We start from the raw sequence: 57,671 nt of genomic DNA, 5'->3' as shown, positions 1-57,671 counted from the left end.
GGACTCGTCACCGACGGCGATCTCGCGGTCGCCACGCGCGGGGGCGTCAAGCGCGTGCACCTCGCCAAGGACGGCGACGTCACGGTCGGCATGGGCCGGGCCCGTCTCCCCGAGGGCGACGTCACCGTGACGGTCGGCGAGCGCAGCTGGCCCGCGCGCAACGTGAACATGGGCAACCCGCACGCCGTCGCCTTCGTGGACGACCTCGCGCACGCGGGCCCCCTGCTCTCCCCGCCGCCCTTCAGCCCCGCCGCCGCCTACCCGGACGGGGTCAACGTCGAGTTCGTCGTGGACCGGGGCCCGCGGCACGTCGCGCTGCGCGTGCACGAGCGCGGCTCCGGCGAGACCCGCTCGTGCGGCACGGGCGCGTGCGCCGTCGCCGTGGCCGCCGCGCGCCGGGACGGCGCCGACCCTGCGGCCAGCGGAACCCCCGTCACCTACACGGTCGACCTTCCCGGCGGACGCCTGGTGATCACCGAGCGCCCCGACGGCGAGATCGAGATGACCGGCCCCGCCGTGATCGTCGCCACAGGGGAGATCGATTCCGAATGGCTGGAAACCGCCGTTCGCTGATCCCGTCGAGGCTTCGGATCGGAGGCGGGGCCTGTCCCGGAGGAGTCATGGGACCGTCCTCGCCCCGATCACGGGGTTCGAATCCGTCCTCGGGTCCAGCTCTGGTGGCTCGAAACCGTAAACCTGGAATCCGTCGCTCGAATGGGTGATCCGTTTCACGCTCGGCGAGAGGCGGTCGGTCGCGCGTGATGGGCTCGGTAGCATCAAGCACCGGCCCGGACGGGGGACCGTTCAACCAGTCCCCTGAGCCGTGTCCGCCCTGGGACACCCCGTCCGCCGGTCCACGCAGCCGGAGGTGCCCATGAGTGCGGAGGCCACGAACCCTGCGACCCCAGGCCCGGTAACCCCGGCCACACCCCGCAGGCGCAGCCTTCCCCGGATCGACCTGCGCCGCCTGGGCCGGGCCGCGCTGCTCGGCCCCGCCTCCCGCGGCCGGCTGCCCGACGCGATCAGCCATGTCGTCGAGGTCCATCGCGCGCACCACCCCGACGCCGACCTCGAACCCCTGCGCCGCGCCTATGTGCTCGCCGAGTCCTCGCACCGCGGGCAGATGCGCAAGAGCGGCGAGCCCTACATCACCCACCCCCTCGCGGTGACGCTGATCCTCGCCGAACTCGGCGCGGAGACCACCGCCTTGACGGCCTCGCTGCTCCACGACACCGTCGAGGACACCGACGTGACGCTCGATCAGGTCGGCGAGGAGTTCGGCGCCGAGGTGCGCTATCTCGTCGACGGCGTCACGAAGTTGGAGAAGGTCGACTACGGCGCCGCCGCCGAACCCGAGACGTTCCGCAAGATGCTCGTCGCCACCGGCAACGACGTCCGAGTGATGTCGATCAAACTCGCCGACCGGCTGCACAACATGCGCACCCTCGGCGTGATGCGCCCCGAGAAGCAGGCGCGCATCGCCAAGGTGACCCGCGACGTCCTCATCCCGCTCGCCGAACGCCTCGGCGTGCAGGCGCTCAAGACGGAGCTGGAGGACCTCGTCTTCGCGATCCTCCACCCGGAGGAGTACGCGCACACCCGTGAGCTGATCGCGGGCAACGCGGCGCAGGAGAGCGATCCGCTGGCCGAGTTCTCCGACGTGATGCGCACGGTGCTGCGCGAGGCCGGGATCCAGGCCGAAGTCCTCATCCGGCCACGGCACTTCGTCTCCGTCCACCGGGTCTCCCGCAAACGCGGCCGGCTGCGGGGCTGCGACTTCGGCCGACTGCTGGTGCTGGTGAACGAGGACGCCGACTGTTACGCCGTGCTGGGCGAACTGCACACCTGTATGACGCCGGTCGTCTCGGAGTTCAAGGACTTCATCGCCGTTCCCAAGTTCAACCTGTACCAGTCGCTGCACACCGCCGTGGCCCGCGAGGACGGTCAGGTCGCGGAGGTCCTCATCCGCACGCACCAGATGCACAAGGTCGCCGAGGCCGGCGTCATCGCGCTCGGCAACCCCTACACGTCCTCCGCGGAGGAGCAGAGCGCCCCGGGCGCCCCCGCGGACGAGGAGCGCGTCGACCCCACCCGGCCCGGCTGGCTCTCCCGCCTTCTGGACTGGCAGGAGGCGGCGCCCGATCCCGACACCTTCTGGTCGACCCTGCGCGAGGACCTCGCCCAGGACCGCGAGATCACCGTCTACCGGCCCGACGGCGGCGCCCTCGGCCTGCCCGAGGGGGCCACCTGCGTGGACGCCGCCTACGCGCAGTACGGCGAGGACGCCCACGCCTGCATCGGCGCCCGGGTGAACGGCCGCCTGGCGACCCTCAGCACCGTGCTGCGGGACGGCGACACGGTCCAGCTCCTGATGGGCCAGGACCCCGCCTCGGAGCCCTCCAGGGAGTGGCTGGATCACGCGCACACCCCCGCCGCCCGGATCGCCATCCAGCGCTGGCTGACGACGCACCCGGCGCCAGCCGAGGACGCTGCCGCCGAATCCGACGCCGGCCCCGCCGAGACCGCTCAGCCCGCCCGGTCCGCGGCCGACGCCGCCCCGGCGGACCCGTCCGCCCCGAGCCCCGGAGCGGCGATCACCGTCGACGACCGGCCCGACGCGAACGTCCGGCTCGCCGGATGCTGCACGCCCGTGCCGCTCGACGACGTCACCGGCTTCTCGGTGCGCGGGGGAGTGGTGACCGTGCACCGCGCCGAGTGCGCCGCCGTGACGCGCATGGCCGACGCGGGGCGTGAAGAGGTCGCCGTGCGCTGGGGCGACACCACCGGATGCCGGGTCACCCTGGTCGCCGAGTCGTTCGGCCGCCCCCACCTGCTCGCCGACCTCACCGAGGCCATGGCGCTCGAGGGCGCCGAGATCGTCTCCGCCACCGTCGAACCGCCGAGCCAGCAGCGGGTGCGTCACACCTACACCGTCCACCTGCCCGACGCGGCCCACCTGCCCGCCCTGCTGCGCGCCATGCGCAACGTGCCCGGCGTGTACGACGTGGGGCGCGCGCAGCACCACGCGGCGGCCTCCTCCGGGACGAGGTAGGTCTGGCCACGCGCGCGTGAGCCACCCGTTCGGGTGGGCCGGGCGCGCGTCGCCGACGCGGCGCCCCCGCCCACTGGTAGCGGTGGTGCATGCTGCTCACCCCTCGCGCCCGGCTGAAGTCCGCGCTGCTCGCCTCGGCCGTGTCCGTCTGCCTCGTCGCCGCGAGCGCGCCGGCGGCCCCGCTCGGCGTCGGCGACCGCCTCTTCCCGAACCTCGGCAACCCCGGCTACGACGTCGCGTCGTACGACCTGTCCTTCACCTACTCCGGCGCCAACGACAAGCCGCTCCAGGCCGTCACCGTCATCAACGCCTGGACCACCGCCGCCCTGGACCGGATCAACCTCGACTTCGCGCACGGCAAGGTCGACTCGGTCGAGGTGGACGGCAGGCCGGCCGCCTTCACCGGCGCGGACGACGACCTGGTGATCACCCCGCGGGACACGCTCGTCCCGGGGAGCTGGATGCGCATCACCGTGCGGCACACCAGCGATCCCGTGATGAGCGGCGACCGCGACGGCGGCTGGGTCAGGACCGTGGACGGCCTCGCCATGGCGAACCAGGCGGACGCCGCGCACCTCGTCTTCCCGTGCAACGACCACCCCTCCGACAAGGCGATGTTCACCATCCGGGTGACCGCGCCGGAGGCCTACACGGCCGTCGCGAACGGGCTGCCCGCCGGCGTGGAGAAGTCCGGCGGGACGACCACCTGGACGTACCGCACCCAGCACCCCATGGCCACCGAGCTCGCCCAGGTGTCCGTGGGCCGCTCCACCGTCGTGCACCGCGAGGGGCCGCACGCGCTGCCGCTGCGGGACGTCGTGCCCACCAAGGACCGCGCCCTCCTCGAGCCCTGGCTGAAGAAGACCCCCGAGCAGATCGCATGGCTGGAACGCAAGGTCGGCCCCTACCCCTTCGAGACCTACGGGCTGCTCATGGCCGACGCCTCCACCGGTTTCGAACTCGAGACGCAGACCCTGTCCCTCTTCGAGAAGGACCTCTTCACCCAGCCCGCCTACCCCAAGTGGTACATCGAGTCGATCATGGTCCATGAGCTGGCCCACCAGTGGTTCGGCGACAGCGTCTCACCGCGCACCTGGTCCGACCTGTGGCTGAACGAGGGGCACGCCACCTGGTACGAGGCGCTGTACGCGGAGGAGAAGTCGGGCCGCACCCTTCAGGCGCGCATGAAGGCGGCCTACGGCGCCTCCGACCGCTGGCGTGCCGCCGGAGGACCGCCCGCCCTGCCCAAGGCGCCGAAGCCCGGCCAGAAGATCAGCATCTTCCGCCCCAACGTGTACGACGGCGCCGCACTCGTCCTCTACGCGCTGCGCCAGGAGATCGGCCGGGCCGCGTTCGCCCACCTGGAACGCGCCTGGACGCACAACCACCGGGACTCGACGGCGAGCACCGCAGACTTCGCCCGCCTCGCCGAGAACGTCTCCGGACGCGACCTCACCCCTTTCTTCAGGGAGTGGCTCTACGGCGAGAAGACCCCGCCGATGCCGGGCCACCCGGACTGGAAGGCGACGGCCCCTGCCGTGAAGAACCCCGCCGGGAACGCCCCGAAGCCCGCCCCGCAGGCCCCGCCCGCCGCGAAATAAGGCCGTGACGAGACGGGCCGTGCCGTGCGACCATCGACAGGACGCCGCGGCACGGGACACGGGAATCTCCCGACCGGCTCGCGCGTTGTGCAGCATGTAGGACGCCGACTCGGCATCTCCCACGACGTAAGGATCCAATGACCTCCTCTTCTTCCGCTTCCCAGGACACCCCGCGCATGGCGCACGCCTACCCCGAAGGTCTTCGGGCCGATGCCCTGATGGAAGAGGACGTCGCCTGGAGCCACGAGATCGACGGAGAGCGGGACGGCGACCAGTTCGACCGCTCCGAGCGCGCGGCCCTGCGCAGGGTCGCCGGCCTCTCCACCGAGCTCGAGGACGTCACCGAGGTCGAGTACCGCCAGCTCCGTCTGGAGCGGGTCGTGCTCGTCGGCGTCTGGACCACGGGGACCGCGCAGGACGCGGACAACTCCCTCGCGGAGCTCGCCGCCCTCGCGGAGACCGCGGGCGCGCTCGTGCTCGACGGTGTGATCCAGCGCCGCGACAAGCCCGACGCGGCCACCTTCATCGGTTCCGGCAAGGCCATGGAGCTGCGCGACATCGTCGTCGAGTCCGGCGCGGACACCGTCATCTGCGACGGCGAGCTCAGCCCGGGCCAGCTCATCGCCCTCGAAGACGTCGTCAAGGTCAAGGTCATCGACCGTACGGCCCTGATCCTCGACATCTTCGCCCAGCACGCCAAGTCCCGGGAGGGCAAGGCGCAGGTCGCGCTCGCGCAGATGCAGTACATGCTGCCGAGGCTGCGCGGCTGGGGTCAGTCGCTGTCCCGTCAGATGGGCGGCGGCAAGGGCGGCGGCCTCGCCACCCGTGGTCCCGGTGAGACCAAGATCGAGACGGACCGGCGGCGGATCCGCGAGAAGATGGCGAAGATGCGCCGGGAGATCGCGGAGATGAAGACCGGCCGCGAGATCAAGCGCCAGGAGCGCAAGCGCCACAAGGTGCCGTCCGTCGCCATCGCGGGCTACACCAACGCGGGCAAGTCCTCCCTGCTCAACCGCCTCACCGGCGCGGGCGTCCTGGTCGAGAACGCCCTGTTCGCGACCCTGGACCCGACGGTGCGCCGGGCCGAGACGCCCAGCGGCCGCCTGTACACCCTGGCGGACACCGTCGGATTCGTCCGGCACCTGCCGCACCACCTGGTCGAGGCGTTCCGCTCGACCATGGAGGAGGTCGGCGAGGCCGACCTGATCCTGCACGTGGTGGACGGCTCGCACCCGAACCCGGAGGAGCAGCTGGCCGCCGTGCGCGAGGTGGTCCGGGACGTCGGCGCCACCGGCGTGCCCGAGATCGTCGTCATCAACAAGGCGGACGCGGCCGACCCGCTGACGCTGCAGCGGCTCATGCGGGTCGAGAAGCGGTCCATCGCGGTCTCCGCCCGCACCGGCCAGGGCATCGAGGCGCTGCTCGCGCTGATCGACGACGAGCTGCCGAGGCCGTCCGTCGAGGTCGAGGCGCTGGTGCCGTACACGCACGGCAGGCTGATCGCCCGCGCCCACGACGAGGGCGAGGTGATCTCCGCGGAGCACACGGCGGAGGGCACCCTGCTCAAGGCGCGGGTGCACGAGGAGCTGGCGGCGGAACTCGCGCCGTACCTGCCGGCGCCGGCCGCCTGAGCCGTCGCCTGACCGATCCGCTGAACGCGAAGGCCCGCCACCGCTTGCCGCGGGGGCGGGCCTTCGCGCGCATGCGGTGCGGCGGTCGTCCGCTGCCGCTCGCTCGGGCTACCGCCCGGCGAACTTCTTGCTCACCGAGTCGTACACGCCCTTGGCCACGTCGTTCAGCCGCGGGCCCGCGAGCCAGCCCGCGTCCACCGGGCCGATCGAGGTGTTCGACACCAGCGCGGGCTTTCCGTCCGCGCCCGTGGCGACCCAGCCGCCGCCCGAGGCGCCGCCGGTCATCGTGCAGCCGATGCGGTACATCGTCGGGTCCGCGGTGCTGAGCGAGAACCGACCCGGCTTGTCCTTGCACTGGTAGAGCTTCTGCCCGTCGTAGGGCGCCGCCGCCGGGTATCCGGTCGCCGTGATGCGGCTCACCTTGGGCGCCGCCGGGGCCTTGAAGTCCACCGGGAGCGCCGAACCGACCGTCTCCTCCAGGGACTTGCCGGAACCGCCCTCCTCCGGCGTCACATGGATGACGGCGTAGTCGTAGGAGGCGCCGTCACCGCCGGTCTGGCCGCCCTGGGCGATCCACTGGTCGGAGGTCTGCGCCCAGTCGCCCCACCACACGCCGTAGGGAGCCGCCTGCTCCTTGGTCGCCGACTCCATCTGCGCGGCCGTCTTGCCGGAGTCGTTGTACGACGGGACGAACGCGATGTTCCGGTACCAGCCGCCCTTCTTGCCGGCGTGCACACAGTGACCGGCCGTCCAGACCAGGTTGGACTTGCCCGGGTGGGCCGGGTCCCGCACGACCGTCGCCGAGCAGACCATCGTCCCCTCGGGGGAGTCGAAGAACACCTTGCCCGCCTGGGGCGCGTTGGCGTGGTACGAGGGTGAGACCGCCTTCGCCTGCACGGCCGCGGGCGTCGGGTCGGTCACCCCCTGGTCGCCGGAGAGATCGCTGTCGTCGACGCCGCGGTCCGGGTCCTCGGCCTCCCGCATCCGGTCCGGGTCCCACAGTCCCTTGATGATCGGGTTGACGTAGTCCTGCGCCTCACGCAGCCAGTCGTCCTTGTCCCAGTTCTTCCAGGCGCCGTTCTTCCACTTGTCGAGATCGATCCCGTGTTCCTTGAGCCGGTCCTTGATGTCGTCCGGGATCGTGATCTTTCCGTCGTCGGCGGCGGACGCCGAGGCGCTCGCCTGGCCGCTCGCATCGGCGTCGCCCGAATCGCAGGCGGTCGCGGTGAGCGCGAGCACCGAGGCGAGGGCGACGGCGCTCAGCACGGGGGAGGTTCTGCGACGCGCGTTCCTTCCCCGGCGAGCGGTGGACGACGGCCGTATGGATCGCATGCTGGTACTCCCCCTGCTGTCAACGAACGTGAAGCTCCGGCCGTCCCGCAGAGTGAACCCGGCGGAACTCGGTCGAACTCGATCAGACGTGCCTGTACTCCGTCGAGCTCGGTTCAACTCGGCCGAAAGCAAACGGACTCGGTCGTGTTCCGTCGAACTCAGGGTGATCTCACGTCGAGTTCAAGCGGGTCTCACGACCGGGTGCGATGCCACCACACGATATGCGGTCGCTGTGGGGGACTTCCGACGGAACGGCAACTGTTCGGTCACAGCGGGGATCTTGAGGCAACCGGATCTTGAGGCAACCCGTAACCGGTCGATGCGTCGGGGGTTGTAGCGGCAGGGGCTGCCGTGGCGTCCGCCTCCGCACCGCGGGCCGGCGGGGAGCGAGGCCGTGGCCGAGCCGGCGCCCCAGGGCGTTCGTGAGCGAGCCGTCGGGCCGGGCGGCGTCACCGCCCGATCGCGGACAGTCCCCTTCCTCACCAGGAGCGACCTTGACCACCTCCCCCGACTCCGCCGCCGATCTCCTGGACCACCCCGACCCGCACACGGCGGCCCAGGCCGCCGCCGTGGAGAACCTGCTGCGCTGCTGGGTGCGCGAGGCCGGCCTGCCCGCGCCCGCCGACGGCCTCCTGCTGATCCCGCTGCCCGCCAGCGGAGCCGCCCTGCTGGCGCCCGTCCTCTACTGGTCCCCGACGGGCATGCACCGCTTCGGCCTGCCCCGCCTGGCGGGCGCGCCCGAGCAGACCCCGCCCGTGGACGCCGTCATGGTCGCGGCGCTGCTCGCCCGCGAGACGAACCCGGCCGCCGGCCGGACCGCCCCGCCCGCCGACGTCCCGCCGGTCACCGCGGGCGACGAAGCCTGGTCGATCAGCGCCGCTGACGAAGTCAGGCCGGTCACCGCCGGCGACGAAGTGCGGCCGGTCACCGCTGACAGCGAAGGCGTCGACCTCGTCGCACGGGTCGCCGACTCGCTCCGCCGCACCGCCGCCTTCATCGGCGAACGCCGGGAACGCCCCGCCGACGCTTCCGACCTGTTCCTCGCCGCCGAGCAGGCGCTGGTGCTCGGCCATCCGCTGCACCCGACCCCGAAGAGCCGGGAAGGGCTCTCGGACGGTGACGCCCGCCTGTACTCGCCCGAGGCACGCGGATCGTTCCCCCTGCACTGGCTCGCCGTCGATCCCTCGGCACTGGCCACCGACTCCGCCTGGACCGAGGGCGGCCGCCCCGTCCCCGCCGCCGTGCTGACGGCCCGGCTCGCCGGCCGCGGCCTGCCGCTGCCCGAGGGCTTCGCGGCGCTGCCGATGCATCCCTGGCAACTGCGCGAGGCACGGCGCCGGCCGGAGGTCCGAGCCCTGCTCGACGCCGGACTGCTCAAGGACCTCGGCGCGCACGGCCCGCCCTGGCACCCGACCTCCTCCGTGCGCACCGTCCACCGCTCCGGCGCCCCCGCGATGCTCAAACTCTCGCTGGGACTGCGCATCACCAACTCCCGGCGCGAGAACCTCCGCAAGGAACTCCACCGCGGCGTCGAGGTGCACCGCCTGCTGCGCGCCGGGCTGGCACGGCGGTGGCGGGCCGCCCACCCCGGCTTCGACATCGTCCGGGACCCGGCCTGGCTCGCCGTCGACGGTCCGGACGGCCTCCCGCTGACCGGCCTCGACGTGGTGATCCGCCACAACCCGTTCACTCCGGGGGACGACGTCGCCTGCCTCGCCGGTCTCGTCGCCCCCCGGCCGAACGGCCCGCGCGGGGCCGCCGGCGCGGTTCGCCCGGACGCAGCGGCCGTCCCCCGCTCGAGGCTGGCCTCGATCGTCCACCGCCTCGCCCGACACACCGGACGGTCCGTCGCAGCGGTCGCCGCCGAGTGGTTCCTGCGCTACCTGGAACGGGTGGTCCGCCCCGTCCTGTGGCTCGACGGCGAGGCGGGCATCGCACTGGAGGCACACCAGCAGAACACCCTCCTCCTGCTGGACGCCGACGGCTGGCCCACGGGCGGCCGCTACCGCGACAACCAGGGCTACTACTTCCGCGAGTCCCGCCGCGCGGACCTCGCCGCCCGGCTGCCAGGCATCGGCGAGGCCGGCGACACCTTCGTGGACGACGAGGTCACCGACGAGCGCTTCTGCTACTACCTGGGAATCAACAACGTCCTCGGTCTCGTCGGCGCGTTCGGTTCGCAGCGGCTCGCCGACGAGCGGCTGCTGCTCGCCGCCCTCCGCCGCTTCCTCGCGGACGCCGCCCGCGGCCCGCGCCGGCTGCGCAGCTCGCTGCCCGCGCGGCTGCTCGACTCGCCGGTGCTGCGCTGCAAGGCCAATCTGCTGACGCGGCTGCACGGCCTCGACGAACTGGTCGGACCGGTGGACACCCAGTCCGTCTACGTCACGGTCCCCAATCCGCTGCGTGCCTGAGCCGGGGGAGACCGACGTCCGCCCGGCGTCGCCTGCCCTGTGCCCCCTGCCGCCACTCGCCTGCCGTGCGTGCGTCCGTCCGAGAGGAGCCCTGCGTGCGGTCCGTCGAGACCGGAAGCGAACTCCGTCCCGTTCCCGTGCCCGCCCCGGCCGCCAACGCCGTCGCCGGTCTCGGCCTCGGTGTCGGGGACTGGGGCACCGCCAGGACGCCGGTGGGCGCGTTCCGCCTCGTCCCCGTACGCCTTGACCGGGACCTGCCCCTCGTCGGCCGGTGGATGAACGACCCCGCCGTCGCGGCCTTCTGGGAACTGGCGGGACCCCGCCGCGTCACCGCGCGACACCTGCGCGGACAACTCGCCGGCGACGGGCGCAGCGTCCCGTGCCTGGGAGTGCTCGAAGGGCGGCCCATGAGCTATTGGGAGATCTACCGTGCCGATCTCGATCCCCTGGCCGGCCACTATCCGGCCCGGCCGTACGACACCGGGATCCACCTGCTCATCGGCCGTCCCGCCGACCGGGGGCGAGGGCTCGGGAGCCTGCTGCTGCGCGCCGTCGCCGATCTCGTCCTGGCCGGCCTGCCCGCGTGCGTCCGGGTGGTGGCCGAGCCCGACCTGCGCAACGTGCCGTCCGTCGCCGCGTTCCTGAGCGCCGGATTCCGGTTCTGCGCCGAGCTGGATCTTCCCGCCAAACGGGCCGCCCTCATGGTCCGGGACCGGAGCCCGCGTGATCGGCTGTGAACCCCGTCGCCGGTTCTCGTCGGTCCCCACCCGTCCACATCCGTCCACACCGAACTTCGGCGGTCTTTCGCGGTCGGGCATGGTCGACTCTCGATCGTCGACCGGTCGTCCACCGTGCCGACCCGGTCATCTTCGTTCGCCTCGCCTCCCCGCGGCGCGAGGGCGCCGTCTTGATCACCTCCCTCCCGTCCGCCTCGACCGCCCGATTGTCAGTGCCGCGCCGTAGGGTGGTCGCGCTATGACGAAGCCCTCACTCCCCGAACTCCTGCATGCCGCCGTCGCCGCCGTCGGAGGCACGGAGCGCCCCGGCCAGGTGACCATGGCCGAATCCGTCGCCGAGGCGATCGACGACGGTTCCCATCTGCTGGTCCAGGCCGGCACCGGTACCGGTAAGTCGCTCGGCTACCTCGTGCCCGCGCTCGCCCACGGGGAGCGCGTCGTGGTGGCGACCGCCACGCTGGCCCTGCAGCGCCAGCTCGTGGAGCGGGATCTGCCGCGCACGGTCGACGCGCTGCACCCGCTGCTGCGCCGCCGCCCGGAGTTCGCGATGCTCAAGGGCAGATCGAACTACCTGTGTCTGCACCGACTCCACGAAGGCGTCCCGCAGGACGAGGAGGAGGGCCTCTTCGACCAGTTCGAGGCCGCCGCGCCCAGCAGCAAGCTGGGCCAGGACCTGCTGCGACTGCGGGACTGGTCGGACGAGACCGAGTCCGGTGACCGCGACGATCTGACGCCGGGCGTGTCCGACCGGGCCTGGGCGCAGATCTCGGTCTCCTCCCGGGAGTGCCTGGGCGCGACCAAGTGCGCGTACGGCGCCGAGTGCTTCGCGGAGATGGCCCGTGAGCGCGCGAAACTGGCCGATGTCGTCGTCACCAACCACGCCCTGCTCGCCATCGACGCCATCGAGGGCGCTCCCGTCCTTCCGCAGCACGAGGTGCTGATCGTCGACGAGGCCCACGAGCTGGTCTCGCGGGTCACCGGCGTCGCGACGGGCGAGCTCACCCCCGGCCAGGTCAACCGGGCGGTGCGCCGGGCGGCCAAGCTGGTCGACGAAAAGGCGGCCGACCAGCTGCAGACGGCCGCCGAGGGCTTCGAGCGGCTGATGGAGCTGGCGCTGCCCGGCCGTCTGGAGGAGGTCCCGGAGGATCTCGGCTACGCGCTCATGGCGCTGCGCGACGCCGCGCGGACCGTCATCTCCGCCATCGGCTCGACCCGCGACAAGTCGGTCCAGGACGAGGACGCGGTCCGCAAGCAGGCGCTGGCCTCGGTCGAGTCGGTGCACGACGTGGCGGAGCGGATCACCAACGGATCCGAGTGGGACGTCGTGTGGTACGAGCGGCACGACCGTTTCGGCGCGTCGCTGCGCGTCGCCCCGATGTCGGTCTCGGGCCTGCTGCGGGAGAAGCTCTTCACGGACCGCTCCGTCACCCTCGCCTCGGCCACCTTGAAGCTGGGCGGCGACTTCAACGGAGTGGGCGCTTCGATGGGGCTGGCCCCGGAGGGCACGCAGGGGGACGACGTCCCGCAGTGGAAGGGCATCGACGTCGGCTCGCCCTTCGACTACCGCAAGCAGGGCATCCTCTACGTCGCCAAACACCTCGCGCGCCCCGCGCGGGACGGCGACCGCGCCGACATGCTCGACGAGCTGACGGAACTGATCCAGGCAGCCGGCGGCCGCACCCTCGGCCTCTTCTCCTCCATGCGTGCGGCCCAGCTCGCCGCCGAGGAACTGCGCGTGCGCATCCCCGAGTTCCCGATCCTCCTCCAGGGCGAGGAGACGCTCGGCGAGCTGATCAAGAACTTCTCGGCAGATCCGCGGACCTGTCTGTTCGGCACGCTGTCGCTCTGGCAGGGCGTCGACGTCCCCGGCCCCAGCTGCCAGCTCGTCGTCATGGACAAGATCCCCTTCCCGCGGCCTGACGACCCCCTCATGAGCGCGCGCCAGAAGGCGGTGGAGGAAGCCGGAGGCAACGGCTTCATGGCGGTGGCGGCCACCCACGCGGCACTGCTCATGGCACAGGGGGCGGGCCGACTCGTCCGGGCGTCGGGAGACCGCGGGGTCGTCGCCGTCCTGGACCAGCGGCTGGCGACGGCCCGCTACGGCAGCTATCTCAAGGCGTCCCTGCCCGACTTCTGGTACACCACGGACCCCCACCAGGTCCGCAGGTCGCTGGCGGCGATCGACGCGAAGGCGAAGCAGGCGGAGGCAGACAAGGCACAGACGGATCCGGAGACGGAGCGGACGGAGCCGGAGCAGGCGGAGGCAGAGACGGAGTAGACCGGCCGGGCGGCCGAGGCCCGGGCCCTCGAGGGTCCGGGCGCAGCACAGGGCCCCGGAACCGGCGCAGGGATCCCGGGGCCCAGTCAGGGGGACGGGAAGGGCCCGTCCGTCGCTGTGCTCAGACGCGGCGGAGTACGGCCACCACCTTGCCGAGGATCGTCGCGTCGTCGCCGGGGATCGGCTCGTAGGCGGCGTTGTGCGGGAGCAGCCACACATGGCCGTCCTCGCGCTTGAAGCGCTTCACGGTCGCCTCGCCGTCGAGCATCGCGGCCACGATGTCGCCGTTCTCCGCGACGGGCTGGCGGCGCACGGTGACCCAGTCGCCGTCGCAGATCGCGGCCTCGATCATCGAGTCGCCGACGACCTTCAGCACGAACAGCTCGCCGTCTCCGACCAGCTGCCGGGGGAGCGGGAAGACGTCCTCCACCGACTCCTCGGCGAGGATAGGGCCGCCGGCGGCGATGCGGCCGACGAGCGGGACGTACGACGCGGCGGGCTTGCCGGCGGTGTCCGTGGGCTGCACGGAGACCGCCTGGTCGGAGCCCCGCACCTCGTACGCGCGCGGGCGGTGGGGGTCACGGCGCAGGAAGCCCTTGCGCTCCAGTGCCATCAGCTGGTGTGCGACCGACGAGGTGCTGGACAGGCCGACCGCCTGACCGATCTCCCGCATCGACGGGGGGTATCCGCGCCGCTGTACGGAATCCCTGATGACCTCGATCACCCTGCGCTGCCGGTCCGTGAGTCCCGAGCTGTCCGCGCGGATCCCTGGAGGTCGGCCCGGCAGGGAGCGCTTGTGTCCCTCGGGATTCATTTCGTTCATCGCATGCACCGGCTCGAGTCGGCCCTGGGAGCGGTCCTGGGCGGTGATGGTGGCACTGTCTGCGGTGGTGGTCACGTCGGCCCCTCTCGGTTGTCTCCCTGCTGGACAACGGTAGTGGCTTTCGAAAGGTTGCGCCAAACACACGTTCGAGTGAAAAAGCGCGCATCGCCTGACTTGATCACGTGTCGGGGTGTATGGCTGACGCGGGTTCTCCCGGCGGAGGGGCGAAGTCGCCGTCGTACCCGTTGTTGTAGTCTTCACCGCCGGAGTCGACGACCTTGCGAGGCGTGGCCCAGTCTGCCATCAGGCCCCCCGAGGATCCGGGAACGGGCCCCGCTCTGCGCGAGAGCCCCACCGCTCCTCCTCGTGGCGCTCACGGTATCGCCGCACGGGCCCCGCGGGCGTGACTGCACGGGTGCACGCGCGCGTGCAGGTGTGGGCTCTCGGGTGTGCGGCCGTTCCGCTTGCGGATGCGTGTGTGCGTGTACACGCAGGCCCTGGGGGCATCCGGACAGGCGGTCCCGCGCGGACGGTTTCGGGTGCTCGGCGTGACCGCCGGAACGCGTGCCGTGAGATCTCGGACGCGACACGCGATACAGCCTGGTTGTATGAGCCAATCCCAACATCTAGTGGTTGGATGACGGCAGCAGCCCAGAAGTTGTGGTCCCCGGTGTCTTCGGATGCTCATGGATCCCCTATGCTTGGGGCTGCTTCGAGGGGCCCGTGAGGCCTGGCGAGGCCATCGAGTCTGCTGTGAGGAGGGTTGGAGTTCATGCACTGCCCCTTCTGCAGGCACCCCGACAGCCGTGTCGTCGACAGTCGGACCACGGACGACGGCACGTCGATCCGTCGGCGCCGCCAGTGCCCTGACTGCTCCCGTCGTTTCACGACCGTGGAGACGTGCTCGCTGATGGTGGTCAAGCGGTCCGGGGTCACCGAACCGTTCAGCCGCACGAAGGTCATCAACGGCGTGCGCAAGGCGTGCCAGGGGCGGCCGGTCACCGAGGACGCTCTCGCCCAGCTCGGTCAGCGGGTCGAGGAAGCGGTGCGGGCCACCGGAAGCGCCGAGTTGACCACCCACGACGTGGGGCTGGCCATACTCGGTCCGCTGCAGGAACTCGACCTTGTCGCCTATCTGCGCTTCGCCTCCGTCTACCGGGCGTTCGACTCGCTCGAGGACTTCGAGGCAGCCGTCGCGGAACTCAGGCGCGGACCGGAAGGGTTCGACGCGGACGACGACGACCGCGCGGACGACGCCCGGGCCGAGGACGACACAGGAGCCGTCACGGGGAGCCGGGATGACGGCGGCGGGCCGGCAGGGACCGTGCAGGTCCCCGAGCCCGCACACGCCACCGACTGACCGACGGGCCGGAGCCGGACTCGACAGTCCTGGCGGCCGGTGCGGCGGCGGACGAAGACCTGCTGTGGGCGAGGGCGAGTGGACGCCCGCAGCACCAGACAGAACAACGTGCCACGGGAACAACGTGGCATTTCAGGGCGTTTTCGCCCGCAGAGGGAGGCGGCATGACAGAGACGGCGAGCGGTCCGGCACGAGGTTCCCGATCCAAGGGCGCCAAGACCACCAAGGGCCTGCGTATCGAGCGCGTCCACACCACCCCCGGAGTTCATCCGTACGACGAGGTGGTCTGGGAGCGCCGTGACGTCGTCATGACCAACTGGCGCGACGGCTCGGTCAACTTCGAGCAGCGTGGCGTCGAGTTCCCCGACTTCTGGTCGGTGAACGCGGTCAACATCGTCACCAGCAAGTACTTCCGGGGCGCCGTCGGCACCCCGCAGCGCGAGACCGGGCTCAGGCAGCTGATCGACCGCATCGTGAAGACGTACCGGAAGGCCGGCGAGGACCACAGCTACTTCGCTTCGCCCGCCGACGCCGAGATCTTCGAGCACGAGCTGGCCTACGCCCTCCTGCACCAGATCTTCAGCTTCAACAGCCCCGTCTGGTTCAACGTGGGCACCCCGCAGCCCCAGCAGGTCTCCGCCTGCTTCATCCTGTCCGTCGACGACTCCATGGAGTCCATCCTCGACTGGTACAAGGAAGAGGGCATGATCTTCAAGGGCGGCTCCGGCGCCGGCCTGAACCTCTCCCGCATCCGCTCCTCCAAGGAGCTCCTCTCCTCGGGCGGCAACGCCTCCGGCCCGGTCTCCTTCATGCGCGGCGCCGACGCCTCCGCCGGCACCATCAAGTCCGGCGGCGCCACCCGTCGCGCGGCCAAGATGGTCGTCCTCGACGTGGACCACCCGGACGTCGAGGACTTCATCGCCACCAAGGTGAAGGAGGAGGAGAAGATCCGCGCCCTGCGCGACGCGGGCTTCGACATGGACCTCGGCGGCGACGACATCACGTCCGTCCAGTACCAGAACGCCAACAACAGCGTCCGCGTGAACGACGAGTTCATGACGGCCGTCGAGAACGGCGCCGAGTTCGGTCTCCGCGCCCGGATGACCGGCGAGATCATCGAGAAGGTCGACGCCAAGGCGCTCTTCCGCAAGCTCGCCGAGGCCGCGTGGGCCTGTGCCGACCCGGGCATCCAGTACGACGGCGTGATCAACAACTGGCACACCTGCCCCGAGTCCGGCCGGATCACCGCGTCGAACCCGTGCAGCGAGTACATGCACCTGGACAACACGTCCTGCAACCTCGCCTCGCTGAACCTGATGAAGTTCCTCAAGGACGACAGCAAGGGCCACCAGTCCTTCGACGCCGACCGCTTCCAGAAGGTCGTCGAGCTCGTCATCACCGCGATGGACATCTCCATCTGCTTCGCGGACTTCCCGACGCAGAAGATCGGCGAGAACACGCGCGCGTTCCGCCAGCTCGGCATCGGCTACGCCAACCTCGGCGCCCTGCTGATGGCGACCGGCCACGCGTACGACTCCGACGGCGGCCGCTCCCTGGCCGGCGCCATCACGTCCCTGATGACCGGCACGGCCTACCGCCGCTCCTCCGAGCTGGCCGCGGTCGTCGGACCCTACGACGGCTACGCCCGCAACGCCGACGCCCACAACCGCGTCATGAAGCAGCACTCCGACGCCAACGCCACGGCCGTCCGCATGGACGACCTGGACACCCCGGTGTGGGCCGCCGCCACGGAGGCCTGGCAGGACGTGCTGCGCCTCGGCGAGAAGAACGGCTTCCGCAACTCCCAGGCGTCCGTGCTCGCCCCGACCGGCACCATCGGTCTCGCGATGTCCTGCGACACCACCGGCGTCGAGCCCGACCTCGCCCTGGTCAAGTTCAAGAAGCTGGTCGGCGGCGGCTCGATGCAGATCGTCAACGGCACCGTGCCGCAGGCCCTGCGCCGCCTGGGTTACCAGGAGGAGCAGATCGAGGCGATCGTCGCCCACATCGCCGAGAACGGCAACGTGATCGACGCCCCCGGTCTCGCGCACGAGCACTACGAGGTGTTCGACTGCGCCATGGGCGAGCGTGCCATCTCCCCGATGGGTCACGTCCGCATGATGGCCGCGATCCAGCCGTGGATCTCCGGAGCCATCTCCAAGACGGTCAACATGCCGGAGACGGCGACCGTCGAGGAGGTCGAGGAGATCTACTTCGAGGCCTGGAAGCTCGGCGTCAAGGCCCTCGCCATCTACCGCGACAACTGCAAGGTCGGCCAGCCTCTCTCCGCGAAGACCAAGGAGAAGGAGAAGACCGAGGTCACGGAGAAGGCCGAGGAGACGATCCGCGCCGCGGTCGAGAAGGTCATCGAGTACCGCCCGGTCCGCAAACGGCTCCCCAAGGGCCGTCCCGGCATCACGACCTCGTTCACGGTCGGCGGCGCCGAGGGCTACATGACCGCCAACTCCTACCCGGACGACGGTCTCGGCGAGGTCTTCCTGAAGATGTCCAAGCAGGGCTCGACCCTCGCCGGAATGATGGACGCCTTCTCCATCGCGGTCTCCGTCGGTCTCCAGTACGGCGTGCCCCTGGAGACGTACGTCTCGAAGTTCACCAACATGCGCTTCGAGCCGGCCGGCATGACCGACGACCCGGACGTGCGGATGGCGCAGTCGATCGTCGACTACATCTTCCGACGTCTGGCGCTCGACTTCCTGCCGTTCGAGACGCGTTCCGCGCTCGGCATCCACTCCGCCGAGGAGCGCCAGCGCCACCTGGAGACCGGTTCGTACGAGCCGACCTTCGAGGAGGAGAACGTGGACGTCGAGGGTCTGGCCCAGTCGGCCCCGCGTCCGACGGACCTCAAGGCCGTCGCCACGCCGAAGGCCGAGGTCGAGGCCGTCGAGCCCGCCCCGAAGCAGGTCCACACCAGCGCCGAACTGGTGGAGATGCAGCTGGGCATCCAGGCCGACGCCCCGCTCTGCTTCTCCTGCGGCACGAAGATGCAGCGCGCGGGTTCCTGCTACATCTGCGAGGGCTGCGGATCCACGAGCGGCTGCAGCTGACGTCGGTCGTCCGCTGGAACTGACCAGCTCGTCAGGGCGGTGGAGTCGATGTCCGGCTCCGCCGCCCTCGGCGTTCCCCGGGCCCGGGCGTTCCCCGAGTGCGGGCGTTTCCCCGAGTCCGGCGACGGTCAGGGGCGGCGCATCCGGCCCATGATCCGGGTGAACGCCGACGGGTCGTCCTCGAAGCCCTGCACGCCGGAGTGGAACGACCAGCTGTCGGACGACTCGCGGACGAACTCCCCGACCGTCGCCGCCGTCGCGCCGAGGACGTCGCCGAAGTCGTTCTCGTCCAGGACGGTGTAGCCCTCCCTTATCCGGAAGGCGGGGTTCAGCACGCTGACGAACGTCCGGTGCTCCTGGATCTGCTGGATGACGACGCCGATGACCACGCGCGCGTACCGCGCGTCCAGGCGGTCGAGTTCCAGCGTCATGACCTCGTCCCAGCCGAAGCCCTTGCCGTCCTTGCTGTCCCGGTTGAGATAGATCGTGCCGTCGGGGGAGCGGCTGTCGAAGTGCACCACGTAGGCCGGCTCACCCTGCGGGTCGTTCGTCAGATACGTCGCGGCCACGATGTCCAGGTCGGTCGGCGGCCGACCTGCCGGGCTCGGGTCCCACTTGAGCGACATCTCGATCTTGCGGATGCCCTTGTTCAGTCCGCTCACCGGACTTCCCCTCCCCGTTTCCCGCGTCTTGCCGTCGTCACCCCGAACTGCTCGGTCGCCAGGGCCGGTTGTCCATCCTGCCACGGGGGCGTGCGCCGTCGCAGGCCTGCTCTCTTCCGGAGCGTGACCAACGCCACGCTCCCTGGCCTTACCATGGCGCGGTGCTGGTCAAGTGGATTCGCTGCACCGTGGTGGACCGCCGCGGTTTCGAACGGGGACAGCGAAAGTGGGCGGGGCTTCTGGGGGAGCCGGGGTTCCGGGGACAGGGCGGGGGCTGGAGCAGGGCACGGCCCTCCGTCGCGCATGTCTTCGCCTTCTGGGAGAGCCGTGCCTTCTACGACTCCTTCATGGCCCGCTCCCACGACCGGCTGGCGACCGCCCAGGCGGGCACGTTCAAGGACGCGCAGGCGCGGCTGTTCGACCACCGCTTCGACGTGAAAACGGGTTTCGAGCCCCGCTTCACCGACTCCGACGTGGTGCGGGTGGCCCTGTGCCGCGTCCACGAGGAACGCGCCGAGCACTTCACCCTGATGCAGGAGAAGGTCTGGAACCCGGCCATGGCCGGCTCCCCGGGGATGATCCGGGGCATGTTCGCCGAGGCGCCCGGCCATGAGTTCCTGGTGCTGTCGATGTGGCGCTCACAGGCCGAGCACGGCAAGTACCGCACCGAGCGCGTGGAGCGGCTCGCCCTCCGTGCCCAGACGGAGGCGGACATCGCCTCCCTCACCGGCGACATCGTCGAACTCGAGCCGGGCTGGACGGTCTGACCCCGGTCCAGGGGGTGATGAAGGTGCGCCGTCTGGCGTCTTCCGGTGCGGATCGATGTGACCTACGCCGTATGGAGGCCGCCGGAGTGCTCGATCGGGCGTCGGTCGATCTAGGGTCTTGGCATGGCACGACCACGGCGTATCGTCCTTGTCCGGCACGGCGAGTCGACGGGCAATGTTGACGACACCGTCTACGAGCGAGAACCCGATCATGCCCTGGGCCTGACGGAGCGGGGCCGCCGGCAGGCGGAGGAGACGGGAAAGCACCTGCGGGAGGTCTTCGGCCGCGAGCGGGTCAGCGTGTACGTCTCCCCCTACCGGCGTACGCACGAGACCCTCGGGGCCTTCCACCTCGACCCCGAGCTCATACGCGTACGGGAGGAGCCCCGCCTGCGTGAGCAGGACTGGGGAAACTGGCAGGACCGCGACGACGTCCAGTTGCAGAAGACCTACCGGGACGCCTACGGACACTTCTTCTACCGGTTCGCGCAGGGGGAGAGCGGAGCCGACGTCTACGACCGCGTGGGCGGCTTCCTGGAGAGCCTGTTCCGCAGCTTCGAGGCCCCCGACCACCCTCCGAACGTGCTCCTCGTGACGCACGGGCTGGCGATGCGGCTGTTCTGCATGCGCTGGTTCCACTGGACGGTCGCCGACTTCGAGTCGCTCGCCAATCCCGGGAACGCCGAGACGCGGATGCTCGTTCTCGGCGAGGACGGCAAATACACCCTCGACCTGCCGTTCAACCGCTGGCGGGAGCCGGAGCCGTACGGAATCACCGGAGATAGAGTGGCAGAGAGATGACAGCCGATTCCTCGCCCGCAGGGCGCCTCGACCGGGCCCTCGCCAGTCTGCGCGGTCTCGCCGTGGGCGACGCGCTGGGCTCGCAGTTCTTCGTTCCGGTGAACTTCCCCCTGCTCCAGCGCCGCGAGCTGCCGCCCGGACCGTGGCAGTGGACGGACGACACCGAGATGGCGTGCTCCGTCGTCGCTGTCCTGGCCGCGCACCACCGCATCGACCAGGACGCCCTGGCTCGCTCCTTCGCGGAGCACCACGACTTCGACCGCGGATACGGCCCCGCCGTCAACCGACTGCTGCGGCTCGTCAGGGAGGGCGCGGACTGGCGTGAGCTGTCGGCCGCCCTGTTCAACGGGCAGGGTTCCTGGGGCAACGGCGCCGCGATGCGCGTCGCCCCGCTCGGCGCCTGGTACGCGGACGACCCGGAGCAGGCGACCCACCAGGCCGAGATCTCCGCCTATCCCACGCATCAGCACCGGGAAGCCGTGGTCGGGGCCATGGCCGTCGCCGCGGCCGCCGCGCTGGCAGCCGCACCCGGAGGGCCGCCCAGTGCCGAGGCGCTGCTGGACGGCATCGTCGCCCTCGTGCCGAAGAGCGCCGTCGGCGCCGGGCTGCGCCGCGCCCGGGACATGCTCGACTACGCCGACGCGGGCACCGTGGCGGCCGTCCTGGGCTGCGGACGGCGTACGTCCGCCCATGACACCGTCCCCTTCGCGGTCTGGTCGGCCGCCCGCGCCCTCGGCGACTTCGAGACGGCGTTCTGGACGACCGCGCAGGTCGGCGGGGACGTGGACACGACCTGCGCGATCGTGGGCGGCATCCTGGCCGGCGGGAAGGCGGGAACGCCGCCGGCCGTGTGGACGGGACAGGTCGAGGCTCTTCCGGAGTGGCTGCCCGGCAGCGCGTGACGAGGCCGGCGCTCACCGCCGTGTGACGGTGCGGCTGCTCGCCACCGCGTGAGTGCGGTGCCCGTGTGGGAGGCGTGCCCGTCCGCGGCGGACCGCCGCAACCGGCCGCGAAAACTCTCCGTGTCGGATGGGAACTCTGAGTGACCGCTCGGCGTTGTCCGGGTATCGGCGCGTGATGCGTGCGAAGCCCAGGCGTGAGGTGCGCGAAGCCCGCCTCGGGGCGTGGGCGGGACGGTGCGGGGTCGGGGAGCGATCCAGGGGGTGGGTATGAGGTTCGTGCTGGCAGTGCTGTTCGTGATCACGTCGTTGTCCCGAGGCCGCCGACAGGGCCGCCTCCGGGGAGCCCGTCGCTGCGCTGTGGCAGGCGGTGTCGCTCCCGGGGCGGCCCTTACGTGCGCACGGTCACCCCACTGCGGGGCCCGCCGTGCCGGACAGCGCTTCCAGGTCGCTCTTGCGGACCCGGATCACGAAGAAGGCCGTCACCAGAGCGAGCACAGCCATGGCGGCGGCCGGCACGAACGCCGTCGAGATGCCGTGGGCGAGCACCTCGTGTCCCCAGGGGGCGGGAAGCTGGTGCGTCGTGGCGAATTCCGCCTTCTGCTGCGGGGTGCCGTCGGCGAGGAACCGGGGCAGCTGCTTCTCCGCCTCGTCCTTGCTCGCGGACCCGAAGACGGTCGTCAGAATGGACAACCCGAGCGAGCCGCCGACCTGTTGCGTGGCGTTGAGCAGCCCGGAGGCCGCGCCCGCCTCGTGCGGGGCGACGCCGGACACCGCTGTGACGGTGACCGTCACGAAGTTGAGCCCCATGCCGAAGGCGAAGACCAGCATGGGCCCGAGCACCCCGCCGGCGTAGGAGCTGTCCGGGGTGATGAACGCCTGCCAGGTGAGTCCGACCGCCACCAGCGCGGACCCGGCCAGCATGAACGGCTTGGGGCCGAGCACCGGCAGGAAGCGCTGCGACAGGCCCGCGCCCGTCGCGATGGCGACGGTGACCGGAAGGAAGGCCAGGCCTGCCTTGATCGGGCTGTACCCCAAGATGTTCTGCACGAAGAGGACGATGTAGAAGAACATGCCGAACATCGCGGCAGCGAGGCTCAGCATGATCACGTACGTGCCGGAGCGGTTGCGGTCGGCGAACATCTTCAGCGGGGTGATCGGCTCCTTGGCCCGCATCTCGGTGAAGACGAAGCCGATCAGCAGGATCGCGGCCGCCGCGAACGCGCCGAGGGTCAGGCCGTCCCGCCAGCCCTCCTCGGCCGCACGGATGAAGGCGTAGACCAGGGAGGCCATGCCGGCCGTCGACGTCAGTGCGCCCGCGACGTCGAAGCGACCGGGATGACGCTCGGACTCGTTGATGTACAGCGGCGCGACGGCGGCGATCAGCACGCCGATGGGCACGTTCACGAACAGCACCCAGCGCCAGTCGAGCCACTCGGTGAGCATGCCGCCCGCGAGCAGTCCGATGGCTCCGCCGCCCGCGGAGACGGCCGCGAAGACGCCGAAGGCCCGGTTGCGCTCGGGGCCCTCGGGGAACGTCGTGGTGATCAGCGCCAGAGAGGTGGGCGACGCGATGGCGCCGCCGACGCCCTGCAGGGCCCGTGCGGCCAGCAACTGCCAGGGCTCCTGGGCCAGTCCGCCCAGGAGCGAGGCGAAGGTGAAGATCAGGATGCCGGCCATGAAGGCCCGGCGTCGGCCGAGGATGTCGCCCGCTCGGGCGCCGAGCAGCAGCAGTCCGCCGAAGGTGAGCGTGTAGGCGCTGACCACCCAGGTGAGGTCGGTGGTGCTGAACTTGAGCGCGTCTTGAATGTGCGGGAGTGCGATGTTCACAATCGTCGCGTCGAGTACCACCATGAGTTGGCAGGCCGCGATGACGGTGAGCGCGATGCCGGGGTGTCCCGCCCGGCGGGTCGCACCCGGTTTCTGCTTCTGGATCAACTGAGAGGTCGTCACTATGGGTCCCCCACAAGAGCATTAGTGAACGCTGGCGTTCACTGGCGCGTCAACGGTAGTGAGTCCTCGGTAGTGAACGCAAGCGTTCACTCGTGGCGTCGCCCCGGCGGCGTGTCCCCCGTCGCGATCCCGCAGGGCCTCACCGGCCCGGCCTCGCTCCACCCCGCTCCCCGCCCACCTGCAGTCCCTGCTTCGCCCGCGGTCCCTGCATCACCCGCAATCCCCGCTCCTACTGCTCGCTGGAGACAGTCAGATGGTTACTTCGCGCTGGACGGCCGCCCCCGCTCAGGCGACCTCCCTTCGCCGGCGCGGCGCCGTGCTCGAACGCGCGATTCTCGATGCCGCGCTGGATCAGTTGGGCACGGTCGGCTGGAACGGCCTCACGATGGAGGGAGTCGCGGCCGGCGCCCAGACCGGCAAAGCGGCCGTCTACCGTCGCTGGCCGTCCAAGGAGGACCTGGTCGCCGACGCTCTGCGGGCCGGACTGCCCAGGTTCGACGGCGTTCCGGACCTGGGCAGTGTGCGGGCGGATCTGGTGGCCCTGTGCCGGACCGCGCGGGACGCGATGTACTCCCGCCCCGGTTTCGCGCTGCGCTCGTTGATTCACGAATGCGATCCGTCCCAGGCGGGACGCTTCCAGGCCCTGATCCTCGAGGGGGTGGTGGAGCCCACCGTCGCGCTCCTGCACGAGGTGATCAGCCGGGGAATCGAGAGGGGGGAGGTGCGGCCCGACGCGGCGAACAGCTACGTCTTCGACGTCATCCCGGCAGTCATGATGTACCGATCCAAGATGTGCTCGTGCGAATGGAACGACCGTGATCTCGACGAGATGATCGACCAGCTCATGTTGCCGCTGCTGCGGCCGGACGCGTCCTGAACGGCGGCGCGGCGACGCCGGAATCGGGCGATGCCGCGGCCCGGCGACCGCCGAGCGGACCGGGGGTGTCGCTCCGGGATCCGGTCGGCGTAACCTAAGGACGCCATGCCGTACGAACCGCCTACTCACACCGTCGAGCGCTCCCTTCGCGCCACGACCGGAGCGAAGATCATTGCCGGTGTCGACGAGGTGGGCCGCGGCGCCTGGGCCGGACCCGTCACCGTCTGCGCGGCGGTCACCGGGCTACGCCGACCGCCCGCGGGCCTCACCGACTCCAAACTCCTCACCCTCAAGCGACGCACCGCGCTCTCCGCGGTGCTGCTCGACTGGGTGACGTCGCACGCCCTCGGGCACGCCTCCCCGGAGGAGATCGACGATCTGGGGATGACCGCCGCGCTGCGGCTCGCCGCCGGACGCGCGCTGGACGCCCTTCCGGTCCGGCCGGACGCGGTGATCCTCGACGGCAAGCACGACTATCTCGGCGCTCCGTGGCAGGTCCGCACGGTGATCAAGGGTGACCAGTCGTGCGTGGCGGTCGCGGCGGCCTCGGTGATCGCCAAGGTGCAGCGCGACAAAATGATGGCCGAACTGGGCATCGAACATGCAGACTTCGGCTTTGCGGACAACGCCGGTTACCCGTCGCCCGTGCACAAGGCCGCACTGGAGGAGCGGGGCCCCACCCCGTACCACCGGTTGTCGTGGGCGTATCTTGATGCGCTGCCCCAGTGGCGGCACCTCAAGAAGGCCCGCAGCTGGGCGGACGGAAGCGCTCCGGAGATCGAAGGCCAGCTCGGCTTCGACTTCTGACGACTCCGGCCGCACTGATGTGCCACCCACTGGCGCGTGTCGTGCCAACGTTTGATAAATAACAGCTCATGCCTCTCATTCCCGAGGAGCCTCAGATTCACGAGAGTGCCCAGGGTCCCCGCGCGACTCCGGCCAGCGGCCGCACCGCGCCGACCCCTCGACCTGTACCCGGACCCCGTCCCGCGGCTCCGTCGCGTCCCGGTCGTCCCGGACCCCTCCGGCCCACGCCGCCGGCGCAGCGCGCGCCGCGTGACGGGGCAGTCAAGCCCGGGCCGCCGGCCACGGCTTCCCCTGCCGCCGCGTCCACTTCGGCGGCTCCTCAGGTCCAGTTGATCCCGGCCTCGGCCGAGGGTGCGCTGGACGCCGCCGAGGAGGCTGTGGACCTCCTCCTGGAGTCGGGCCGCGCCCCGGGGGACTTGCTGGTGATCACCACCGGCGAGCAGCACCCCTGGGCCGCCCACGAGCTCTCCTTCGGTGAGGCACCGTACTGGGCGCAGCACGACGCGGGCGACGACGTCTTCTACGCCGCCGCCGCCGTGGCGGGCCGTGCGGGCGTGCGTCCGGTGGTCGTGGTCGCCGTCAACGGCGGCGACGACACGGTGGCCGCGGCTCTGACGCTGGCCCGTACCCGGGCCGGCGCCCTGCTGATCTGCTGCGGCGACCCCCAGCAGATCAACGCGGTGCTGGGCACGGGCGTCTGATCCGCTCCCACGGCTCCACGGCATCCCGGGGTGCACGCCGGGTGCACGGCACGTGTGCCACGAGCGGGTACAGCGTGCACAGAGGCGTCATGCTGCGACGCCTCTGTGGCGTGTCCGGAGCGCCGGCTCGGCTGATCGCGTGAGCTTCGCCTGTCGCCTGTCGCCGGTGATCCGGGGACCGGCGACAGGCGGTCCTGAGGCCGGCGGCCGGTGATCCCCGGGCGGGCGGCCCATGGCCCCCGCACCGGGTGACCGGTGATTCTGCGCCGAACGGTCGCCCTCAGGGGCGGCCGTTCGGGCGTCAGCGGGCGGCAGCGCGGCGCAGTACCTCCGAGGCGGCGCCGCCGGTCCGCGGCAGCGGGGGCGGGGCCTCGGAGAGCGCGAACGGCTCGGGGGCCGACTCCGCGTTGGGCCGACGGCCGCCCCGGCCCTCGCCGAGGACCTGCCAGCCGTCCCGGGTCAGCGTGATGTACGCCCCGCAGCGCAGCCCGTGCAGCGTGCAGGCGTCTCGCAGGCCCCACATCCACGCGCCGTCCTCCTCGGTCCAGCGCGCGTCGCCGTCACGGCAGTAGAGCAGCACGGCGGTGCGCACCGGGGTGCGGCGCCGCAGGTCGTGCGGGATGACCCGGCGCAGCTGGGCGAGCAGTGCGTTGCGGTACATCCAGCCGTCGGTCGACGCCTGGCGACGGGTGAACGAGGCGCTCGCCCGTACCCTCTCGTCCGGGTCGAGCACGGCCACGATCGCGGTGGCCGGCCCCGGCCGGTGCCGAGAGTGCAGCCCGCTGACGACCTCCCGCGGACTGCGCAGCAGCGGGATGCCGGCCGAAGCCCATTCGGCAGGCTCGAGCAAACGGTTGGCGGAAGCGGCGGACGTGTTCGTCGACAACGATGCCGCCGAGGACGGAGCGAATCCGAAGGTCACGATCCTCCCTTCGGCTACGGCCCACACTGCGGGCGGGGCGGATGAGGGGGAGCGCACGCCGCAGCAGAGCCCTAGCGGACGACGGGCCAGCCGTGCGGGGAGCGGACCTCAATTCTTCCTGTCGAACTTGGATGCGGCAACGAGCAATTGGGGCTGCCGACCGTTATATGGCGGCGAGTGACTTATATCCCTACCCGGTGATTCACTGCAGGACGCCTGAGCCCACCGTTCCACTACGGCTCGCCGGGCCTTCTCGGACCCATCGCAAGACCGTCGTCACGCTGCGTGAAGTGGCTCAATGTCAGTGCCATCGGGTTGCATGGAGACATGGACGATCTGGAGCTGCGCAGCGAAGCCGACGCCATCCTCGCCGAGCTCGTCGGCGCCCCCGCGGGGACCGCCCGGCTGCGGGAGGACCAGTGGCAGGCGGTGGCGGCCCTGGTGCGGGAGCGCCGGCGGGCCCTGGTGGTGCAGCGCACCGGATGGGGCAAGTCGGCGGTGTACTTCGTCGCCACCGCTCTGCTGCGCCGGCGCGGCTCGGGTCCGACGGTGATCGTCTCGCCGCTGCTGGCGCTGATGCGCAATCAGGTGGAGGCGGCGGCTCGGGCCGGGATCCGGGCACACACCATCAACTCGGCCAACCCGGAGGAGTGGGAGACCGTGTACGACGAGGTCGAACGCGGTGAGACCGACGTCCTCCTGGTCAGCCCCGAGCGTCTCAACTCCGTCGACTTCCGCGATCAGGTGCTGCCCAAGCTCGCGTCGACGACCGGTCTCCTGGTGGTCGACGAGGCGCATTGCATCTCCGACTGGGGGCACGACTTCCGGCCGGACTACCGTCGGTTGCGGGCGATGCTCGCCGAACTCGCCCCGGGCGTGCCGGTGCTGGCCACGACCGCGACCGCCAACGCCCGGGTGACGGCCGATGTGGCCGAGCAGTTGGGCACCGGCGGCGGTGAGGCCCTGGTGCTCCGCGGCGCGTTGGACCGGGAGAGCCTGCGGCTGGGCGTGGTCCGGCTGCCGGACGCGGCGCACCGTCTGGCCTGGCTCGCCGAGCACCTGGACGAGCTGCCTGGCTCCGGCATCGTCTACGCGCTCACCGTCGCAGCGGCCGAGGAGGCCACCGCCTTTCTGCGGCAGCGCGGCTTCGAGGTGGCGTCCTACACGGGCCGCACGGAGAACGCCGACCGGCTGCAGGCCGAGTCCGACCTGCAGGAGAACCGGGTCAAGGCGCTGGTGGCGACCTCCGCGCTCGGCATGGGGTTCGACAAGCCCGACCTGGGCTTCGTGATCCATCTCGGGTCGCCGTCCTCGCCGATCGCCTACTACCAGCAGGTGGGGCGCGCGGGTCGCGGCGTGGCCCACGCCGACGTGCTGCTGTTGCCGGGCAAGGAGGACGAGGCCATCTGGCGCTACTTCGCCGACACCGCGTTCCCGCCCGAGCAGCAGGTCAGGCAGACCCTCGCGGCTCTCGCCGAGGCCGGACGGCCGCTGTCCGTGCCGGCCCTGGAGACGGCGGTGGATCTCCGGCGCAGCCGACTGGAGACCATGCTGAAGGTGCTGGACGTCGACGGCGCGGTCAAGCGGGTCAAGGGCGGCTGGACGTCCACGGGCGCCCCATGGGTGTACGACGCCGAGCGCTATGCGTGGGTGGCGCGACAGCGGGCCGCGGAGCAGCAGGCCATGCGCGACTACGTGAGCACGTCGGGATGCCGGATGGAGTTCTTGCGCCGGCAGCTGGACGACGAAGGCGCCCGGCCCTGCGGCCGGTGTGACAACTGCGCGGGCCCCTGGGCCGACCCGACGGTCTCTGCGGAGACGCTGACCGGCGCCACGAGAGAGTTGGACCGCCCGGGAGTGGAGGTCGAGCCGCGCCGGATGTGGCCGACCGGGCTTCCCGCGCTGGGCGTCGAGCTGAAGGGCCGGATCCCCGCCAAGGAGCAGTGCGCCGCCGGACGGGCGCTGGGACGCCTGTCGGACATCGGCTGGGGCAACCGGCTGCGCCCGCTGCTGGCTGAGAACGCCCCTGACCAGCCAGTTCCGGACGACGTCCTGAAGGCGGCGGTGGCGGTGCTCGCAGACTGGGCGCGCTCTCCCGAGGGCTGGGCCACGAACGGCCCGGACGCCGCCGCCCGGCCGGTCGGGGTCGTCGCCGTGCCGTCCCTGTCCCGCCCGCAGCTGGTCGGCTCTCTCGCCGAAGGCATCGCGACCATCGGCCGCCTGCCGTTTCTCGGCGCGCTGACCTACACGGGTCCCGGCGGCGCGCACGCGGCGCGGCGCAGCAACTCCGCCCAGCGCGTCCGGGCACTGTCCGGGGCGTTCGCCGTCTCGGAGGAGCTGGCCGAGGCCCTGGCGGGGTCTCCGGGCCCCGTCCTGCTCGTGGACGACTTCACCGACTCCGGCTGGACCCTCGCCGTGGCGGCGCGGCTGCTGCGCCGGGCCGGCGGGGGAGACGTCCTGCCGCTGGTGCTCGCCACGGCCGGCTGAGCGCTCCCGGCCGCGTTCCCGGTCGCGATCCAGGGCACGCTCAGGTACGAGAGGCCTCAACTTCCCTTTCGGGAAAAGTCGTTTGCCCGAAAGGCGGCACGTCGAGTGAGCGTTGCCGGGTGCATGCACTCGGTGTTACGGTTTTGCCGAGCCCCGTATGGGCCTACGCATGGAGGTAGCGGCTACTCGCCATTACAGAGATCGGCACCGTTCCGTCTCTCGCAGCTCGTCGATCCCACCCGGGGATTGCTGCGCCCACTTTCACTGCGTAGGTATGCGGGGCATTCGTGTGTCGATTTTCCGGTGGCGTGGCTGTCTCTCTGCGATCAGCCGACACCGAAAGGCAGCACATGAGCGAGAATCAGGCCGACGCCAAGGAAAAGGCCGTGACGCGGCAGGAGCAGGCCGAGCGGCGAAACGCGCAGGTTGAGGCCTGGCAGGAGCAGACAGAGGGCTGGGCCGGCTTCGACGTCCATGACTTCCAGCGCGGTGCCATCGCCGAGTTTCGCGCCAACGGGGGCAAGTTGGGCGGAATGTTCGAAGGCTGGACCTTGACCGTGTTGACGACGGTCGGGGCCAGGACCGGCCTGCGCCGCGAAAGCGTCCTGGGATATCTCGAGTTCGACGGAAAAGGCGTCGTCGTCGCCTCCGCGAATGGCGCCGACAAGCATCCCGGTTGGTATCACAACATCCGCAGGAACCCGATCGTGACGGTGGAGACCGGCACCGACGCATATCAGGCGATCGCAGCCGTTCCGCAGCGTCGAGAACGCGACGAGCTTTTCGGCCGCGTGGTCGAGGAGGAGCCGGGCTACGCCGACCACCAGGCCCGCACGGCGCGGGTGATCCCGGTGATCGTGCTGCATCGGATCGGCCCCGTGCCCGGAGCGGAACGGGTCAAAGGGATGGGCGACTGGATCGTCGAGGTGCACGACTGGCTGCGGGGCGAGCTGAAGACGCTTCGCGAACAGGCCGATCGGCTGGTCGAGGGCAGCGCCGCGAGGATCGAGCGGACCGCGCCGGGCCTCGCCCAGCAGATGCGCGCCCGCTGCCTCGATTTCTGCGGCGCGCTGACGAAGCATCACGGAGGTGAGGACATGGCCTTGTTCCCGAGGCTCGCGGAACACTTCCCCGCCTTGGCGCCGGCTTTGGCCCAGCTCGGGGACGAGCACAAGGCGGTGGCGCGAGCCCAACAGGCCATCCGGGAGCTCGTGGACGGTTTCGTCCCCGGCGAGTCCGACCCGAGACGGCTGCGGGAGGAGCTCGAGCGGCTGGCCCAGCGGCTCGAGAGCCACTTCACCTACGAGGAGGAGACGATCGTCACCGCGCTCAACGCGACGGCGCCGGCTCCGTACGTCGACTGACGGAGTAGCCCGATTGGCATGTCTCTGACCCGACTTATCCACAGGCCAAGCGGAACTTTGCGATCCGCGAGATCGTCAGGGCATGACGAACCACAGCGAAGCCATGGGAACCCCTGAAAACCGCGACATTACCGACTGGGCGGGGGACGGACCGGACACCCCCGACCAGGAGGGACGTCGTCGGGACGGGCGCGACGGGAAGGGGCACGACGGGGAAGGACACGACCGGGAAGGGCACGGTCCGGAAGGACATGGTCCAGGAGCACACGACCGGGGCGAGGGAGGTGGAGAAGGGTGGGGCGCCGCCGTTCACCAGGTCACCCTGCGCACCCCGGAGGAACTGGCCGACGCCCTGCCCTACCTGCTCGGCTACCGGCCGGAGGACAGCGTCGTCCTGGTCGCCCTGCACGACGAGGGAGGTCGGGGCCGGTTCGGGGGTCGGGCCCGACTCGGCATCCCCTCGAACCCCGACGACTGGCCGGCCGTCGCCGACCAGTTGGCGCGCGGGCTCGTGACAGGCGGTGAGCGCAGGGGCGCCCGCCCCGCGCAGATGGTCGCCTACCTCTGCCAGGAACCGACGAGCGGAGAGACGGGCCGTCGGACCATGGAACGCCTGCAGCCGCTGGCCCAGGAACTGCGCGTCGCGTGCGGGCGCCTCGACGTCCCCGTCATCGAGGCGCTCTGCATCTCCGACGGCCGATTCTGGTCGTACTGCTGCGCGGGCAAGGGCTGCTGCCCGGTCGAAGGCGTTCCCATGGGACTGCCCGGGACTTCCGTCCTGGCTGCGGCCGCGACCTACGCGGGCATCCAGGTCCGAGGCACCCTGCGCGAACTGCGCGCCCGGCTGCAGCCTTTGGAGACCGCCGCCGCGCTGGAGCAGGAGATCACCCTGGACACCGTGGGTCTGGCGCTCGTCCCGCGGATCCTCGACGAGGCGAGCCGCACGTCGGTGGCCGAAGAGACGCTCGCACTGGCACGGCACGTCATGCGGCGCCTCGCCGAGGCGCCGGTCGTGCCGGGCTCCGCGGCGGCCGACCGCCGGGACGACGACCTGCTCGAACCGGACGAGGCCGCCGTCCTGATCCTCGGTCTGCAGGACCGGGTGACGCGCGACCGGGCGGCGGAGTGGATGGAGGGCGAGGAGGCCGCCCCGGCGCTGCGTCTGTGGCGGGCGCTGGCCCGACGGTGCGTGGGACCGTACGGCGAGCACGCGGCGGCTCCCCTCACCCTGGCCGGCTGGGTCGCCTGGTCGAGCGGCGACGAACTCGAGGCGAGGGAGGCCCTCGCGATGGCCTTGGGCGCCGATCCCGGATATCTCTTCGCCCGCCTCCTGCACCAGGCCTGCAACGAAGGCCTCGACCCCGAGTCGGTACGCCGCTGCCTCCGGGCCGAAGGCAGGGGACGTGCGCGCCCGGCGGCACTCGGGACAGGACAGACGTCACACGAGGCGGAGCCGCATCGGGAGACGGAGCAGCCGCGGACAGCGGTGCAGGCGCAGGAGGCGGGGGAAGACCCGGAAACGGGGGAGAAGCCGGAAACGAGGGGAGAAGTCGAGGGCCCGCTCCCGGGACCGGCGTCGGCGGAACCGGGTAGCTGCGCTCCGGCTGCGCGAACCCCCCGCTCCCGCCCCCAGAAGCCGCGTCTCACCCGCCCCGCGGCGGTCGGCCCGGGCAGGTCCCGCTCGCATCCCGTAGACAAGGCCGCCGTCCGGCGTCGTGGCGCCCGCCCCCAAGGCGCGCGATCCGACGGGCCCAGCCCCGAGGGCACCTGCTCTCAAGGCGCCCGCCCCGACGGCGGACGTTCCGACAGCGGACGCTCCGACGGTGACGCCGTTCCTGGCAGGCCGTGAGGCCGGAGCGGGATCGGATCGGGATCGCCGGGCGTGGGCGACGGAGCGCTGCGCCCGTCCACCGCCATTCGGTGGGGCCTGCGACCCGGTGCGTGACCTGGGGGAGTGCAGCCCCGTTCACCTGAGTGGCGGAACGCCCGCACGGGTGCTCCGCCGCGCGGACCCGCCCCAGCCGGAGCCTTCCACCAGGCCTCGACCAAGCCCGAGGCGCACAGAGAGCAGAAGAAGTCACCCATGCATCAGCCGACTCCGCCCTCCACCGCCGACGGCCGCTCCCGCCTCGACAGCCCCCGCACGGCGTCCGCCCCCGCGACCCCCACGCCACCCACTTCGCCGGTCCCACCGGTCCCACCGGTCCCACCGGTTCCGGCAGTTCCACCGGTTCCGCTGCTTCCGCCGGTTCCGCCGATCCAGGCACCCTTGCCTGTCGCGCAGACGTCTTCAGCCGTCCGTACCCCGCCGCCCTCGCCGCTCGGGATGTCGGGCGCAGGGCCGGGCCCGGCCGCCGGTCAGGGCGTTCGCGGCACCCCCCGCTTCTCGTCGGCGGGCGCGGCGCGCCTTGCGTCCACGCCGCCGGGCAGAGGCAGCGTGCCGCTGTCCGCGCCGCGCACGACCGGACTGCCGCCCGCCCACACGGCGATGATCTGCGTCGCCCTGCCCGGTCTCGCCGTCTCGTCCGACCAGGGACAGCTCACGGGCCGCGGACTGGACGGGGTCTACCGGGCGGGGCGACGGATTCTGTCCCGGTGCCTGCTGCGGGTGGCGGGCCGCGAACCGCTCGTCGTCCAGGCCCGGATGACATCCGCCGACTGCGCCCGCTTCGTCGCCGCTCTGCGCGTCACGCCGCACGGCGGCCCGGACCCCGACGTGATCGTCGAGCGGACCCGCTCGGCGGACGGCGTCGAGCAGATCACCCTGCGCAGTGCCGCCGCACGGCCGCTGCGCCTGCCGGTGGAGGTGGCTCTCGGCGCCGACCTGGCCGACCTGGGCGCGATCGCGGCCGGCGCCGCCGGTCCCGAACTGCCCGCCAGCGTCCATGACTCCGGCCTGCGTTGGTCCGGTGTCAACGGAACCTCGTACGTCACCGCCCAGCCTCCGCCCGCCGACGCCATCGCCGCCGCGGGTCTGCTGCGCTGGGAGTTCGACATCCCTCCCGGCGGCAGCGTCCGCGTGGAGCTGAGGGTGCGTCTGGAGGGTGCGGGACCGGTCCGGACCGCGGGCCGTGCGGCGACCAGCCCCCTGGCTCCGGCGAGCGCCGACGGCGACGATCCCCGCGTCCGGGCCCTCCTGGCGACGAGCGTCAGGGATCTGCGGGCGCTCCTGGTGCGCGACCCCGCGCACCCCGCGGACACGCATCTGGCCGCCGGAGCGCCCTGGCGCTGCGGCCTCGCCCCGGCCGACGCCCTGGCCGCCGCCCGTATGACGCTGCCGCTCGGGACGCGCCTCGCCGCGGGGACGCTGCGCATCCTGGCCCGCACCCAGATCACCGGGCCGGGCCCCCGCTCCGGCATGATCCCCGGTCCCCGGCGGGACGCCGGCCCGCACCTCCCGCCGGGCTGCACGGGCACCGAGGCCACGTTGCTCTTTCCGGCCCTCCTCGCCGAGGCCCGTCGCTGGGGACTGCCCGATCGCGCGACGGAGGAGCTCCTGCCCGCGGCCGAGCGCTGCCTGACCTGGCTGCGTGGAGCGGTCGGAGACCAGCCCTACCTGAGCGACCCCCAGCCCGACGGCCCCGTGCGCTGTGAGACGCAGGCCCACGCTCACCGCGCGGCCCTGCTCGGGGCCGACCTGCTCGACGCCTGCGCGAGACCGGGCGGCGGCGCCCTGCGGGATTGGGCGCGGACCTCGAGGGCCGTGTTCCGCCGGGACTTCTGGATCGACGACCCCGGCGGCGGCCGGCCCGCCGCGGCGCGTACTCCGGACGGGCGGACGCTGCCCCACCTCTGCGCGACGGCGGCCCACCTCCTCGACACCGGGCTGCTGGGCGGCGGCGCCCACGCTCCGGGGCTGCTGGACAAGGTGCAGACCGAGCAGCTCGCCCGGCTGCTCGGCGGACCCGTCATGGATTCCGGCTGGGGGCTTCGCGGCCTCGGCGCCAAGGAAGCCGGATACAACCCGTTCGGGCACCGCAGCGGCGCCGTGCGCATCCATGAGACGGCGATCGCGGTCGCGGGCATGGCGGCCGCGGGCTACGAGAAGGAGAGCACCGCGCTGCTTCGGGGCGTTCTGGCCGCGTCCGAGGCCTTCGGCCACCGTCTCCCGGAGATGTACGCCGGGGAGCAGCGCGGGGACGGAGGCTCGCCGCTTCCCCATCCGGCCGCATGCCGGCCCGCCGCGACCGCCGCAGCGGCAGGCGTCCTGCTGCTGACCTCCCTCGTCGGCGTCCGGCCCGACGCCCCGGCCGGGACCGTCGCCCTGCGCCCGCTGCCCAGCGCGCCCCTGGGCGAGGTCGGTCTCACGGGGTTGCGGGTCGCGGACGCCCCCTTCTCCGTACGGGTCAGTCGGCTCGGACTCGCCATGGTGGAGGAAGCTGCCGAAGGCCTTCAACTGGGTGTGTGACCTCTGGGTTCCGTTCCCTCCCGCAGCGACGGTCGGCACCGGTGCGGCCGATGAAGGGCGTGTTTATCGTCAGGAAGACGACTATGATCGCCGCATGTCCTACGACCCGTCAGCCTTTCCGCCCTTCGCCGTCACCGTGGACCTGGTCGTGCTGACCGTGCGCCGCCATGCCCTGTGCGCGCTGGCGGTACGCCGGGGCGAGGAGCCGTTCCAGGGATGGTGGGCGCTGCCCGGCGGTTTCGTACGGGCCGACGAGGACCTCACCCAGGCGGCGGCGCGCGAGCTGGCGGAGGAGACCGGGCTGCACGCCCACGACCCCTCGGCCCCGGCCCAGGACAACGGCGCCCACCTGGAACAACTGGCCACATACGGCGATCCCGAGCGCGATCCCCGCATGCGCGTGGTGAGCGTCGCGCATCTGGCGCTCGCCCCCGACCTGCCGGCTCCGCGAGCGGGCGGCGACGCCAGCAACGCGCGCTGGGCGCCCGTCGAGGAACTGCTCCAGCAGGGCGGGCACGGCCGGGACGGCGAACCGGTCGCACCGCTGGCCTTCGACCACGCCCGGATCCTCGCCGACGGAGTGGAACGCGCCCGCTCGAAGATCGAGTACTCCTCCCTCGCGACCGCGTTCTGCCCCACGGAGTTCACGGTCGGCGAACTGCGGCGCGTCTACGAGGCGGTGTGGGGAGTGGCGCTCGACCCGCGCAACTTCCACCGCAAGGTGACGGGCACGCCCGGCTTCCTCGTCCCCACCGGCGGCACTACCACCCGGCAGGGCGGCCGCCCCGCGCAACTGTTCAGGGCCGGCGGCGCGACGCTGCTCAACCCGCCGATGCTGCGCCCGGAGGTCTGAGGAGGGCGCCAGGACCACTGATGCGCGACTGACCGTGCGGTACACGGAAAAAAGGGATATAGCGCGCTATCTTCCTGAAGGTGATCCAGGCCTACGGACTGACCAGCGATTCCCGTAAGGCGCTTCCGCCCGCTGTCGACGACGTCTCCTTCGAGGCGCACGCGGGCCGCGTCACCGTGCTGCTCGGCGCGCCGGGCGCCGGCAAGACCACCGTGCTGAGACTCCTTCTCGGCCTTCAACAGGGCCGGGGTCTCGCCTGCTTCAGAGGCCGCCCCCTCCATCGCGTCGCCCACCCGTCACGCGAGGTCGGAGTCCTCCTCGGCGATGTGCCCGGACACCCGGCCCGCACGGTCCGCGGCCACCTGCGCATGCTGTGCGCGGCGGCCGGCGTCTCGGTCCGGCGAGCCGACGAAGTGCTCGAGGTGGTCGGCCTGGTCGGTCTGCGCGACGAACGCCTCGGCGGCCTCTCCCGCGGCATGGACCGCCGGCTCGGCCTGGCCTGCGCGCTTCTCGCCGACCCGCACACCCTCGTCCTCGACGAACCGGCCGACGGACTGTCCGGACGAGAGAGCCGTTGGCTGCACGGCATGCTGCGCGCGCACGCTCGCCAGGGGGGCACAGTGCTCACGACCACAGCCGACCCGAAGGAGGCCGCCCGCGTCGCCGACCGGGTCCTCGCCCTGGAGGGGGGCAGGCTCGTCGCCGATCAGGAGGCCGCCGAATTCGCCCGCACCCGGTTGCGCCCGAGGGTGGCCGTCCGCACCCCCCATGCCCTCCGCCTCGCCGCGCAGCTCACCAGGGAGGCCCGGGCCGCCCAACGCTCCGTCGAGGTCGTGCAGGAGGGCGGGAACCGGCTCTCCGTGTACGGCAGCAGCTGCGCCGACGTCGGCGAGACGGCGTTCCGGCACGGCATCCTCGTCCACCAACTCGCCGACGAGACAGGCGACATGGGGCCGGGGGCGGACGGCAGGGTCGTGGTGAGCAGGACCGTGGAGAACAGGACCGTGGAGAGCGGGGCCGCACAGAACACGGTCCCCGGCGGCGAGGCTGTGCGGAACCCGGTTGCCGTAACGGCCGTCGACGTGACCGCGGAGGGCGCGGCCGGGGACACGGGCGAGCCGCCGACGCGATCCGCGTCCGCGACGGAAGGAGCCCCGTCGGCAGGGAGTCCCCCCGCGGTCGCGTCGCCGGAACACTCCACCCCGAGCGGCCCCACTCCGAGTGCCCCGACTCTGAGTGACCCCGCTCCGAGTGGCTCCTCGCCGGCCGGCCCCACCCTGAGCGGCCCCGAGCTGTCTCACCCCGCTCTGAGCAGCCCACACCCGGCGGACCGCGCCGTGGAGACGGATGGCCCCTGTCCCGAGCCCGACGCCGAGCCCGCGGCCGTGCCGCCCTCCCCTCGCCGTACCGCTGACCGTCCTGCCGACGACCTCCCCGCTCTGCCGCCGCCGCTCTGCGTGCGCTCTGCGCCCAGCCCCCTGCGCCCGCTGCGCTACGAGGTCCGCCGCGCCACCGGGATCAGCACCGGCTTCCTCACCGGCGCGGCTGTACTGCTCGTCTCCGCCGTCACCGCCGTGGTACTGGGCGGAATGGGCCACACCGCCCAGGCGCGGCTGCTGACCGCCTGGCCGGTACAGCTTCCGCTGCCGCCCGCGGCCCTCGGCGCGGGGCTGCTCGGCGCGCTGGCCTTCGGGGACGAGTTCCGCCACCCCGCGCTGGCGGCGGACCGCGGCACCGTGCCGCGAAGGCTCGGAGTGCTCACCGCCAAGCTGCTCGTCGCCGCCGTCACCGCCGTGACGCTGGCCTTCCTCACGGTGGGCTGCGACGCCGAAGTGCTCTACCTCGTCTACGGACAGGAGCTCGCCAGAGTTCCCGCGGACTGGATGTCGCTCGGCGTGAGTTGGCTCGGGCTCGTGGTCGGCTGCGCCTGGGCCGGGGTGCTGGCGGCCGGCGTCTTCCGGTCCACCACGGCCGGGCTGGCGGCGGTGCTCGCGGTGCCCGTCGTCGTCGTGCCCGCGGTGCAGAAGGCCTTGGAGAGCGCGTCTGTGCGGACGGCGGCCGGATTCTCGATGCGGTTGCGCGAGACGCTCCTGGTGCAGTGGCCCTTCGGAGGGGGGCGATACGTGGACGCCGCGGCGCGCGTGCTGGGCCAACCGGTCGGCGGGGCAATGGCGTTGTCCCTGGCCGCGCTGCTGTGCGCGTATCTGCTCACGACCCTGCGCGGCAGGGTCCGATGACGACCGTCCGGACCCAACCGATCCCGCCGTGTGCGCAACTCCCCGCAGAAAGCCCATTTCTTTCCGATAAGGCGTCAATTGCGACGGGGTGAGCGATCACCCTTTCGTGTGCTTTTCACCAAAGACCTCAAGGGAGTTGGAAACAGCGCCGACAAAGGATCCGTGAGTACCCTTGCGCACACCATGATGACCGCCGCCCGCTCCGCCGACTCAGGTCTGGCAGGCCCGGGCGAACTCGACCGCTATCCCTACGCCGAGGCCCCCGTCGCCGACCGCGTCGGAGGCTCCGTCTGGGAGGCCGCGGAGCCCGAGCTCGGCCGCGTGGGCCGCCGCTCCACGGGGAACCGCGGGCGTGGGCTGCACGGCCAGCTCGTCCAGCAGCTGGGTCAGATGATCGTCTCGGGTGACCTGGGCGCCGACCGCCCCCTGGTGCCGGAGGAGATCGGCCAGCGGTTCGAGGTGTCCCGTACCGTCGTCCGCGAGTCGCTGCGCGTCCTCGAGGCCAAGGGCCTGGTCAGCGCCCGCCCGAACGTCGGCACGCGCGTGCGTCCCGTGAGCGACTGGAATCTCCTCGACCCGGACATCATCGAGTGGCGTGCCTACGGCCCCCAGCGCGACGACCAGCGGCGCGAGCTGAGCGAGCTGCGCTGGACGATCGAGCCGCTGGCCGCCCGCCTCGCCGCCGGACACGGACGGGAGGACGTCCAGCAGAGGCTGTCCGACATGGTCGAGATCATGGCCCATGCGATGACGCAGGGCGACGTGCTCACCTACTCCCGGGCGGACACCGAGTTCCATTCCCTGCTCATCCAGGTCGCGGGCAACCGCATGCTGGAGCACCTTTCCGGGATCGTCTCGTCCGCGCTGCAGGTCTCCGGCGGTCCCGTCACCGGCTGTGAGCGGCCCAACGACGCCTCGCTGGCGCACCACGGCAGGATCGTCGACGCCCTGGCCGCGGGCGACGGCACGGCGGCCGAGGTGGCCATGCGCCAGCTGCTCACCGTGCACCCCGAGGTGGAGCGCGTCGTGCCGGCGCCGCGCGAGCACTGACCCGCAGTCCTCGGGCGCGACGCGCCGCGATGCCCTCCCCCTCCTGCGCCGTCCTCGGCCCGGTATGCCCGCACCTCCGTCGGACCCCGCAGAAGCCCGTTTTCGGGAACTGCGGGGTCCGATGGTCTGCGTGGCGGGATTTGGCGGCAGAGGTGTGGGTAGACACCACGCGTGACCTCATCTGCCCGTGTCTGACCGTTTTTGAATGCTTACGGGGTGTGACTCGGGCCACGAAGATTGGGCGTAACGCTTGTGGAAACAACGCGATGACCTAAGAGGTGACAGCCGCAGAGGGAATACGGACGCCGTTCAAGGCGCTGTGCATCCTCCCGGCCCCCGCCCGCACCGTCGGCCCGTTCCCAGGCCGGTGGTCGGCTCCAGTCCGTCGTGGACGGGGCCGGAAGCCGTTTTCCAACGTTCCGAGAGGTTGTTCGTGTCGGCCAGCACATCCCGTACGCTCCCGCCGGAGATCGCCGAGTCCGTCTCTGTCATGGCGCTCATTGAGCGGGGAAAGGCTGAGGGGCAGATCGCCGGCGACGATGTGCGTCGGGCCTTCGAAGCTGACCAGATTCCGGCCACTCAGTGGAAGAACGTACTGCGCAGCCTCAACCAGATCCTCGAGGAAGAGGGTGTGACGCTGATGGTCAGTGCCGCGGAGCCCAAGCGCACCCGAAAGAGCGTCGCAGCGAAGAGTCCGGCCAAGCGCACCGCCACCAAGACGGTCGCGGCGAAGACGGTGACCACGCGGAAGACCACCGCTGACACCGCCCCGGCCACTCCCGCCGCCCCCGCTGTGGACGACCCCGCAGAAGAAGAAGCCGCCCCCGCCAAGAAGGCGGCTGCCAAGAAGACCACGGCTGCCAAGAAGACCGTCGCGAAGAAGACCGTCGCGGCCAAGAAGACGGTGGCCAAGAAGACCGCCGGCAAGAAGGACGACGGCGAGCCGGTCGAGGAAGAGGCCCTGGAGGACGCCCCCAAGGCGGGCGACGAGCCCGAGGGCGCCGAGAGCGCCGGCTTCGTCCTCTCCGACGACGACGAGGACGACGCGCCGGCCCAGCAGGTGGCCGCCGCCGGCGCCACCGCCGACCCGGTCAAGGACTACCTCAAGCAGATCGGCAAGGTCCCGCTGCTCAACGCCGAGCAGGAGGTCGAGCTCGCCAAGCGCATCGAGGCCGGTCTGTTCGCCGAGGACAAGCTGGCCAACGCCGACAAGCTGGCGCCGAAGCTCAAGCGCGAGCTGGAGATCATCGCGGAGGACGGCCGCCGCGCCAAGAACCACCTCCTGGAGGCCAACCTCCGTCTGGTGGTGTCCCTGGCCAAGCGGTACACCGGCCGCGGCATGCTCTTCCTGGACCTGATCCAGGAGGGCAACCTCGGTCTCATCCGCGCGGTGGAGAAGTTCGACTACACCAAGGGCTACAAGTTCTCCACGTACGCCACCTGGTGGATCCGTCAGGCGATCACCCGCGCGATGGCCGACCAGGCCCGCACCATCCGCATCCCGGTGCACATGGTCGAGGTCATCAACAAGCTCGCGCGCGTGCAGCGTCAGATGCTTCAGGACCTGGGCCGCGAGCCCACTCCGGAGGAGCTGGCCAAGGAACTCGACATGACCCCCGAGAAGGTCATCGAGGTCCAGAAGTACGGCCGTGAGCCCATCTCGCTGCACACCCCGCTGGGCGAGGACGGCGACAGCGAGTTCGGCGACCTCATCGAGGACTCCGAGGCCGTCGTGCCGGCCGACGCGGTCAGCTTCACGCTTCTGCAGGAGCAGCTGCACTCGGTCCTCGACACCCTGTCCGAGCGCGAGGCGGGCGTCGTCTCGATGCGCTTCGGTCTCACCGACGGTCAGCCGAAGACCCTCGACGAGATCGGCAAGGTGTACGGCGTCACGCGTGAGCGGATCCGTCAGATCGAGTCCAAGACCATGTCGAAGCTGCGTCACCCCTCGCGTTCGCAGGTGCTGCGCGACTACCTCGACTAGGTCGCTTCCGTACACGCCGAAGGCCCGGTGTCCCGTCAGGGAGCCGGGCCTTCGGCGTGTACGCGCGGGTGCGCCCGGGCACGGGTTGGATCACTGTGGGTGTTCACCGAGCACTTCAGAGTGAGGAGTCCTCATGCGACGTCCCCTGGTCCGGGCCCTGTCCCGGCCGTTGATCCTGGCGGCCGTGGCCATGGTCATACCGTTGGCCTCCGCCGCCCCCGCCGCCTCCGACGGCGTCGTCCTCGGGGGCTACCCGGTGGACGTCTCGCAGAGCCCGTGGACGGTCGCGCTGTCCAGTCGTGCCCGGTTCGGAGGTATGCGCTCCGGGCAGTTCTGCGGTGGCGTGGCGGTCGGACCGACGACCGTCCTCACGGCGGCGCACTGCATGGGCGAGGAGGCCTTGGGAGGGCCGCCCGAGCGGGTGTCGGACCTGAGGGTCGTCGCCGGCCGCACGGACCTCTACTCGGACGCGGGGCAGGAGGTCTCCGTGCGCAGCGTCTGGGTGAACCCCCGTTACGACAGCTCCAGCAACGCCGGGGACTTCGCCGTGCTCACCCTGGCGGAGCCCCTGCCGGCGGAAGCGGCCATCCGCATGGCCCCCGCCGGTGACGCTGCGTACCAGCCCGGCGGGGAGGCCCTGGTCTACGGCTGGGGAGACACCACGGGGTTCGGCGCGTACGCGCACACGCTCCGGGCGGCCCCGGTGCACGTGCTGGCCGACTCGCTCTGCGAGCGGGCGTATCCGGGTTCGTCGGAAGGCTCGTACCGCGCGCAGAGCATGGTGTGCGCCGGAGAGTCGCGCGGGGGCCGGGACGCCTGCCAGGGAGACAGCGGAGGGCCGCTGGTCGCGCAGGGTCGGCTCATCGGGCTGGTGTCCTGGGGCAGCGGCTGTGGACGGCCCGGCAGCCCTGGCGTCTACACGCGGGTCTCCGACGCTCTGCGGACGCTGGGCTGGGACGTCGCCGCCCGAGGTGCGCTGAAGGCCCCTGGCGGTCGCTGAGCGGGGCCCCTGCCCAGACCGGGGGCGCGGGCAGAAAAAGCGGGCGGCCGCCCCTGTTGTCAGGGACGGCCGCCCGTTCGCCGGCCTGTGCCGACTGTGGCTCGTCGTGGACGCGTCGGATCAGCGCTCTTCTTCCAGGGCGGACGCCGGAACGGTAGTCAGTCGCTCCGTCTCGTCCTGTATCTCAGCGGCGATCTTCTTGAGTTCCGGCTCGAACTTGCGGCCGTGGTGGGCGCAGAAGAGCAGTTCTCCGCCGCTGAGCAGCACGACGCGTACGTACGCCTGGGCGCCGCAGCGGTCGCAGCGGTCAGCGGCCGTCAGCGGGCTCGCGGGGGTCAGAACAGTAGTCACGTCGCCTCTTCTCTAGCTCGACGAGCTGTCGTACCAGGGTCAACATCCAACCAGCCCCAAAACGTTCCCGCTCGTGGCTTGTCCTCGAAAAAATCTTTCCGAGGCGGCCGTCTGCTGCCGGTTTGGCGGCGAATGTGCCGTATTGCGTGGTCTGTAATGCTTACGGTTTCGCACTGTCGGTCGTGGTTCGATCCTCCCGGCTGGCTTGCCGGTTTGTTCATGAGGACGTGCCCGGAGCCTAAATGGTTCATGCCCCGAAGGGAACGTGATATGTACTTCACTCCAACGAGGGATCGAACACGCATGCGACGCTGGACTAGTCTGAGTTTGGGACGAGGGTGGCGTGACAACGGCTCTACCAGGCCTCGGTACCCTCTTGGCGGCTACCCGAGCCGCGCCCTTACCCATAAGGGCCCCAAGTGAAATTCAGCGAGGAGCGAACCGCGTGACCGCCGAAACGTCCGTGCCGTCCACAGCGCTGCTGGCAGGAGCAGACCGGGACGGCTCCAACTACACCGCGCGGCACCTGCTCGTCCTCGAGGGCCTCGAGGCCGTGCGGAAGCGCCCGGGCATGTACATCGGCTCGACCGACAGTCGCGGTCTGATGCACTGCCTGTGGGAGATCATCGACAACTCCGTCGACGAGGCCCTGGGCGGATACTGCGACCACATCGAGGTGATCCTCCACGACGACGCCTCGGTCGAGGTCCGTGACAACGGCCGGGGCATCCCCGTCGACGTCGAGCCCAAGACCGGCCTGTCCGGCGTCGAGGTCGTCATGACCAAGCTGCACGCCGGCGGCAAGTTCGGCGGCGGTTCCTACGCCGCCTCCGGCGGTCTGCACGGCGTCGGCGCCTCGGTCGTCAACGCCCTGTCCGCCCGACTCGACGTCGAGGTGGACCGAGGGGGCAACACGCACGCGATCAGCTTCCGGCGCGGAGTCCCCGGAGCCTTCGCCGCCGCCGGTCCCGACGCCAAGTTCGAGCCGGGCGGCCTGCGCAAGGTCAAGCGGGTCGCCAAGAACCGCACCGGCACGCGCGTGCGGTACTGGGCCGACCGTCAGATCTTCCTCAAGGACGCCAGGCTCTCCCTGGAGCACCTGCACGGCCGTGCCCGCCAGACCGCGTTCCTGGTGCCCGGCCTGACGATCGTCGTCCGCGACGAGTTCGGTCTCGGCGACGGCGGCAGCAAGGGCGAGGAGTCCTTCCGCTTCGACGGCGGCATCAGCGAGTTCTGCGAGTACCTGGCCACAGACAAGCCGGTCTGCGACGTCCTCCGCTTCACCGGACAGGGCTCCTTCAAGGAGACGGTCCCGGTCCTGGACGAGCACGGGCAGATGACGCCGACCGAGGTCACCCGTGAGCTCGGCGTCGACGTGGCGCTGCGCTGGGGCACGGGCTATGACACGACCCTCAGGTCGTTCGTCAACATCATCGCCACCCCCAAGGGCGGCACGCACGTGGCAGGCTTCGAGCAGGCCGTCGCCAAGACGATGAACGAAGTCCTGCGCGCCAAGAAGCTGCTGCGCGTCGCCGAGGACGACATCGTCAAGGACGACGCCCTGGAGGGCCTGACCGCTGTCGTCACGGTTCGCCTGGCCGAACCCCAGTTCGAGGGGCAGACGAAGGAGGTCCTCGGCACCTCGGCCGCCCGGCGCATCGTGAACACCGTGATCTCCAGGGAGCTGAAGGCGTTCCTGACGTCCACGAAGCGCGATGCCGCGGCGCAGGCCCGGGTCGTGATGGAGAAGGCGGTCGCCGCCGCGCGGACGCGCATCGCGGCCCGGCAGCACAAGGACGCGCAGCGCCGCAAGACGGCCCTGGAGTCCTCGTCGCTGCCCGCGAAGCTGGCCGACTGCCGCAGTGACGACGTCGAGCGCAGCGAGCTGTTCATCGTCGAGGGGGATTCGGCGCTCGGCACCGCCAAGCTCGCCCGGAACTCCGAGTTCCAGGCGCTGCTGCCGATCCGGGGCAAGATCCTCAACGTCCAGAAGTCGTCCGTGACCGACATGCTCAAGAACGCCGAGTGCGGCGCGATCATCCAGGTCATAGGAGCCGGTTCCGGGCGGACGTTCGACATCGACGCGGCCCGTTACGGCAAGATCATCATGATGACGGACGCCGATGTGGACGGCTCCCACATCCGCACCCTGCTCCTCACGCTGTTCCACCGCTACATGCGGCCCATGGTCGAGGCCGGCCGGGTGTTCGCCGCGGTTCCGCCGCTGCACCGCATCGAGCTCGTCCAGCCCAGGAAGGGCCAGGACAGGTACGTGTACACGTACTCGGACCGTGAGCTGCGCGACAAGCTGATGGAGTTCCAGACCAAGGGCGTCCGGTACAAGGACTCCATCCAGCGCTACAAGGGCCTCGGCGAGATGGACGCCGACCAGCTGGCCGAGACCACGATGGACCCGCGGCACCGCACGCTGCGCCGCATCAACCTCTCCGACCTGGAGTCGGCGGAGCAGGTGTTCGACCTGCTGATGGGCAACGACGTGGCCCCGCGCAAGGAGTTCATCTCCAGCTCGGCGGCGACGTTGGACCGGTCGCGCATCGACGCGTGACCTCTTGCGTGGGCCGGGCCCATCAGGTCCGGCCCCGCTCGGGTCCGTCAGCTCCGGTTCTCGCGGAGCGCCTCCAAGGCGGGCAGGAACGGGCGGGCGCGGACGGGCAGGTGGGGACGAGCGGGCGGGGCCGGACGCGGCTCGGGCCGGCCGCTGATCGCTTCGGCCGCTGATCGGTCCGAGCGATGCCGGTCCGAGTGGTGCGGGTCCCAACCGGTCCACTCGGTCCGAGCAGCTGCATCGCAGGGCTGGCCTGGGCTTCTCCACCCGCGGGTGGAGAAGCAGGGCCTGGCAGGATCCACCCATGATCCACCCTGGCTCCGATCTGCGGGCCGGTGTTCTTCCGTAGCGTCGAAGTCGTCGGCAGCGCTGGCTGCCGACCTCCCCTTCCCGCTCTCGGAGGCTGTGATGTCAGGGCTTCTCGACGCGCTGGTGATCGCGGCAGTGGTCGCCCTCGTGATCGTCCGGCAGTTCCGGGCCTACCGCATGGACGCGGACCGGCGATGGTGGCTGCTGCCCGTCATCCTGGCGGTCACGGCGCTGCGCGAGCCCGACCTGCTCGACGCTCGCCACCCCACCACGTCCGGCCTGCTCCTCGGCGCCGAGCTGATCGTCGGCCTGGCGACGGGGGCGGCCTGGGCCCGGACCACCCGCGTGTGGGTCGAGGCCGACGGCTCGGTGTGGAGCAAAAGCACCAGAGCGAGCGCTGCCGTGTGGTTCGCCGGCGTCGCACTGCGACTCGGCCTCTTCGGACTCGGCGTGCTGTGGGGCGTCCACCAGCACAACTCGGCCCTGATACTGGGACTCGCGGCCACCCTGCTGGTGCGCTCCGGGCTCCTGGCCCTGCGGGTGCAGGCGCTTCGAGGGCCCGCCCCCGCGCAGGTCCCCGCGTACGGTGACCACGTGCCCCGGTCCGCGTGGAAGGAGCGCGTGTGACGGAGAACGTCTGGACCCGCTGGCCCTCGCGAGAGGCGCTGAGCCCCAAGGAGATCACCCGGCCCAGGCGGCTGCTGGCCTGGGGAGTGCGGCTGCTGGTGCTCGTCGCGCTGGTGTGGGGCGCCCTCCACGACAGCCGCGCCCACGGGTGGGCCGGGGTGGCCGGGACGGGCGGGCTGCTCGTGGCCTGCGGGCTCGCGTGGGCCCTGTTCCGGACCACGATCGAGCACCGGCTGTGGCCCTCCCTCGCCCTTCACCTCGCGCTGCTGCTCCTGGCGGTCGGGGCCGAGGCCGCCGGATTCCGCTCCCCGGCCGTGGTCCTGTGCTGTGGCGGCGCCGTCACGGCCCTGGAGCGACTGCCCCTGGCCGCCGCTCTGCCCGTGGCCTCGGCCGGTTTCGCCGCCTTCGCCCTGGTGGACGACGACCGGGGGATGGTCTCGGCCTCCGTCATCGGGGGCATGGCCCTCGCCGGATACGCGCTGCGGCTCGACGCCGAGGCCAGAGGCGCCGCGCAGCGACTGCTCGCCCAGGAGCGGGCGGCCCGGGCGGCCGAGGCCGAGTCCGCCGCGCTCGCGGAGCGGGCCCGCATCGCCCGGGAGATCCACGACGTACTGGCCCACAGTCTCTCCGCGCAGCTGGTGCACCTGGAGGCGGCCCGGCTGCTGATCGAGCGGGGCGCGGACCGGGAACAGATCCTCGAACGCGTGGTGGCGGCACGCGGCATGGCCCGCGACGGTCTCGAGGAGACCCGGCAGTCGCTCTCCGCGCTGCGCGGTGAGGTGACGCCGCTGGAGGACTTCCTCACCGGCCTCGTCGGCGCGTCCGAAGGCGCCCAGGTCACGGTCGCCGGCGAACGCGTACCGCTGCCGGTCGAGGCCTCGCAGGCCGTGCGCAGGGTCGCCCAGGAAGCGCTGACGAACGTGCGCAAGCACGCGCCGGGCGCGAAGGTGAGCGTGCGGCTCGAGTACCGTCCGCGCGAAGTCACCCTGGACGTGCGGGACTCGGGCGGCTCGCCGGGTGAACTCGCCCAGGCCGGGGGCGGGTACGGTCTGCTGGGCATGCGTGAGCGCGCCGAGCTGCTGGGCGGCTCGCTCGCCGCAGGGCCGGACGAGGAAGGGTTCGTGGTGACGCTGAGGGTGCCCGTATGACCGTGGAGCCGGAGAAGCCCGCCAGGGTGGTGGTCGCGGACGATCAGACCGTCGTCAGAGAAGGCATCGTGATGCTGCTCGGGCTGCTGCCGGGAGTCGAGGTGGTGGGGGCCGCGGGAGACGGCGAGGAGGCGGTGCGGCTCGTCGCCGAACTCGCTCCCGACGTGGTGCTGATGGACCTGCGCATGCCCCGCTGCGACGGCGTGGAGGCGACTCGGCGCATCACGGCGAAGTACCCCGGCACCCAGGTCGTGGTGCTCACCACGTACGCGGACGACGAGTCACTGTTCCCGGCGCTCAGTGCCGGAGCCAGGGGATACCTCACGAAGGACGCCGGCGGGGACGAGATCGTGCGGGCCGTGCACAGCGTGCTGTCCGGGGACGCCGGTCTGTCGCCGAGTGTCCAGCGCAGGCTGCTGGAGCGGCTGTCAGCGCCCGAACCCGAGCCGGCGCGGCCCGCCGCCGTGCCCGACGGGCTCACCGCACGGGAGGCGGAGGTCCTGGTGCTGATCGCCGAAGGCCTCAGCAACTCGGAGATCGCCCGCCGGCTGAGCGTGTCCATCGCCACGGTGAAGACGCACATCAAAACATGTTCTCCAAGACGGGACTCAAGGACCGTGCTCAGGCGGTCAGTTACGCGTACCGCAAGGGGCTGGTGCGGCCGCCCGCAGCGGGATCGGCCTGATGGTCACCTGATGGAGTGAAGTGTGCGGGGAAGAAGAGTCAGGGATCTTCCCGTTCTGTCCATCCTTGGGCATGCAGTCAAGCAACGGTTGCGTCCGCACCGGCGGGGACGATCCCGAGACCGGCGGCACCACGCCGCATGCGCGCGAGCCCCACCGAAGCCAGGAGCAGGCGTACCCGGGAGCCACGGGAGAGCTGCACTACGACGATCCGTGGTACGAGGCGCTGGCCTCGGGCTGGGGCGAGTCGGCCGCGGCGAGCGCGCCCCCGACCGGGATTCCGGCGGCGCGCGCGACCGGCGCCGCGGCGACGGCCGAGATCTACCTCCAGGTGCAGCGCAGTCCGGCCTTCCGGGAGGTGCGCCGTCGGTATCGACGGTTCGTGGCGCCCGCCGTCGTCGGATTCTTCATCTGGTATGTGGCGTACGTCGTGACGGCCACGACCGCGCCCGCACTCATGGCGCGGCCGGTGGTGGGCGCGGTGAACGTGGCGCTGCTCGCCGGGCTCGGGCAGTTCCTCAGCACGTTCCTGCTCACCTGGGCCTACGCCCGGCACGCACGGCTGCGCCGCGACCGCGCGGCGCTCGAACTGCGCTGGGACACCCAGGAACTGACCCGCGGAGCCCGCGGCGGTGCGTTGTGACCGGCGATCATCAGACGCTCGCGCTGGTGCTGTTCAGCGCCTTCGTCGCGGTGACCCTGGGGATCACCACATGGGTGAGCCGCAACCGGCGTGGCTCGGCGGAGGAGTTCTACGCCGGGGGCCGGCTGTTCTCACCGATGGAAAATGGTTTTGCCATCGCCGGCGACTACATGTCGGCCGCCTCCTTCCTCGGCATCTCCGGATTGATCGCGCTCTTCGGGTACGACGGCCTGCTGTACTCGGTGGGCTTCCTGGTCGCCTGGCTGGTGGTGCTGTTCCTGGTGGCCGAACTGGTCCGCAACTGCGGGCGATTCACCCTGGCCGACGTCGTCGCCGCGCGGATGAGGGAGCGGCCGGTGCGGATCGCGGCGGGAACCTCGTCGGTCACCGTGTCCGTTCTCTATCTGGTGGCGCAGATGGTCGGCGCGGGCAGCCTGGTCGCACTGCTCCTCGGGGACACGGGGGAGGCGGCCCGGTCCTGGGCCGTCATCGGGGTGGGCGCGCTGATGGTCGTCTACGTGTCGCTCGGAGGGATGCGGGCCACGACATGGATCCAGATCGTCAAGGCGGTGCTGCTGCTGGGCGGCACCGTCACGCTCACCGTCCTCGTCCTCGTGCGCTTCCACGGAGACTTCGACCAACTGCTGCGCACGGCCGCCGAGCGCAGCGGGCACGGCGACGCGTTCCTGGCGCCCGGGCTGAAGTACGGCGGGGACTGGACCGCGCGCTTCGACTTCATGAGCCTCGGTCTGGCGCTGGTGCTGGGCACGGCCGGGCTGCCGCACATCCTGTCGCGTTTCTACACCGTGCCGACCGCGCAGGCCGCCCGGCGGTCCGTCGTCTGGTCGATCGGGCTCATCGGCGGCTTCTATCTGATGACGATCGTGCTGGGCTTCGGCGCGGCGGCGATCGTCGGCCCGGACGCGGTCCGCGGCTCGAACGCGTCCGGGAACACGGCGGTGCCCCTTCTGGCCCTCGATCTGGGCGGCGGCCCCCACTCCACGGGCGGCACCGTCCTGTTCGCGGTGGTGGCGGCCGTCGCCTTCGCCACGATCCTCGCGGTCGTCGCCGGGATCACGCTGGCCTCCTCGGCGTCCGTGGCGCACGACCTCTACGCCTCCCTGCGCCGCCGGCGCTCCCGGCCCCGCAGCGAGGTGGCGGTGGCCCGCGTCGCCGCCGTGGGAGTCGGAGCGGTCGCGATCGCCCTCGGTCTGCTGGCCCGTGATCTCAACGTCGCCTTTCTGGTCGGACTCGCGTTCGCCGTCGCGGCCTCCGCGAACCTGCCGGTCCTGCTGTACTCGCTGTTCTGGCGGAGTTTCACCACTCGGGGCGCCGTGTGGTCGGTGTACGGCGGGCTGATTCCCGCCCTGGCGCTCGTGGTGTTGTCGCCGGTGGTGTCGGGCAGTGCGGGGTCGCTCTTCCCGGCCGTGGACTTCCAGTACTTCCCGCTGGAGAACCCCGGCCTGGTCTCGATTCCGCTGGGCTTCCTGGCGGGCTGGCTGGGCACGGTCACCTCGGCCGAGGTCGCGGACGAGGCCAAGCACGCGGAGGCCGAGGTGCGGTCCCTGACCGGGGCAGGCGCAGCGTAGTGCCGTGCCGTGACCGGAAGGCGCACCGGCTGGCCCCGCCCGGAACATCGGGCGCCGCTGCTTTCCTGACACGCCTCCCCGGCACGCCGTTCCGGTCAGGCGCCGGCGACGGGATGCGGGCAGCCGGAGCGCGGAAGCCGGGCCCCGCGTGGCCCTGCCGCAGCGGAAGGGCCTGCGTGGCTGCCTACGGAGCCACCCACGCGTACCGGTGTTCAGGGCGGCCGGTGTCGCCGTACTTGAGCGACAGGTGCAGCCGCCCGGCCTGCTCGAGGTGGCGCAGATAGCGCTGGGCGGTGGAGCGGCTCAGGCCGGTCTTCTCGGCGACCTCGTGCGCCGAGAGCGGGTGGTCGGCGCGGTGCAGAACCGCGCAGATCAGGTCCGTGGTCGGTTCCGAGTGCCCGCTGGGCAGGCCGGGGGACGAGGGCGCCGGCGTGGTGCGCAGGGCGCTGAAGATCCGGTCCACCTGGTCCTGACCTGCGACGCCGTGGCCGCCGACCCGGTCGACCGTGCGGCGCAGGGCGGCGTAGGAATCGAGCCGGGTGCGCAGCGCCGCGAAGGTGAACGGCTTCACCAGGTAGTGCAGGGCGCCCAGCCGCATCGCGGTCTGCACCGTCCTGACGTCCCCGGCCGCTGTGATCATGATGACGTCCGTGCCATGGCCCTGTTCCCTCATCCGGTGGACGAGTTCCAGTCCGGTGCCGTCGGGCAGATAGTGGTCGAGCAGGACCAGGTCGATGCCTCCGCGCTGCACCGAGGCGAGCGCCTGGGCGGCACTGTGCGCGCGGGCGGCGACCCGGAAGCCGGGAACCTTCCCCACGTATTTGGCGTTGATCTCGGCGACACGGAAGTCGTCGTCCACCACCAGGACGTCAATCATCGGGCCTCTCTCCGTCAAGGCCAGGCGGGCGATGTGCCCGTGTTTCGGCTTCGTTGTTCTAGCGCGAGCTAAACGAGCACAACAGGCCCTTGCAAGCAAAAGAAGCGCATGCGCCCAGAAGGCTGCTCCAGCCCCGCCGCTCGCCTCTACCGTCCCCGGCCATGAGCGCAGACACCAGCCCCGCCATCGAGCTGCGGGGTGCGAGCAAGGTCTTCAGGACCCCCTCGGGGGCCCCGCACACCGCGGTGCGGGACCTCGACCTCACCGTCGCACGCGGCGAGTTCGTGGCCGTCGTCGGGCCGACAGGCTGCGGCAAGTCAACCACATTGACCCTGGTCAGCGGGCTGGAAGAGCCCACCCAGGGCGAGGTGCTGGTCACCGGCCAGGCCGTGCGCGGCGTCGGCGACAAGGTCGGCTTCGTCTTCCAGCAGGACGCGACCTTCCCGTGGCGCACGGTCCTGTCCAACGTCATGGCCGGGCCGCGATTTCGCGGCGTGCCCAAGGCGGAGGCGAAACGCAGGGCCCGTGAGTGGCTGGACCGGGTCGGACTCGCCGCCTTCGAGGACCGGTACCCGCACCAGCTCTCCGGGGGCCAGCGCAAACGCGTCGCCCTCGCCGCGACCTTCGTCAACGACCCCGAGATCCTGCTCATGGACGAGCCGTTCTCGGCGCTCGACGTGCAGACCAGGGCCCTGATGTCGGACGAGCTCCTCGAACTGTGGGAGGGCACCGGCGCGTCCGTCGTGTTCGTCACCCACGACCTGGAGGAGTCGATCGCGCTGGCCGACAGGGTCGTCGTGATGACCGCTGGCCCCGCCACCGTGAAGCAGGTCTTCGACATCGACCTGCCGCGGCCGCGCAAGGTCGAGTCGGTGCGCCTGGAGCCGCGGTTCATCGAGATCTACCGCGAGATCTGGGAGTCCCTCGGCGAAGAGGTCCGCATCACCCGCGAAAGAGGAACCGCACATGTCGCCTGACGTTCTCAGCACGCCCGTCGTCGACACGGCCAAGGCGCCGGACCGTGCCCACTCCCGCGCGCGTGCCGCACGCAGGCGCAAGGTCGTCGTGATGGCCTCGAGAGCACTGCTCCTGGTGGCCGTGCTCGGTCTGTGGGAGGCGCTCTCCCGGGCCGAGATCATCGATCCGTTCAACTTCTCGATGCCCACGAAGATCTGGGACCAGATCTACACCTGGGTGACGCACGGAACCGCTCTCGGTTCGCTGGGGGAGCAGATCTGGTACACGCTCCACGAGGCGCTGCTGGGCTGGGTCATCGGTGTGGCCGCGGGTGTGGTGTGCGGTATCGCGCTCGGGCGGATCGCCTTTCTCGCAGACGTCCTCGGTCCGTACATCAAGGTGCTCAACTCCATACCGAGGATCGTGCTGGCGCCGATCTTCGTGATCTGGTTCGGCCTCGGCCCGGCGTCCAAGGTCGCCTCGGCCGTCGTCCTGGTGTTCTTCCCGGTCTTCTTCAACGCCTTCCAGGGCGCTCGCGAGGTCGACCGCAACCTCGTCGCCAACGCCCGCATCCTCGGCGCGAGCGACCACAGGGTGACGCTCCAGGTGGTCATCCCGTCGGCCACCTCCTGGATCTTCACCAGCCTTCACGTCAGCTTCGGCTTCGCCCTCATCGGCGCCATCGTCGGCGAGTACATCGGCGCGACCAAGGGCATCGGCCTGCTCGTCGCGCAGTCGCAGGGCACGTTCAACGCGGCCGGCGTGTACGCCGCCATGGTCATCCTGGCCGTCGTCGCCCTGGTCGCCGAGGGACTGCTGACCTTCGCCGAGAACCGCATCTTCCGCTGGAAGCCAGCCGGCTCCGACAGCTGACCATCGTTGAACGATCCTCCAAGACTTTCGTCCCATCGCCGCACCCTCGGCATCGCCTTCTCACAAGGACGTGAACCCGCCATGCGCACTACCGTCAGATACACGGCCCTGGCCGCCGCCGGCCTGCTCGCCCTCACCTCGCTCACCGCCTGTGCCAACGACGCGGCGAGCACCGCGTCGACCGGCTCCGGCAGCAAGGGGGACGGCAAGGGGACGAAGGTCAAGATCATGGTCGGCGGCCTGGACAAGGTCATCTACCTGCCGGCCATGCTCACCCAGCGGCTGGGCTACTTCGACGCCGAAGGGCTCGACGTCGAGCTGCTGAGCGAGCCGGCCGGCGTGCAGGCCGAGACCGCGCTCGTCTCGGGCCAGGTCCAGGGCGCCGTCGGCTTCTACGACCACACCCTCGACCTCCAGGTGAAGGGGAAGGAGGTGGAGTCCGTCGTGCAGTTCTCGCACGCACCGGGCGAGGTGGAGATCGTCTCCACCAAGGCGCAGGGCGACATCGACTCGCCCGAGGACTTCAAGGGCAAGAAGCTCGGCGTCACGGGCCTCGGCTCCTCCACCGACTTCCTGACCAAGTACCTGGCGGTCAAGAACGGCGTGAAGGTCAGCGACTTCACCCCCGTCGCCGTCGGCGCGGGTCCGACCTTCATCGCCGCGCTCCAGCAGGGCTCCATCGACGCCGGGATGACCACCGACCCGACCGTGGCGACCGTCCTCGACAAGAAGGCCGGCAAGATCCTCCTCGACATGCGCACCCCGAAGGGCTCCGAGGAGGCGCTCGGCGGTCCGTACCCCTCGTCGAGCCTGTACATGCAGACGGACTGGGTGAACGGTCACAAGGACACCGTCCAGAAGTTGGCCAACGCGCTCGTCAAGACGCTCAAGTGGATGTCCACCCACAGCGCGTCCGAGATCGCCGAGAAGATGCCGGCCGACTACTCGCAGGGCAACAAGATGCTCTACTCGGTGGCCATCAAGAACACGCTGCCCATGTTCACCGTGGACGGCGTGATGCCCGAGAACGGGCCCGAGACCGTCGAGAAGGTCCTCAAGGCCTTCAACCCGGCCGTCAAGAACGCCGACGTGGACCTGGACAAGACCTACACGACCGAGTTCGTCGCCAAGGCGAAGGGCTGACCGCCGAGCAGCCGACGGCCTCGTCCGAGGCCCCGCCGTCAGGCGCGGGTCGCCCACACGTAACGGTGTTCCGGGCGGCCCGCGTCGCCGTACTTCAGGGTCAGCCGGGCCCTCCCCGTGCGCTCCAGGAGCTTCAGATAGCGCTGGGCGGTCTGCCGGCTCACCCCGGTGCGGTCGGCGATCTCCTGGGCCGACAGGGGCCCTTCGGCGTTCACCAGGGACTGCCGCACCAGTTCGGCCGTGGTGGGGGAGTGGCCCTTGGGCAGACCGGGCTCCGAGGGAGCCGACAGCGCGCCGAAGATGCGGTCGACGTCGGCCTGCTCGGCCTCGCCGCCGCCGTCGAGCGTGCGGCGCAGATCGGCGTACGCCTCCAGCTTGCCGCGCAGACCGGCGAAGGCGAACGGCTTCACCAGGTACTGCAGCGCGCCCTGGCGCATCGCGGCCTGCACGGTCGAGACGTCCCGCGCGGCGGTCACCATGATCACGTCCGTCTGGTGGCCGCGCCGGCGCATCTCCTGCACCACCTCCAGGCCCGTGTCGTCCGGCAGATAGTGATCCAGCAGGACGAGGTCCAGGCGCGGCAGCAGCTCCAGCTGGCGCAGCGCGTCGGCGGCGCTGTGGGCCTCGCCGGCGACGTGGAAGCCCGGGACCTTCTCGACGTAGGCGGCGTTGACGCGGGCCACCCTGGCGTCGTCGTCCACGACCAGAACCTCGATCATCGTGACTCCTCCTCGACGGCGCCGAGCGCCGCTGCGGCCGGCACGGGTTCCGGATCCGGCCTGGTCAGCGCGTCCGGCTCGGTCAGCGTCTCCGGATCGGTCAGTGCTTCCGGCAGGACGACGGTGAACTCGGCGCCCCCGCCCGCCGCCTCGCCGACGGTGGCGCTGCCGCCCTGCCGTTCGGCGAGCCTGCGCACCAGCGAGAGCCCGATGCCGCGCTTGCCGTGCGCCGGCGGCTTCTTGGTCGACCAGCCCTCGGTGAAGATCGACTCACGGTGTGCCTCCGGGATGCCGGGCCCGGTGTCGCGGACCCGCAGGACCGCGGTACGACCCTGGGTCCGCAGTTCGACCTCCACGCGCGCGTGCGGGGTGCCCGCCACGGCGTCGAGCGCGTTGTCCACGAGATTGCCGACGACGGTGACCAGTCCGCGCGGATCGATCAGCCGGTCGGGCAGCCGGGTCCGGTCGGAGACCCACAGGGCGACGCCCCGCTCCGCCGCGACGGTCGCCTTGCCGACCAGCAGAGCGGCGAGCAGAGGGTCCCCGATCTTCTCCGTCACCTGCTCCGCGGTGGCCCGGTGGTCGCCGACCACCTCCCCCACGAAGTCGACGGCGTCGTCGAACATCTCCAGCTCCAGCAGCCCGAGCAGGGTGTGCATGCGGTTGGCGTGCTCGTGGTCCTGGGCGCGCAGCGCGTCGATGAGACCGCGCGTCGAGTCGAGTTCGCGGCCCAGCTGTTCCAGCTCGGTGCGGTCGCGCAGGGTCGCCACGGCGCCGCCGTCGTCGGTGGGCATCCGGTTCACCACCAGGACGCGCTGTCCGCGTACGGCGATCAGGTCCGTGCCGGTCACCCGGCCGGCCAGGACGTCGGCCGTACGACCCGCGCCGAGGGCCTCGTCGGGCGGCGAGCCCACCGCCTCGTCCCCGATGCCGAGGAGACGCTGGGCCTCGTCGTTGAGCAGCCGGACGCGGCCCGCGCGGTCCAGGGCCACGACGCCCTCGCGGATGCCGTGCAGCATCGCCTCGCGCTCGGAGAGCAGCGCGGAGATGTCCGAGAAGGCCAGGTCGCGGGTCTGCCGGTGGAGCCGCCGGGAGATGAGCCACGCGGCCAGCGCGCCGACGGCGAGGGCCCCTCCGGCGTAGGCGAACAGCCCGGGGATGGCGTGGATGAGCCGGGCGCGCACGCTGTCGTACTCGATGCCGACCGAGACCGCGCCGATGATGTCGCCGTCGGCGTCGCGCAGCGGGACCTTGCCGCGGGCCGAGCGGCCCAGGGTGCCGCTGTCGATCTCCATGACGTCCTTGCCCGCCAGCGCCTGACTCGGGTCCGTCGAGACATGGCCGCCGACCTGATCGAGGTCGGTGTGCGACCAGCGCGTGCCGTGGAGGTCCATCACCACGACGTACTCGGCCCCGCTGGCCTTGCGGATCCGTTCGGCCTCGCGCTGCACCGGGCCGTCGACCGACGGCGGCGTGCTCTGCAGATCCTCGGCGATCTGGGGCACCGCCGCCGTCGTCTGCGCGATGGCGAGGGCCCGGCGCATCGCCTGGTCGTCCAGCTGATTGCTGAGCGGAGCGAGGAACAGTCCGGTCGCGAGCACCACGACGCCCGCGGCGATCGCCAGCTGCATGAGCAGGACCTGCGAGAACATGCGCCGCGGCATTCCGAGGCGCAGCCGCCGCGCGGGGGGAGTGGGGCTCATACCCAAGACGGTACGTGGGCCGACCCCGGCAGCCGAAGGGGCGGGTGAGGTGGATCTCTCCACCGGCTCAGGAGGACACGGCCCGCGCGCGTGCGTGCGCGGGCGGCCCGACCCGTCCCGTGGGGCACGTCATCGTGCCGAGGCCGCGCCCGCGAGTTCGTGCACCGCCACCACGTCCATCCGCGCGGGCGCGCCGAGGACCGACGTGCCGCAGCTCTCCGGCCTCGGCGGCAGCGAGGCGCCCTGGTCCACGACGACCAGCCAGTGCCGGCCGTCGGTGTGCGCGACCGTCACCTCCCAGCGGGGTGCGCCGCCGGTCGTGTGCACGACGCTCAGCACCCCGGCGGCGTCCTCGCCGGTCTCCGCGCGCACCGCCAGCTCCGCGGCCTGGCCGGGCCGGTCCCAGGCCGAGCTCCCCCGGCAGCCCTCCACGACGATCCGGTCTTCCCGGACGCCGCGCAGGACCTCCTTGACCGTGTGCGCCGCGGCCCGGCCGTACGCGTAACCGTGCGGCAGGACGAGCAGGGTGGGGGAGAAGCGATGACCCCCCAGATGGGTGACCTCCCAGGCTCCTCGCACCCCCGAGGCGGCGAGCTCCGCGGCCAGCGGACGGCCGAGCAGCGCACAGCAGCGGTCCCGCTTGCCGTTGGTGCAGACGAGGGCGAGCGGGTCGCCTGTGTGGGACGCACCGCCCAGCACGCTGTCGAACGAGTGGTGGTCGCCCCGGCCGAGCGCGGCGAAGTCGAGGTCCAGCAGCCGGCGCGGGTCGTGGGTCGTGGCGCCGCGCAGCCACACCCGTCCGGGAACGGTGTGGGCCGCGTAGACCTGCCGCAGGGCCGGTGCGCCGAAGTCCGCGTGGCGACCGGGCCGCCGGATGAGCGCGACGCGCACGCCCGTGTCCTGCGCGGCGGCCTCCAGGGCGCGCCCCAGAACGGGGTCCAGGTGGCTCGAGACCAGTGCTCGGGCACCCCAGGGGCCGGGCTGTTCCAGGAGCAGCCAGGTGGTTGCCGTGGCCGCGGTTCCGGCGATGGGCTCGTCAAGGTCCCGCGAGACGGTTGCACACGTACTCACAGAGGTGAGCCTAACCTGAGTTGAGGCGACACGACTTCCGGACGAGCGAGACGGGCGGGGCAGACGGGACAGACGGGACGGGCGGGACGGGCGGGACGGGCCAGAGGGGCGGGACAGAGTTCAGCGCGCCGCGCCGCCGTGCGTGCCGCCAGGCGGCGACCCCGGACCGTCGCGGGGGCGGCGTAGAGCCCTTGGGCGAGGGAGGCGGCCGCGACGACGACCGCCGCACGCCCGGGCCGTCGTGGCAGCCAGGGACCGGTGTGCCCGGCCCGGCCTACTGCGGCAGCGGCTGAGGCGGTTCGGGGCCCACGTAGTGGCCGCTCGGGCGCATCCGCAGCGGCCGTTCGCCG

Annotated in this window: 42 protein-coding genes and 1 pseudogene (1 of these 43 running past the window's edge); 33 read left to right on the top strand and 10 right to left on the bottom strand. The window is 71.5% G+C overall.

Annotated features, from left to right (window positions below; genetic code table 11):
* The 4 genes from dapF to hflX form a co-directional block, all read left to right on the top strand.
* Window positions 1-573, top strand: partial view of a diaminopimelate epimerase gene (gene dapF, locus ABT300_RS11530; protein WP_351674108.1) — the 3' portion only. The gene continues 297 nt to the left of window position 1, outside the view; only the last 573 of its 870 coding nucleotides appear in the window; the start codon falls outside the window, past its left edge; it ends in the stop codon at window positions 571-573.
* A 301-nt stretch (window positions 574-874) separates the two neighbouring features.
* Window positions 875-3,052 carry a RelA/SpoT family protein gene (locus ABT300_RS11525; protein ID WP_351674106.1) on the top strand — a complete coding sequence of 726 codons (2,178 nt, stop codon included), beginning with the start codon at window positions 875-877 and terminating at the stop codon, window positions 3,050-3,052.
* Between the two features lie 89 nt (window positions 3,053-3,141).
* Complete coding sequence (locus ABT300_RS11520; RefSeq protein WP_351674104.1) at window positions 3,142-4,653, top strand: M1 family metallopeptidase; 1,512 nt, start codon at window positions 3,142-3,144, stop codon at window positions 4,651-4,653.
* Window positions 4,654-4,790: 137 nt separating this feature from the next.
* Window positions 4,791-6,284, top strand: a complete 1,494-nt coding sequence (gene hflX / locus ABT300_RS11515) for a GTPase HflX (protein ID WP_351674102.1) — start codon at window positions 4,791-4,793, stop codon at window positions 6,282-6,284.
* A gap of 108 nt (window positions 6,285-6,392) precedes the next feature.
* On the opposite strand, the gene ABT300_RS11510 is transcribed toward hflX, so the two are convergent.
* Window positions 6,393-7,616 carry a trypsin-like serine peptidase gene (locus ABT300_RS11510; RefSeq protein WP_351674100.1) on the bottom strand — a complete coding sequence of 408 codons (1,224 nt, stop codon included), beginning with the start codon at window positions 7,614-7,616 and terminating at the stop codon, window positions 6,393-6,395.
* 494 nt (window positions 7,617-8,110) lie between these two features.
* Here ABT300_RS11510 and ABT300_RS11505 point away from each other — a divergent pair, with 494 nt between their 5' ends.
* The 3 genes from ABT300_RS11505 (at window position 8,111) to ABT300_RS11495 (ending at window position 13,042) form a co-directional block, all read left to right on the top strand.
* Entirely contained in the window at window positions 8,111-10,027 is a 1,917-nt protein-coding gene (locus tag ABT300_RS11505; RefSeq protein WP_351674098.1) for an IucA/IucC family protein, read from the top strand.
* A gap of 65 nt (window positions 10,028-10,092) precedes the next feature.
* The gene (locus tag ABT300_RS11500; protein ID WP_502977919.1) at window positions 10,093-10,764 is read left to right on the top strand and encodes a GNAT family N-acetyltransferase; all 672 of its coding nucleotides are present in this window, start codon (window positions 10,093-10,095) and stop codon (window positions 10,762-10,764) included.
* A 238-nt stretch (window positions 10,765-11,002) separates the two neighbouring features.
* Complete coding sequence (locus ABT300_RS11495; protein WP_351674096.1) at window positions 11,003-13,042, top strand: ATP-dependent DNA helicase; 2,040 nt, start codon at window positions 11,003-11,005, stop codon at window positions 13,040-13,042.
* Window positions 13,043-13,163: 121 nt separating this feature from the next.
* On the opposite strand, the gene lexA is transcribed toward ABT300_RS11495, so the two are convergent.
* Window positions 13,164-13,940, bottom strand: a complete 777-nt coding sequence (gene lexA, locus ABT300_RS11490; RefSeq protein WP_351674094.1) for a transcriptional repressor LexA — start codon at window positions 13,938-13,940, stop codon at window positions 13,164-13,166.
* Window positions 13,941-14,637: 697 nt separating this feature from the next.
* Between lexA and nrdR the strand changes: the two genes are divergently transcribed.
* A complete protein-coding gene (gene nrdR / locus ABT300_RS11485) occupies window positions 14,638-15,225 on the top strand; it encodes a transcriptional regulator NrdR (protein ID WP_351674092.1) in 588 nt (195 codons plus the stop codon).
* Between the two features lie 164 nt (window positions 15,226-15,389).
* Window positions 15,390-18,290: a vitamin B12-dependent ribonucleotide reductase gene (locus ABT300_RS11480; protein ID WP_351674090.1), complete on the top strand. Its 2,901-nt coding sequence runs from the start codon at window positions 15,390-15,392 to the stop codon at window positions 18,288-18,290.
* Between the two features lie 128 nt (window positions 18,291-18,418).
* Here the strand turns inward: ABT300_RS11480 and ABT300_RS11475 are convergent, their stop codons facing one another.
* Window positions 18,419-18,952, bottom strand: a complete 534-nt coding sequence (locus ABT300_RS11475) for a TerD family protein (protein ID WP_351674088.1) — start codon at window positions 18,950-18,952, stop codon at window positions 18,419-18,421.
* Between the two features lie 161 nt (window positions 18,953-19,113).
* On the opposite strand from ABT300_RS11475, the gene ABT300_RS11470 reads away from it, so the two are divergent.
* The 3 genes from ABT300_RS11470 (at window position 19,114) to ABT300_RS11460 (ending at window position 21,422) form a co-directional block, all read left to right on the top strand.
* Complete coding sequence (locus tag ABT300_RS11470; RefSeq protein ID WP_319277667.1) at window positions 19,114-19,719, top strand: YdbC family protein; 606 nt, start codon at window positions 19,114-19,116, stop codon at window positions 19,717-19,719.
* 123 nt (window positions 19,720-19,842) lie between these two features.
* Window positions 19,843-20,520 carry a histidine phosphatase family protein gene (locus tag ABT300_RS11465; protein WP_351674086.1) on the top strand — a complete coding sequence of 226 codons (678 nt, stop codon included), beginning with the start codon at window positions 19,843-19,845 and terminating at the stop codon, window positions 20,518-20,520.
* Complete coding sequence (locus tag ABT300_RS11460) at window positions 20,517-21,422, top strand: ADP-ribosylglycohydrolase family protein (protein WP_351674084.1); 906 nt, start codon at window positions 20,517-20,519, stop codon at window positions 21,420-21,422. Before ABT300_RS11465 ends, ABT300_RS11460 begins: the two co-directional genes overlap by 4 nt.
* Window positions 21,423-21,824: 402 nt before the next feature.
* Here the strand turns inward: ABT300_RS11460 and ABT300_RS11455 are convergent, their stop codons facing one another.
* Entirely contained in the window at window positions 21,825-23,372 is a 1,548-nt protein-coding gene (locus tag ABT300_RS11455; RefSeq protein WP_351674083.1) for an MFS transporter, read from the bottom strand.
* A 253-nt stretch (window positions 23,373-23,625) separates the two neighbouring features.
* On the opposite strand from ABT300_RS11455, the gene ABT300_RS11450 reads away from it, so the two are divergent.
* The 3 genes from ABT300_RS11450 to ABT300_RS11440 all read left to right on the top strand — a co-directional run bounded on the left by ABT300_RS11450 (window position 23,626) and on the right by ABT300_RS11440 (window position 25,757).
* Complete coding sequence (locus ABT300_RS11450) at window positions 23,626-24,249, top strand: TetR/AcrR family transcriptional regulator (protein WP_351674082.1); 624 nt, start codon at window positions 23,626-23,628, stop codon at window positions 24,247-24,249.
* A 105-nt stretch (window positions 24,250-24,354) separates the two neighbouring features.
* Complete coding sequence (gene rnhB, locus ABT300_RS11445) at window positions 24,355-25,056, top strand: ribonuclease HII (RefSeq protein ID WP_351674080.1); 702 nt, start codon at window positions 24,355-24,357, stop codon at window positions 25,054-25,056.
* A gap of 68 nt (window positions 25,057-25,124) precedes the next feature.
* On the top strand, window positions 25,125-25,757 hold the full coding sequence (locus tag ABT300_RS11440; RefSeq protein WP_351674078.1) for a hypothetical protein: 633 nt from the start codon (window positions 25,125-25,127) through the stop codon (window positions 25,755-25,757).
* 301 nt (window positions 25,758-26,058) lie between these two features.
* On the opposite strand, the gene ABT300_RS11435 is transcribed toward ABT300_RS11440, so the two are convergent.
* Window positions 26,059-26,679, bottom strand: coding sequence for a hypothetical protein (locus tag ABT300_RS11435; RefSeq protein WP_351674076.1), 621 nt, complete (start codon window positions 26,677-26,679; stop codon window positions 26,059-26,061).
* A 327-nt stretch (window positions 26,680-27,006) separates the two neighbouring features.
* Between ABT300_RS11435 and ABT300_RS11430 the strand changes: the two genes are divergently transcribed.
* The 9 genes from ABT300_RS11430 (at window position 27,007) to ABT300_RS11390 (ending at window position 42,062) form a co-directional block, all read left to right on the top strand.
* Window positions 27,007-29,166, top strand: a complete 2,160-nt coding sequence (locus ABT300_RS11430) for a RecQ family ATP-dependent DNA helicase (protein ID WP_351674074.1) — start codon at window positions 27,007-27,009, stop codon at window positions 29,164-29,166.
* Window positions 29,167-29,516: 350 nt separating this feature from the next.
* Entirely contained in the window at window positions 29,517-30,530 is a 1,014-nt protein-coding gene (locus ABT300_RS11425; RefSeq protein ID WP_351674073.1) for a nitroreductase/quinone reductase family protein, read from the top strand.
* Between the two features lie 82 nt (window positions 30,531-30,612).
* Complete coding sequence (locus tag ABT300_RS11420; protein ID WP_351674072.1) at window positions 30,613-32,379, top strand: DUF4192 domain-containing protein; 1,767 nt, start codon at window positions 30,613-30,615, stop codon at window positions 32,377-32,379.
* Window positions 32,380-33,018: 639 nt separating this feature from the next.
* Window positions 33,019-34,938 (top strand): glycogen debranching N-terminal domain-containing protein, encoded by a 1,920-nt coding sequence (locus tag ABT300_RS11415; RefSeq protein WP_351674114.1) that lies wholly within the window; start codon window positions 33,019-33,021, stop codon window positions 34,936-34,938.
* Between the two features lie 94 nt (window positions 34,939-35,032).
* Window positions 35,033-35,791, top strand: coding sequence for an NUDIX hydrolase (locus tag ABT300_RS11410; RefSeq protein ID WP_351674071.1), 759 nt, complete (start codon window positions 35,033-35,035; stop codon window positions 35,789-35,791).
* An 80-nt stretch (window positions 35,792-35,871) separates the two neighbouring features.
* Entirely contained in the window at window positions 35,872-38,028 is a 2,157-nt protein-coding gene (locus ABT300_RS11405) for an ATP-binding cassette domain-containing protein (RefSeq protein WP_351674069.1), read from the top strand.
* Window positions 38,029-38,190: 162 nt separating this feature from the next.
* Window positions 38,191-39,078, top strand: a complete 888-nt coding sequence (locus tag ABT300_RS11400; RefSeq protein WP_319277647.1) for a FadR/GntR family transcriptional regulator — start codon at window positions 38,191-38,193, stop codon at window positions 39,076-39,078.
* A gap of 433 nt (window positions 39,079-39,511) precedes the next feature.
* Window positions 39,512-41,062 carry an RNA polymerase sigma factor gene (locus tag ABT300_RS11395; protein WP_351674067.1) on the top strand — a complete coding sequence of 517 codons (1,551 nt, stop codon included), beginning with the start codon at window positions 39,512-39,514 and terminating at the stop codon, window positions 41,060-41,062.
* Window positions 41,063-41,195: 133 nt separating this feature from the next.
* Window positions 41,196-42,062 carry a serine protease gene (locus ABT300_RS11390; RefSeq protein ID WP_351674065.1) on the top strand — a complete coding sequence of 289 codons (867 nt, stop codon included), beginning with the start codon at window positions 41,196-41,198 and terminating at the stop codon, window positions 42,060-42,062.
* Between the two features lie 120 nt (window positions 42,063-42,182).
* Here the strand turns inward: ABT300_RS11390 and ABT300_RS11385 are convergent, their stop codons facing one another.
* Window positions 42,183-42,413 (bottom strand): DUF7455 domain-containing protein, encoded by a 231-nt coding sequence (locus ABT300_RS11385; RefSeq protein ID WP_351674063.1) that lies wholly within the window; start codon window positions 42,411-42,413, stop codon window positions 42,183-42,185.
* 445 nt (window positions 42,414-42,858) lie between these two features.
* Between ABT300_RS11385 and ABT300_RS11380 the strand changes: the two genes are divergently transcribed.
* From ABT300_RS11380 to ABT300_RS11355, 6 genes and pseudogenes are all read left to right on the top strand, one after another.
* A complete protein-coding gene (locus ABT300_RS11380) occupies window positions 42,859-44,979 on the top strand; it encodes a DNA gyrase/topoisomerase IV subunit B (RefSeq protein WP_351674061.1) in 2,121 nt (706 codons plus the stop codon).
* A gap of 408 nt (window positions 44,980-45,387) precedes the next feature.
* Window positions 45,388-45,915: a DUF1453 domain-containing protein gene (locus ABT300_RS11375; protein ID WP_351674059.1), complete on the top strand. Its 528-nt coding sequence runs from the start codon at window positions 45,388-45,390 to the stop codon at window positions 45,913-45,915.
* Window positions 45,912-47,063 (top strand): sensor histidine kinase, encoded by a 1,152-nt coding sequence (locus tag ABT300_RS11370; RefSeq protein WP_351674057.1) that lies wholly within the window; start codon window positions 45,912-45,914, stop codon window positions 47,061-47,063. The genes ABT300_RS11375 and ABT300_RS11370 overlap by 4 nt, the downstream gene beginning before the upstream one ends.
* A pseudogene (locus ABT300_RS11365) lies at window positions 47,060-47,748 on the top strand (response regulator transcription factor). Before ABT300_RS11370 ends, ABT300_RS11365 begins: the two are co-directional and overlap by 4 nt.
* A 71-nt stretch (window positions 47,749-47,819) precedes the next feature.
* Window positions 47,820-48,389, top strand: coding sequence for a DUF485 domain-containing protein (locus tag ABT300_RS11360; RefSeq protein ID WP_351674056.1), 570 nt, complete (start codon window positions 47,820-47,822; stop codon window positions 48,387-48,389).
* Window positions 48,386-49,978 (top strand): monocarboxylic acid transporter, encoded by a 1,593-nt coding sequence (locus ABT300_RS11355; RefSeq protein WP_351674054.1) that lies wholly within the window; start codon window positions 48,386-48,388, stop codon window positions 49,976-49,978. Before ABT300_RS11360 ends, ABT300_RS11355 begins: the two co-directional genes overlap by 4 nt.
* A 184-nt stretch (window positions 49,979-50,162) precedes the next feature.
* On the opposite strand, the gene ABT300_RS11350 is transcribed toward ABT300_RS11355, so the two are convergent.
* The gene (locus ABT300_RS11350) at window positions 50,163-50,855 is read right to left on the bottom strand and encodes a response regulator (protein WP_351674052.1); all 693 of its coding nucleotides are present in this window, start codon (window positions 50,853-50,855) and stop codon (window positions 50,163-50,165) included.
* Window positions 50,856-51,016: 161 nt separating this feature from the next.
* Here ABT300_RS11350 and ABT300_RS11345 point away from each other — a divergent pair, with 161 nt between their 5' ends.
* The 3 genes from ABT300_RS11345 to ABT300_RS11335 all read left to right on the top strand — a co-directional run bounded on the left by ABT300_RS11345 (window position 51,017) and on the right by ABT300_RS11335 (window position 53,828).
* Entirely contained in the window at window positions 51,017-51,832 is an 816-nt protein-coding gene (locus ABT300_RS11345) for an ABC transporter ATP-binding protein (RefSeq protein ID WP_351674050.1), read from the top strand.
* Entirely contained in the window at window positions 51,822-52,685 is an 864-nt protein-coding gene (locus ABT300_RS11340; RefSeq protein WP_351674048.1) for an ABC transporter permease, read from the top strand. Before ABT300_RS11345 ends, ABT300_RS11340 begins: the two co-directional genes overlap by 11 nt.
* 81 nt (window positions 52,686-52,766) lie before the next feature.
* Window positions 52,767-53,828 carry an ABC transporter substrate-binding protein gene (locus tag ABT300_RS11335; RefSeq protein ID WP_351674046.1) on the top strand — a complete coding sequence of 354 codons (1,062 nt, stop codon included), beginning with the start codon at window positions 52,767-52,769 and terminating at the stop codon, window positions 53,826-53,828.
* A gap of 38 nt (window positions 53,829-53,866) precedes the next feature.
* Here the strand turns inward: ABT300_RS11335 and ABT300_RS11330 are convergent, their stop codons facing one another.
* From ABT300_RS11330 to ABT300_RS11320, 3 genes are all read right to left on the bottom strand, one after another.
* Entirely contained in the window at window positions 53,867-54,547 is a 681-nt protein-coding gene (locus tag ABT300_RS11330; RefSeq protein WP_351674045.1) for a response regulator, read from the bottom strand.
* The gene (locus ABT300_RS11325; protein WP_351674044.1) at window positions 54,544-56,250 is read right to left on the bottom strand and encodes a sensor histidine kinase; all 1,707 of its coding nucleotides are present in this window, start codon (window positions 56,248-56,250) and stop codon (window positions 54,544-54,546) included. The genes ABT300_RS11330 and ABT300_RS11325 overlap by 4 nt, the downstream gene beginning before the upstream one ends.
* Before the next feature lie 129 nt (window positions 56,251-56,379).
* Entirely contained in the window at window positions 56,380-57,321 is a 942-nt protein-coding gene (locus tag ABT300_RS11320) for a ferredoxin family protein (protein WP_351674043.1), read from the bottom strand.
* Between the last annotated feature and the right edge of the window lie 350 nt (window positions 57,322-57,671).

Source organism: Streptomyces sp. NPDC001027, from assembly GCF_040299045.1.
Taxonomy (GTDB): domain Bacteria; phylum Actinomycetota; class Actinomycetes; order Streptomycetales; family Streptomycetaceae; genus Streptomyces.
Note: the sequence above shows the minus strand (reverse complement) of the source record. Positions and strands in the feature narration are given on the sequence as shown.

Excerpts from the sequence above, each read along its gene's own strand:
- ABT300_RS11525 (WP_351674106.1), top strand. The coding sequence starts at position 875 with ATGAGTGCGGAGGCCACGAACCCTGCGACCCCAGGCCCGGTAACCCCG.
- ABT300_RS11520 (WP_351674104.1), top strand. The coding sequence starts at position 3,142 with ATGCTGCTCACCCCTCGCGCCCGGCTGAAGTCCGCGCTGCTCGCCTCG.
- hflX (WP_351674102.1), top strand. The coding sequence starts at position 4,791 with ATGACCTCCTCTTCTTCCGCTTCCCAGGACACCCCGCGCATGGCGCAC.
- ABT300_RS11510 (WP_351674100.1), bottom strand. The coding sequence starts at position 7,616 with ATGCGATCCATACGGCCGTCGTCCACCGCTCGCCGGGGAAGGAACGCG.
- ABT300_RS11495 (WP_351674096.1), top strand. The coding sequence starts at position 11,003 with ATGACGAAGCCCTCACTCCCCGAACTCCTGCATGCCGCCGTCGCCGCC.
- nrdR (WP_351674092.1), top strand. The coding sequence starts at position 14,638 with ATGCACTGCCCCTTCTGCAGGCACCCCGACAGCCGTGTCGTCGACAGT.
- ABT300_RS11480 (WP_351674090.1), top strand. The coding sequence starts at position 15,390 with ATGACAGAGACGGCGAGCGGTCCGGCACGAGGTTCCCGATCCAAGGGC.
- ABT300_RS11465 (WP_351674086.1), top strand. The coding sequence starts at position 19,843 with ATGGCACGACCACGGCGTATCGTCCTTGTCCGGCACGGCGAGTCGACG.
- ABT300_RS11460 (WP_351674084.1), top strand. The coding sequence starts at position 20,517 with ATGACAGCCGATTCCTCGCCCGCAGGGCGCCTCGACCGGGCCCTCGCC.
- ABT300_RS11450 (WP_351674082.1), top strand. The coding sequence starts at position 23,626 with ATGGTTACTTCGCGCTGGACGGCCGCCCCCGCTCAGGCGACCTCCCTT.
- rnhB (WP_351674080.1), top strand. The coding sequence starts at position 24,355 with ATGCCGTACGAACCGCCTACTCACACCGTCGAGCGCTCCCTTCGCGCC.
- ABT300_RS11440 (WP_351674078.1), top strand. The coding sequence starts at position 25,125 with ATGCCTCTCATTCCCGAGGAGCCTCAGATTCACGAGAGTGCCCAGGGT.
- ABT300_RS11430 (WP_351674074.1), top strand. The coding sequence starts at position 27,007 with ATGGACGATCTGGAGCTGCGCAGCGAAGCCGACGCCATCCTCGCCGAG.
- ABT300_RS11425 (WP_351674073.1), top strand. The coding sequence starts at position 29,517 with ATGAGCGAGAATCAGGCCGACGCCAAGGAAAAGGCCGTGACGCGGCAG.
- ABT300_RS11420 (WP_351674072.1), top strand. The coding sequence starts at position 30,613 with ATGACGAACCACAGCGAAGCCATGGGAACCCCTGAAAACCGCGACATT.
- ABT300_RS11415 (WP_351674114.1), top strand. The coding sequence starts at position 33,019 with ATGATCTGCGTCGCCCTGCCCGGTCTCGCCGTCTCGTCCGACCAGGGA.
- ABT300_RS11410 (WP_351674071.1), top strand. The coding sequence starts at position 35,033 with ATGTCCTACGACCCGTCAGCCTTTCCGCCCTTCGCCGTCACCGTGGAC.
- ABT300_RS11390 (WP_351674065.1), top strand. The coding sequence starts at position 41,196 with ATGCGACGTCCCCTGGTCCGGGCCCTGTCCCGGCCGTTGATCCTGGCG.
- ABT300_RS11375 (WP_351674059.1), top strand. The coding sequence starts at position 45,388 with ATGTCAGGGCTTCTCGACGCGCTGGTGATCGCGGCAGTGGTCGCCCTC.
- ABT300_RS11360 (WP_351674056.1), top strand. The coding sequence starts at position 47,820 with ATGCAGTCAAGCAACGGTTGCGTCCGCACCGGCGGGGACGATCCCGAG.
- ABT300_RS11350 (WP_351674052.1), bottom strand. The coding sequence starts at position 50,855 with ATGATTGACGTCCTGGTGGTGGACGACGACTTCCGTGTCGCCGAGATC.
- ABT300_RS11345 (WP_351674050.1), top strand. The coding sequence starts at position 51,017 with ATGAGCGCAGACACCAGCCCCGCCATCGAGCTGCGGGGTGCGAGCAAG.
- ABT300_RS11340 (WP_351674048.1), top strand. The coding sequence starts at position 51,822 with ATGTCGCCTGACGTTCTCAGCACGCCCGTCGTCGACACGGCCAAGGCG.
- ABT300_RS11335 (WP_351674046.1), top strand. The coding sequence starts at position 52,767 with ATGCGCACTACCGTCAGATACACGGCCCTGGCCGCCGCCGGCCTGCTC.
- ABT300_RS11330 (WP_351674045.1), bottom strand. The coding sequence starts at position 54,547 with ATGATCGAGGTTCTGGTCGTGGACGACGACGCCAGGGTGGCCCGCGTC.
- ABT300_RS11325 (WP_351674044.1), bottom strand. The coding sequence starts at position 56,250 with ATGAGCCCCACTCCCCCCGCGCGGCGGCTGCGCCTCGGAATGCCGCGG.